Genomic DNA, 57,671 nt, shown 5'->3' with positions numbered 1-57,671 from the left:
CTCATAGTCGCATTGTTCATATACCGCAGATGGACAGTGAAACATTTCGGAGGTGTTAGTGGTGACTTGTGCGGTGCATTCATTGAAGGGGCGGAGGCGCTTTTATGGCTCACAGTCTTGTGCTTTATCTGATTCGGCATCTCCCAACTTTAGGCAATCAACAGCGTAAGTACATTGGCTGGACGGATGAACCCATTGTGGAAACGAGCGAACGGAGATGGATGCTACCGGACATGCCGCAACACGTATACGGTAGCGATCTTCTTCGCGCAAAACAAAGTGCGGCACTCTATTTCCCACAAGCTAATTTTCAAGCAGATACTAGTTGGCGAGAATGTAATTTTGGTGTGTTTGAAGGGAAAACGTACGCGGAACTTGAAAAGAACATGAACTATAGGAATTGGATTGACGATCCCTATGCGATTGCGCCTTTAAACGGGGAAAGTTTGGCGGATGTAGAAACGCGTGTAGTTGCAGCGCTGAAACAATTGCCGAACAAATCGGTTGTTGTCACGCATGGCGGACCAATCCGTGCAATTCTAACGAAGTTTTCACCTGAGGCAAAAGAGTTCTGGTCGTGGAATGTCCCCCACGGAACAGGGTACCGGCTTGAATGGGAAAGTGACAATGCATTCGAGGAGGGGAAAGTATGCACGTATTTATCGGCGGTGCCCATAACGGCAAGCGGGACTATGTGAAAAAGTGGCTGACGGAACGTGGTAAACACAATGTTCAATGGTTCGAAGGGAATTGTCCTGAAGCTAGTAATCCAGTCAATCCGGATGCTACCCAAACAATCGTTGTAGCCGGAATTGAGAAGTGGCTAGCTGAAACGAAATTGCCGGAGGAAGTGGCAGTTGAATATGTAATGAAGAGCGTATCGCTACAACAGGATACAGTACTTATTTTAACCGATATTGGACGGGGAATTGTTCCGATAGATGCAAACCAGCGAAGGTTAAGAGATACTGTAGGCCGGCTTTATCAGCGGTTGCTCGCGGAAGCGGATGACGTGACACGAATTTGGTACGGCCTTGCAAAACCACTAAAGAAAAGGGGAGATTTTAAATGAAGATTTATACACGTACTGGGGATAAAGGACAAACGAGTCTAATTGGAGGACGCGTCGACAAAGACAGTCTTCGAGTTGAAGCATACGGCACGATGGATGAATTGAATTCATTCGTAGGGAAGGCAATGACGGAACTAGATCCTGCAATTTTTGCAGATATGCTGACAGATTTAGAAGCCATTCAAAATGAATTATTCGATGGCGGAGGCGACTTAGCAAACGTTATGAAAGAACGTCATTATAAATTAGCCGAAGAACCGGTGGAAGTACTTGAACAACGTATTGATGCACTCATGGAAGAAGCGCCGCCTTTGGAAAAGTTCATCTTACCGGGTGGAACACCTGCTGCCGCAACGCTTCATATTGCGCGAACTGTCGCGAGACGTGCTGAACGCCAAACAGTTTCGCTTTTGAAAGCTGAAGAAGATGTGCCGGCAGTCGTCCAACGCTATTTGAACAGACTTTCCGACTATCTTTTTGTCGCTGCACGCATTGCGAATTCACGGGTAAATGTGCCTGATAATGAGTATGTAAGAAGCGCGAAAGTGTTCAGAACTGACAAGAAAAAGGAGGATTAAACGATGCAGTTGAAAAAGCTGACATTGACAGCGTTGTTTGTCGCACTTTGTGTCGTTGGCGGAATGATAAAAATCCCGTCTGGCATCGGTTCGTTGGCACTCGATACGGTTCCGGCGCTTATCTCGGCTGCCTTTCTTCCACCCGTCTTCTCGGGGGTAGCCGCAATGCTCGGGCACACAGCCTCTGCAATGTATGCGGGTTTTCCTTTAGGTCCATTTCACGTGCTCATTGCACTTGAAATGTTCGTCATTGTTATCATCTTTGCACGTCTGCATAAAGCGGAGCGCCCGATTGCGAAATGGCTATTTTTCATAGTGGCAAATGGTTTGATTGCGCCGCTACCATTTTATTTCCTAATTTCACCAGCATTTTTCATAGGAGCAGTTCCGTTCCTATTGCTTGCTACAATCGTCAACGCAGTTGTGGCGGCGGTTGTCATGCCGTCACTTCAGCATATCGTGACTGGGCGCTTGGGTGTTCTTAAGTGAGGAATGCCATTGATATCGGAAATGGCATGATCGCGACGACCGATAATTCGGGCGGTATTGGTGAAAAACCAGGTGATCTCGTTACTGTGCCAGACAGAATCACGGCATACTTTGCTGCTCGCGTGACGCTGCTCGAGCAATGGGCAACGCGAGCGGAACCTATTACGATTCTAATTCATAATTTTAGCGGCAGTGACAGTTGGGAAAATTATGTGGCTGGTGTGACGGATTTATTTCTTGAAGCAGGGCTTGAAGTGCCGTCAATTAGCGGCAGTTCGGAAACGAATATGGAGCTGGTCCAATCAGCAATGGCAGTGACGATGATTGGGAAGCGAGTAGAGGCCCCAGCTACAGAAAGAGTTGCCTGGTTTACATACGGTAAGCCCCTAGTCGGGGATGAAGTGCGGGAACAAGCGGAAGAAATTGCATCTGTTTCCCTCATTCACGAGGCGATGAAAAAGGGAATCGTCCATCAAATCTGGCCAGTCGGCTCAAGCGGCATTTTAGAAGAAGTCCGTTTGTTAACCGGAATAAAAGACGCGCGCATTGAAACTGTTTTAGATCCACTGAAATCAGCGGGTCCGTCAACAGTCGTCCTCCTCGCCATTCCAGAAACGAAAATAAAGGAGGCCGCAACGTTTTTCGGTCCGCTATTGAATCAATTAAAAATAATTACTTGAAACCTGTAGATTTCTTGCAGGTTTTTTCTGTGATTAAGAAGTGGAATCGTATATTCGGCGCGAGCTACCGCCCGAATCCAACATGCAACCGCCCAATCCCGGCCCCCAACCGCCTGAATTCCACCCCGAACCACCCACCCATCAGCAAACAAACCAAAACCGAAACTAAATTTCTATCTAATCTAAAAATATCTGTTGACTGAATGCTCATTCATAATTAAAATAGAAAATAGACATCGACAAGAATACTATTTTCGACTACACTGTCTATAATATTCAAACAATTTAAGGGGGGGAGAATATATGCATCCATTGCTTATTGCCAATTGGATTCTGTTTTTCGCAGTCGTGGCCTATGCGCTTGCACTGTTCACACATTTAATTCGAACACGGATTCAATTTATCAAACTGGGGAAGAAAGAAGAATTTGATAATAATGTCTCCGAACGACTACGTAAAATCTGGGTGTACGTATTCGGACAAAAGAAACTATTAAAAGATAAAAAAAGTGGAGCGATCCACCTCATGTTTTTCTACGGGTTTTTACTCGTGCAATTCGGGGCCATCGATCTTATCTGGAAAGGGTTAAAGCCGGGATCTCACTTACCATTCGGTCCACTTTATCCTGCTTTTACATTTTTCCAAGAAATCGTTGCATTAACGATTCTCGTTGCGGTTGTGTGGGCATTCCATCGCCGTTATATCGAGAAACTTGTCCGTCTGAAACGCGGATGGAAATCGGGACTTGTTCTGATTTTCATTGGGGGGCTTATGGTTTCGACGTTACTTGCAAACGGTATGAACATGATTTGGCAAGGACATGCAGCGTCATGGACTGAACCAATTGCATCTGCAATTGCCATGATTTTCAGCTTTATGCCGGAAACTGGGGCAGCCGTCATATTCTTTATTGCTTGGTGGATTCATCTATTAATCTTACTAACATTCCTTGTCTATGTGCCGCAATCGAAACACGCGCACTTGATTGCAGGGCCTGCCAACGTTTATTTTCACCGTCTTGACCATGCGGGCAGATTAAAGCCAATCGACTTCGAAGCATTGGAAAATGTGGAAGATGGAGAAGAAATGCCGCCGCTTGGAGTAGGGAAGATTACTGACTTTACACAGCTGCAAATGATTGACTTATACGCTTGCGTCGAATGTGGACGCTGTACGAATATGTGTCCAGCGACAGGGACTGGTAAAATGCTGTCCCCGATGGACTTGATCACAAAACTTCGTGATAACTTAACCAATACGGGTGCACTTGTCACGAAGAAGAATCCGTGGGTGCCAGCGCTCGCATTCAACAAAACAAAAGGTAACCAGATTGCATTTGCAGCCGGACTTGAAGGCGCAACAATGGACGATATCTATAACCCGTCCCTAATCGGCGATATTATCACTGAAGAGGAAATCTGGGCATGTACAACTTGCCGTAACTGTGAAGACCAATGTCCAGTTATGAATGAGCACGTTGATAAAATCATCGACCTTCGCCGTTACCTTGTGATGACAGAAGGGAAAATGGACCCGGATGCACAACGCGCGATGACAAACATCGAACGTCAAGGAAATCCTTGGGGGCTGAACCGTAAAGAAAAAGAAAACTGGAGAGATGCACGTCCAGATCTTCAAATTCCAACGGTTAAAGAATTGAAGAAAGCGGGTGAAGAATTCGAGTACCTGTTCTGGGTAGGCTCGATGGGTTCATTCGACAATCGTTCACAAAAAATCGCCTTATCCTTTGTACATCTCATGAACGAAGCAGGCATCAAGTTCGCTATTCTAGGCAATAAAGAAAAGAACTCAGGAGATACGCCGCGTCGTCTGGGGAATGAGTTTTTATTCCAAGAACTGGCTACATCCAACATCGATGAGTTCGAAAAAGCGGGCGTCACAAAAATTGTTACGATTGACCCGCATGCGTACAATATTTTTAAAAACGAATACCCGGACTTCGGATTTAAAGCGGAAGTCGTCCATCATACAGAAATGCTATACGAACTTGTGGTTCAAGGGAAATTGAAACCGGAACATGCCATCAATGAAACAATCACATTCCATGATTCATGTTATCTGGGTAGATACAACGACGTTTATGATCCGCCGCGTGAAATTCTCAAAGCGATTCCAGGAGTTGAGCTTGTTGAGATGAAGCGTAATCGCGAAGACGGCATGTGCTGTGGAGCGGGTGGAGGACTAATGTGGATGGAAGAAGATTCAGGCCACCGCATTAACGTTGCCCGAACTGAACAAGCGCTTGAAGTGAGTCCGGGAATCATTTCGTCTGGCTGCCCTTACTGCCTGACAATGCTATCAGACGGAACGAAAGCAAAAGAAGTCGAAGAAACGGTCGGTACGTACGACATCGCTGAATTGCTGGAGCGTTCCATTTTCGGTGAAAACTGGAGTCCTGTTCTAGCAGAAGAAGTAGAGTCAATTTTGCAATAAATCATTGCGGAACAGACAATACTGTCGTACAATTAATAGAATAAGAACTATGAATTACCAATAAAAAGGAGTGGAAACACTCCTTTTTATTTGAATATTAACCGAGCGAGCGTTCAGTCGTTCGATGTAAATGAAAAATGAAAGCGGCTACACCAACTACAAAGGGGCGATAAGGGAATGGGAAGAACAGTTATCTTGAGCGGGGCACGTACGCCATTTACAAAGTTAGGCGGAGCATTAAAATCGATGACAGCAAGCGATCTCGGAGGTATTGCCATCAAAGGGGCATTGAGCCGCGCGGATGTAAAACCGGAAGAAATCGGTGAAGTGATTATTGGAACAGTATTACAAGCGGGGCAAGGACAAATTCCATCAAGACAAGCTGCAACGAAGGCAGGACTGCCATGGTCTGTGAAAACGGAAACCATTAACAAAGTTTGTGCATCGGGCATGCGAAGCGTAACACTTGGCGATCAGTTAATTCGTCTGGGGGACGAAGAAGTAATTGTTGCAGGTGGAATGGAATCGATGTCTTGCGCTCCTTACTACGTACCAAAAGCACGATACGGACTGAAAATGGGCGATGCAGAACTGATTGACGGTTTGATTTACGATGGACTTTCTTGTTCATTCTCACCTAAGCGCGTCCATATGGGCACATACGGCAATGCGACTGCAGAAGAATTCGCATTAACGCGCGAAGCACAAGATGCGTGGTCACTGCGCAGTCATGAACGTGCACTTAAAGCAATTGATTCGGGCTTGTTCGCAAAAGAAATCATTCCCGTAGAGGTCCCGCAGCGTAAAGGTGAGCCCGTTTTAGTTGATACGGATGAAGCACCACGCCGTACGACATCTCTCGAATCACTCGCGAAATTGCGTCCGGTATTTGGCAAAGACGGTACTATTACGGCAGGAAACGCACCTGGCGTTAACGACGGTGCATGTGCACTGATTCTGATGAATGAAGAGCGTGCCCTGAAAGAAGGGAAAACACCTCTTGCGACAATTATCGGCCATGCAGAAGTTGCCATTGAACCGGAAAACTTCCCGCAAACACCTGGACTTGTCATCAATGCATTACTTGAAAAAACAGGTAAGAAACTAGAAGACATAAAGTTATTTGAAATAAATGAAGCATTTGCAGCAGTTGCGCTAGCAAGCACGCAAATTGCGGAGTTAGATCCTGAAAAAGTAAACGTCAACGGCGGGGCGGTTGCGCTAGGTCATCCAATCGGAGCGAGTGGAGCGCGTATTATCCTGACACTTGCACATGAATTGAAACGTCAAGGCGGCGGCATTGGTATCGCAGCGATTTGTTCAGGCGGAGGCCAAGGCGACGCGATCATGATTGAAGTAGCTAAATCAGAATAATACGGAGGAGGAATCGACCAAATGGCTATTAAAAAGATAATGGTTATCGGAGCAGGACAGATGGGTGGAGGCATTGCTCAAGTTTGTGCACAAGCGGGCTTCGACGTGAAATTGAATGATATCAAAGAAGAATCCTATGTTAAAGGACTTGCGGTCATTACGAAAAACCTTTCACGCAACGTTGAAAAAGGACGTATGACGGAAGATGAAAAATCTGCCGTTCTCGGACGCATCACAAAATCACTCGATCTACAAGACGCATCAGACGTAGATATTGTCATCGAAGCAGCTGTTGAAAACATGGCCATTAAAAAGTCGATTTTTGAAAAGTTGGATGAAATTGCACCGCAACATGCAATCCTCGCATCTAATACATCATCTCTTCCAATTACTGAAATTGCGGCGGCGACAAAACGTCCTGAACAAGTGATTGGCATGCACTTCATGAATCCGGTTCCTGTTATGAAACTTGTTGAAATCATACGGGGTCTGGCAACAGCTGACGAAGTATACAAAGCAGTCGAAGAAATGACTGTGAAATTATCAAAAACACCGGTTGAAGTGAATGACTTTCCTGGATTTGTCGCAAACCGCATACTTATGCCGATGATTAACGAAGCAATTTACACGCTCTATGAAGGCGTTGCAACTGAAGAAGCAATTGACGAAGTGATGAAACTTGGCATGAATCACCCAATGGGACCACTACAACTAGCAGATTTCATCGGACTCGACACATGCTTGTATATTATGGAAACCTTGCACGAAGGATTCGGCGACTCAAAATATCGCCCATGTCCGCTACTTAGAAAGTATGTTAAAGCAGGATGGCTAGGGAAGAAATCAGGCCGAGGATTCTACGTTTACGAATAACTAACGCTTTCAATATAAAGGGGAAATTATAATGGATTTATCATTCACCGAAGAACAGCAGATGATGCGCGACATGGTAATAAACTTTGCGAAAACCGAAATTGAACCGTTCATTCCACGTATGGAAGCTGGGGAATTTCCACGTGAAATCTTGAAGAAAATGGGCGGTCTCTGTTTAATGGGCATTACCGTTCCTGAAGAATACGGCGGAGCGGGCATGGATTTCATCTCGTATATTAGCGCTATCCATGAACTATCGAAAGTCAGCGCGGTTGTGGGTGTTATTCTTTCCGTTCATACTTCAGTCGGTACAAATCCGATTATCTATTTCGGTAACGACGAACAAAAAAGTCGTTACCTTCCCAAACTAGCGAGCGGCGAATACCTTGGTGCATTCTGTCTGACAGAAGCTTCTTCTGGTTCTGATGCGGGATCACTTAAAACACGCGCCGTCAAAAAAGAGGACCACTACGTCTTAAACGGGTCTAAAATGTTCATTACAAACGGTGGAGAAGCAGATGTCTACATCGTCTTCGCAGTGACAGATCCAACAAAAGGGACTTACGGAATATCCGCATTCATTGTAGACAAAGACACTCCGGGTCTCGTAATTGGGAAAGATGAACAAAAAATGGGGCTTCACGGATCACGAACAGTAGAGTTGTCGTTTGATCAAATGAAAGTTCCTGCGATAAACCTACTGGGCAAAGAAGGCGAAGGATTCAAAATTGCGATGGCGAATCTTGACGTGGGTCGCATCGGTATCGCAGCGCAAGCACTTGGAATCGCTGAAGCCGCACTTGAAGCAGCAACAGATTACGCGAAACAACGCGTCCAATTCGGTAAACCAATTGCCGCTCAACAGGGCGTAGGATTCAAACTGGCAGACATGGCCACCGCAGTCGAATCGGCGAAATTGCTCGTATACCGGGCTGCACAACTACGCGCAGAAGGACTGCCTTGCGGAAAAGAAGCATCGATGGCTAAATTGTTCGCATCACGAGCGGCAGTGGAAGGCTCGATTGAAGCGGTACAAGTGTTTGGTGGCTACGGTTATACTGAAGATTATCCAGTCGAACGTTATTTCCGTGATGCAAAAGTGACGGAAATCTATGAAGGTACAAGCGAAATTCAACGCATTGTCATTAGTAAACATTTGATGAAGTGACTTATAAAAATACGCCAACACAAAATACCAAATAAGGTGGGAAACCCAATGAACTTTAAATTATCCGAGGAACACGAAATGATTCGCAAAATGGTTCGCGATTTCGCAGAAAAAGAAGTTGCACCAACTGCAGCTGAACGCGATGAAGAAGAACGTTTTGACATGGATATCTTCAAGAAAATGGCTGAACTCGGCCTGACGGGTATTCCTTGGCCAGAAGAATACGGCGGCATTGGCAGTGACTTCCTTGCTTATTGTATCGCTGTAGAAGAATTGTCACGCGTCTGTGCTTCAACAGGAGTTACACTTTCCGCACATACATCACTTGCAGGCTGGCCTGTATTCAAATACGGTACGGAAGAACAGAAACAGCAATACCTTCGACCAATGGCAGAAGGTACGAAAATGGGCGCATACGGCTTAACTGAACCAAGTTCGGGTTCTGATGCAGGTGGCATGCGCACTTCTGCAAAACGAGACGGGGACGATTACGTCTTGAATGGCTCTAAAATCTTCATCACAAACGGCGGAATTGCAGACATATACATCGTCTTCGCGGTCACTGACCCAGATTCAAAACATAAAGGCACAAGCGCATTCATCGTAGAAAAAGACTTCCCAGGCTTCTCAGTTGGGAAAAAAGAGCGGAAACTCGGAATTCGTTCATCGCCTACAACTGAAATAATGTTTGACAATTGCCGTGTACCAAAAGAAAACCTTCTTGGCGAAGAAGGACAGGGCTTCATAATCGCGATGAAAACACTCGATGGCGGTCGTAACGGAATCGCTGCACAAGCAGTTGGAATTGCACAAGGTGCACTTGATGCATCCGTTGACTATGCAAAAGAACGCGTTCAGTTCGGTAAACCGATTGCAGCAAACCAAGGCATCGGATTTAAATTGGCAGACATGGCGACAGCGACAGAAGCTTCACGACTGCTGACTTACCAAGCAGCTTGGCTAGAGTCGAATGACTTACCATACGGTAAAGCATCGGCAATGGCGAAATTGATGGCTGGAGATACAGCGATGAAAGTTACGACAGACGCTGTTCAAGTATTCGGCGGCTATGGTTATACAAAAGATTATCCGGTTGAGCGATACATGCGTGATGCGAAAATTACGCAGATTTACGAAGGAACGCAAGAAATTCAGCGTCTCGTCATCTCCCGTATGCTAACTAAATAAGCTAGGGAGGAGTATTAGGATGAACAAAAGAGAAGTGAAATCGTCTGTCAAAGATGAAAGTTTGATTGAAAAACGGCGTGAACAGATGATCCATGGTGCGGTGAAACTATTTAAAGAGAAAGGGTTCCATCGAGCAACGACCCGTGAAATCGCGAAAGCAGCGGGGTTCAGCATCGGAACGCTTTATGAATACATTCGCACGAAAGAAGATGTGCTCTATCTAGTCTGCGACAGCATTTATAACGAAGTGCACGATCGCCTATCCGCCCTGCCTATTAAGGAAGGAACTGTGGAAGGTCTAAAAGTGGCCATTGATCAGTATTTCCATTTGATAGACGATATGTCGGATGAATTCGTTGTCATGTACCAAGAAACGAAATCGTTGCCAAAAGATGCCTTGCAATACGTCTTAACGAAAGAAATGGAAATGGCCGCCTTGTTCGAAAATCTTCTGCAGGCATGTGCAAAGTCGGGGGAACTGCGCATTGCGGAAGAAGAAATCGGAATTGCAGCACATCATATCGTCGTTCAAGGTCAGATGTGGGCATTCCGCAGATGGGCTTTGCAAAAAAACTATAAAATAGAAGATTATATCCGCGTTCAAACGGATCAGCTATTCAAGGGGTTAATCGGGGGATAGATTAAAAAACGACAATCTAAATGGTTGAATGTTCATAAGGCGCCATGTACTCACATAATTCATGAACCTCGAATTGTTTGAGTACCTGGCACCTATATCAGAAGGGGTGTTCTATATATGGAAACAGTTGAGATTTACAAACCGAAACACCATATCCGGTTCGTTACAGCGTCGAGTCTTTTCGATGGACATGATGCATCCATTAATATTATGCGTCGCATTTTACAAGCAAGCGGAGCTGAGGTCATTCACCTGGGTCACAATCGCTCTGTTGAAGAAGTGGTCAATGCCGCAATTCAGGAAGACGTCCAAGCAATCGCAATGTCATCGTACCAGGGTGGGCACGTTGAATACTTCAAATACATGTATGATCTTCTTCAGGAAAAAGGGGCTCCGCACATCCACATTTACGCAGGTGGCGGCGGAGTAATTATCCCGAAGGAAATTAAAGAGCTGCATGATTATGGCATCACATGGATCTTTTCACCGGAAGACGGGCGCAAAATGGGCCTACAAGGGATGATTAACCGGATGATGGAACAATGTGATTTCCTTACAGAAACAGATAACGAAATGGAAAACCTTGAAAAAGTTAGTGCTAGTCAGCCGGAAATACTTGCGAATTTAATTACTTATGCGGAAGAAATGTACGGTAAAAACGATCCGCAAGCGACTGCCGTTCTTGAAAAAGCACGTACGCTATCTAAAAACACACCGATTCTCGGAATTACAGGAACGGGTGGGGCAGGGAAAAGTTCGTTAACTGACGAGCTCATTCGCCGCTTCCTCCACGAACTGCCCGAGAAAAAAGTAGCGATTCTATCCATCGACCCGACGAAACAGAAAACGGGTGGTGCTTTGTTAGGGGACCGAATTCGCATGAATGCCATCTTCAACAAACGTGTATTCATGAGAAGTCTTGCGACACGCGGTTCTCGTACGGAACTTTCCGGTGCCATTAAAGATGTATTAGACATCGTCAAAACAGCCGGATTCGACCTGATTGTGATTGAAACAAGCGGAATAGGTCAAGGCGATGCAGAAATTACAGAAGTATCCGATGCTTCGATGTATGTTATGACAAGTGAATTCGGCGCGCCGACACAACTTGAAAAGATTGACATGATTGACTTCGCGGACCTCATCGTCATCAATAAATTCGAACGTAAAGGCTCTGAAGATGCACTGCGCCAAGTGCAAAAACAGTATCAGCGCAGTCATCTTCTCTGGGATAAAAACTTAGATACAATGCCGGTCTATGGCACAATCGCTAGCCAGTTCAATGATAAAGGGACGAATTCGCTTTTCGCGGCACTTGTAAATGTGCTGAATGAAAAATGTGATCTTGACTGGGAAACTTCGTATGGACAATTTGTAAAAACACAAAAACAAAATGTAATCATACCGAACGATCGTCAGCAATACTTACGGGAAATTTCCGATACAGTCCGCGGTTACCATAAAAAGTCCATCGTGCAGGAAACACTGGCTCGCAAACTCTTCCAGCTTGAAGGAGCCATTCAAACGGTCAACGAACAGGCACCGGATGATGCACTCGTAACTTCGCTGCAAACACTTGCGGAGGGCATTAAGGAAGAATTGACGGCGGAATCGAAACGTATTCTAGCAAACTGGGAAAAGTTGAAAGAAGCCTATGCGGGTGATGAATTCATCACAAAAGTGCGCGATAAAGAACTGCGAACCGCTTTGACGACAACGAGCCTTTCTGGATTGAAAATACCGAAAGTCGCATTGCCGAAATTCAAGGATTATGGGGAAATTCTTCGTTGGGTGTATGCAGAGAACGTTCCGGGATCGTATCCCTATACAGCAGGCGTATTCCCGTTCAAACGTGAAGGGGAAGATCCAAAACGTCAATTCGCAGGAGAAGGAACGCCTGAACGGACGAACCGTCGTTTTCACTATTTATCAAAAGATGACGACGCAAAGCGTCTATCAACAGCATTCGACTCTGTGACTTTGTACGGAGAAGACCCAGATGAACGCCCGGATATTTATGGGAAAGTCGGGGAATCGGGGGTCAGTATCTGTACGCTTGAAGACATGAAAAAGCTATATGAAGGGTTTGACTTGTGCGCACCGGCAACATCCGTTTCGATGACCATCAACGGTCCAGCTCCTATCATTCTAGCAATGTTCATGAATACGGCTATTGATCAGCAAGTGCGCATCAATGAGGAAAAACTTGGTCGTGCTTTGACAGTTGAAGAGTTTACAGAGGTCAAAGAGGGAACACTGCAAGCCGTGCGCGGTACGGTACAAGCAGATATTCTGAAAGAGGACCAAGGACAAAACACATGTATCTTTTCGACTGAATTTGCACTGCGTATGATGGGGGATATCCAACAGTACTTCATCGACCAAAAAGTGCGTAACTATTACTCGGTATCGATTTCGGGTTACCATATCGCTGAAGCAGGCGCGAATCCCATTTCACAATTGGCTTTCACTTTATCAAACGGCTTCACGTACGTGGAATATTACTTGAGCCGCGGCATGAATATCGATGATTTTGCTCCGAACTTGTCGTTCTTCTTCTCGAACGGACTCGATCCGGAATACACGGTAATCGGCCGAGTTGCTCGCCGCATTTGGGCTGTGGCAATGCGCGAGAAATACGGCGCAAACGAACGCAGCCAAAAGTTGAAGTACCATGTCCAAACATCCGGGCGCAGCTTGCACGCACAGGAAATTGATTTTAACGATATCCGTACTACGTTACAAGCACTTATGGCTCTGCAGGACAACTGTAACTCGCTACACACGAATGCTTACGACGAAGCAATTACAACACCAACGGAAGAATCAGTCCGTCGTGCAATGGCAATTCAAATGATCATTACAAGCGAACACGGTCTATCCAAAAACGAAAACCCGCTCCAAGGGGCATTCATCGTCGAAGAATTGACGGACCTCGTCGAAGAAATGGTCCTACAGGAATTCGAAAGCCTCAACGACCGCGGCGGCGTGCTCGGTTCAATGGAAACACAATACCAACGCGGAAAAATTCAAGAAGAATCCATGCACTATGAAATGAAAAAACATTCAGGAGAATTGCCAATCATCGGCGTCAACACCTACCTGAACCCGAACCCACCATCTTCAGAAGACGTCGACAACATGGAAATCGCACGTGCCACACAACAAGAAAAAGAAACACAAATCATCAACTTACGTGCATTCAAAACAAAACACGAAGACCAAACCGAAGCAGCCTTACAAAAACTAAAAGAAGTAGCAGTCTCAGGCGGCAACATCTTCGAACAACTAATGGACTCAGTAAGAGTAGCAAGCCTAGGCCAAATCACAAACGCCCTCTACGAAGTAGGCGGGCAATATAGAAGGAATATGTAGTAAGAAAAGCGGAAGCGGCCGTTTAGCCTCGACAGGCGCTTCAGGTTATCTGAAAAAGGCGCCCTTTGCCTTTATCAGATAACCTGAAGCGACCCGAGAGGCTGGCCGCTGCAGCTAGACAATACGAAAAGCGGAAGGCGCCGCTAAGACGCGCCAGGTAGGCGGGATGAAGTTCAATCCCGCCCTGCTGGAGGGGCAACTGAAAAAGGCGCCCTTTGCCTTTATCAGTTGGCTTGAAGCGACCCGAGCGTCTGGTCGCTGCAGCTGGCCAACAAAGGAACACTACACGACCTACAACTTGTAGGTCTAAAGCAGACACAAATCCGTGCAAACTTCGGTTAGCACGGATTTTCTTGTCATATTAAGCATTAATACCTGCATACATTCTAAATACTTTTCGTTTTATTGGATATTGGCTGTTATTTCCACGTATAATGGGTAGAATGGCTGGAAGGGGTGCAGGGATGAAAATGTATCACCATGTAATAATCATAGTCATCCTTGTCACTCTTATCTTTTTTCTGTATGATAAAGGATTAGGAGCCATCCCATTTTTACTTACTGGAGTATATTTGGGGTTTATTTGTGTGAAAGAAATCCTATACTTTAAAAAGAGTAAAAGATTGTAGCATATTCCGTACGGTATTGTTTATAATGATAAGTATGTTTGTTTTTATCCCGCTAATTGAAGTTTCGCTTTATAGAAAGGACGTGTGTTTATTGAATATCCGTGAAATGACAAAAGATCAACTGTTTGAAGAATCAATGATAGACATCGCATATGCAGTTTTGGCTGAAAGAAAAGAGCCGCTTACATTACTTCAGCTGATGGACGCAGTCCGTAAACTGAACGGTGTAACAGAACGTGTAATGAGAACAAAGTTGCAACAGTTCTACACGGACATGAATATTGACGGAAGATTCCTTGCCATCAATGATAATCGCTGGGGATTACGTGAATGGTATCCGGTTGATCAGATAGAAGTGGAAACAGCTCCAGTCGTAAAAGTACGCAAGAAGAAGAAAAAGAAAAAAGTTGTGCTTGAAGATGAGGATATCATTGAGGACGAAGACGACGAGGATGAGTTGTTCGACGAAGAATTCGATGAACTGCTCGAAGACGACGACGACGATGAAGACGATGATGACGACGATGATGAAGAAGATGAAGAGGTCGTTGAAATTGAAGTGGACCTTCTCGAACCTGATGATGACCTTGAAATCATTCCTGATGATGTAGAACTTGATGACGAAGAAGAAGAGGAAGAAGAAGAGGAATAATTACTTGACTTCACGCGTCCGAAACTATAAGATTTTACTGGGCTCCTTAAAAGGACAAGAATCAGTATATATGCGCTCCTCCTGTAGATTATTGTCTACAGATGGGGCGCTTTTTTATTTTTTTAGTAAGTAAAGAGAAAAATGGAGGAATTGCACATGACTAAATTTATTTTTGTAACCGGCGGCGTAGTCTCGTCACTTGGTAAAGGCATTAACGCAGCATCACTTGGCCGTTTGTTGAAAAGTCGGGGACTTCAAGTTACAATTCAGAAATTCGATCCATACATTAACGTTGACCCTAGGATGATGAGTCCTTTGCAGCACGGTGAGGTTTTTGTGACAGAAGACGGGGCGGAAACGGATCTGGATCTTGGTCATTATGAACGCTTCATCGACATTAAATTGAACAAATTCTCAAACGTTACGATGGGGAAAGTCTATTCATCCGTACTAAAAAAAGAACGCCGTGGTGATTATAATGGAGCAACTGTCCAAGTTATTCCCCATATTACAAATGAAATAAAAGGCTTGCTTATACGTGCAGGAAAAGAGACAAATGCAGACGTCGTCATCACAGAGATTGGCGGTAGCGTCGGCGACATCGAATCGCTTCCATATTTAGAAGCCATCCGTCAGATGAAGACAGATCTTGGTAAAAGTGATGTTATGTACATCCATAACACACTCATTCCTTACTTGCATGCGGCTGGAGAAATGAAGTCGAAACCAACACAACACAGTGTTAAAGAACTAAGAAGTCTAGGTATCCAACCGAATTTAATCGTGGTTCGCAGTGAACACCCGGTACCGAAAGATATGAAAGACAAAATTGCATTGTTTGCCAGCATCAAACCGGAAGAAGTTATTGAAGCCCTTGATGCTGAATCGCTTTATGAAGTTCCTCTGCGTTTGCACGAACAAAATATGGATAAAATCGTAGTTGACTTCCTTGAGCTTGAGACGAAAGAACCGGATATGACAGAGATTGAAGCATTGGTTCGTAAAGTGAAATCCCTTTCGAAAAAAATCCGTATTGGACTTGTTGGGAAATATGTTGAAATGCAGGATGCGTATATCTCTGCAGTAGAAGCACTTCGCCATGCAGGTTATGACTTTGACACGGATATTGAAATGAAATGGATTAATTCTGAAGAAGTTACAGCAGAAAATGCAAATGAAATTTTATCAGATGTCGACGGGATTCTTGTACCTGGAGGATTTGGAAATCGCGGAATCGATGGCAAAATTGAAGCAATCACATATGCGCGTACACATAATGTGCCTTTCTTCGGAATTAGCCTAGGCATGCAATTGGCTGCTGTTGAATATGCACGCAATGTAATGGGAATTGAAAACGCTCATTCCGTTGAATTCGATAAAGAGACCAAAAACCAAATTTTCGAAAGCCCGGCTGAGAGCAATGGAATTGCGGAAGATTATTTCCGTTTAGGTGCCTATCCGTGTAAATTGAAAGAAGGTACAAAAGCAAGTGGTGCATACGGCGAAGAGTTGATTTACGAACGTCACCGTCACCGTTATGAATTTAACAATGAATTCCGCGAGCAATTCGAAGAAGCAGGTATGATTATTTCGGGAATCAGCCCAAATGATCGGCTTGTTGAAATCATCGAATTGAAGGACCACCCGTTCTTCATCGGCGTCTCTTTCCATCCAGAATTTGCATCACGCCCAACACGCCCACAACCGTTATTCCGTGAATTCGTTAAAGCGGTAATTGCTGGAAAAGAGTAAGGAATTAGGTTAGAGAATGAATCTGCTCATCTACAAAACAAAAAAAGCGGCACATTGACATAATTTCAGTCGATGTGCCACTTTTTTTAGTCAATCTTCATCCGTAATCATTTCGTCATAAGCGAGCTTCACAGCTTCGTAAACAAACAAGGCGGCTAGTGCTTGGGGTTGAACGATTCGCTCACCATTATCGCCGGGTAGCAAGCCTCGGGTTAGACCAGTCGATATATACGTATAGGCTAAATCATCGAGTTCGTTGTCAATACCTGCCTTTTCTGCAGCGAGTACTGCGAAAGGAATGAATCGTTCTGCAAGCAAGCGTGCCAACTCAAGCGCTTTTGCATCCGTTGCGGAACGCGTTAATAGCCAAACTCTATCAGCTTTTCCAATGTCCATCTCTTTATCGTAAGGAACGGCATTCTCAAGCGGTTCAGCGCCATGAATTGCGGTTTCAATAACAGCAGTCATTTCACCAAATCCTGCAATAATTATTCGGCCTTCCCCAATTGTCGCTTGCGCAAGAAGACGTGCAGTCTCTTCGATTGACGCTTCACAGTTTCCTGCAATGCGCTGAAGAAGCCCACTAATTTGTGTTGTCAACATTTTCAATATGAACACCTCCAACCCATTATAGGATTATATGGATGGAAAGCAAAGTACATTATTTCGACTTAAAAGAAGGGTTTATAAGTTATCTGTCAAATAGTTATTAATAACAGTTATAATTTGCAAGGAAGAAAGTAGGAGTGATAATTGAAAAAACTTTTAATCGTAGATGATCAAAAAGGGATTCGGCTTCTGCTTGATGAAGTTTTTAGCCGAGAAGGTTTTGAAACAGTACTCGCAGCAAATGGTATGGAGGCACTACGTGAAGTGGAGCTAGCTGTTCCTGACTGTGTCCTGCTTGATATGAAAATGCCAGGAATTGATGGGCTGGAAGTATTAAAAAGGATAAAATTGGGCTGGCCGGAAATTCCAGTTATCATGATGACCGCATACGGGGAAATCGAATTGACGGAAGATGCGCTAAAAACGGGAGCAGTTAAATATTTCACAAAGCCCTTCGATATTTACGAAGTCCGTGATGCGGTAAATGCAATTTTTGGAAGTTGACAAAACAGACAGTGGTAAACACTGTCTGTTTTTGTTATGATAATAGAGGTATATAAGGTATAAACATACACATAATTCGTTCTAACAGAGCTAAAGAAAATAGCTTTCTATAACCTGAGGAGGAATTCACATGTCACTTGTTTCCATGAAAGAAATGATGATTAAAGGAAAAAAAGAAGGATATGCAATAGGTCAGTTCAATTTGAACAACCTTGAATATACGCAAGCCATTTTACAAGCAGCGGAGGAAGAACAATCACCGGTTATTCTTGGTGTATCTGAAGGTGCAGCACGTTATATGGGCGGCTTCACGACTGTTGTACATATGGTAAAAGGCCTTATGCATGATTATCAAGTTACTGTTCCAGTCGCTATTCATCTCGATCATGGTTCGAGTTTTGAAAAATGTAAAGAAGCAATTGAAGCTGGGTTTACTTCTGTCATGATTGACGCTTCATCAAAATCGTTAGCTGAAAATATTGAAATTACGAAAAGAGTAGTTGATTTTGCTCATGAACGCGGCGTTTCTGTAGAAGCGGAACTAGGAGTAGTCGGTGGACAGGAAGACGATATCATTGCGGACGGCGTCATCTATGCAGATCCTGCAGAATGTAAAGAGCTTGTCGATAAGACAGGAATCGATTGTCTTGCGCCAGCATTAGGGTCCGTTCATGGACCTTATAAAGGCGAACCAAACCTTGGTTTCGAGGAAATGGAAGAAATTTCGAAGCAATCTGATTTACCACTAGTGCTCCACGGTGGAACAGGGATTCCGCTACATGACATTCAACGCGCTGTGTCACTTGGAACGGCAAAAATTAACGTCAATACGGAAAATCAAATCCAAGGTACAAAAGCGGTCCGTGAAAAACTGACAGCAGACGCTGAAGTATACGACCCGCGTAAATTCTTAACGCCAATGCGTGATGCCATCAAAAAAACGGTCATCGGCAAAATGCGCGAATTCGGCAGCTCGCAAAAAGCGTAACCAAATAACACTAAAACAAGGAGGAGAAGCATCTGCAATGATGCATCTCCTTATTTTCAAAGCATAAGGCTTTTTCAGGGCTTTTTCGTTTACGAAAAGAGCCTACCATTAAGCACTACCGCACCACCAGAAAACAAACACCAAGGGGGAAATCATTCATGAAGTTTTTCATAGATACAGCAAACTTTGATGAAATAAAAGAAGCACATAGTTGGGGCATTTTGTCCGGTGTTACGACGAATCCTTCACTCGTTGCAAAAGAAGACGTACCATTCCATGACAGATTGCGAGAAATTTCAGCACTTGTCCCTGGTTCAGTAAGTGCGGAAGTTATCGCACTTGACGCAGAAGGTATGATTAGGGAAGGTCGCGAATTAGCAAAAATCGCCCCGAACATCACGGTGAAATTACCGATGACACCTGAAGGACTGAAAGCGTGTTCGGTCTTTTCACAAGAAGGCATCAAAACGAACGTTACGTTAATCTTCAGTGCAAACCAAGCGCTTCTTGCAGCACGTGCGGGAGCAACATATGTTTCTCCGTTCCTTGGCAGACTTGACGATATAGGACAGGATGGTATGGCTTTAGTCTCTACGATTGCAGACATATTCACAATCCATAACATAAAAACAGAAATCATCGCTGCGTCAATCCGCAGTCCGCAACACATTACAGATGCCGCGCTGAGCGGTGCCGATATTGCAACGACACCTTTCAATGTGTTGACACAGCTTTTCAAGCATCCTCTCACAGATAAAGGGATCGAAGCATTTCTTGCGGACTGGGAAACTAGAAAGAATAAGTGACTCACCAAAGGAGAGTAATATGGACGTTTATAAAGTAACAGGCGGCAAACCATTGCAAGGATCCATAAAAGTGAGCGGCGCCAAAAACAGTGCAGTTGCACTTATCCCGGCCTCCATACTGGCCGATTCTATGGTAACAATCGAAGGGTTGCCCGAAATTTCGGATGTTGCAACGCTTCAAGCATTACTGGAAGACATCGGCGGAAAAGTTAATTTCGATAAAGGGACAATGACGATTGATCCGACAGAAATGATAGCAATGCCACTTCCAAACGGTAATGTAAAAAAACTTCGTGCTTCTTACTATTTGATGGGTGCAATGCTAGGCCGATTCAAACACGCAGTCATCGGACTTCCAGGCGGTTGTTTTTTAGGCCCCCGACCCATTGATCAGCATATTAAAGGTTTTGAAGCGCTTGGTGCAAAAGTGACAAACGAACATGGTGCAATTTATTTACGTGCGGAAGAATTGCGGGGCGCAAAAATTTATCTAGACGTCAGCAGTGTGGGCGCTACGATTAATATTATGCTTGCAGCGGTTCTTGCAACAGGTCGCACGACAATCGAAAATGCAGCGAAAGAGCCTGAAATTGTTGACGTAGCTACACTACTTTCCAATATGGGTGCTAAAATAAAAGGTGCCGGGACAAATGTCATTCGAATTGATGGTGTGGAAAAACTCCACGGAACGCGACATACCATCATTCCGGATCGTATTGAAGCGGGAACTTTCATGATTTTGGCGGCTGCAGCAGGCGATGGCGTAACTATAGAGAATGTCATACCATTCCATGTCGAGGCGCTTACTGCGAAACTACGGGAAATGGGTGTCGACGTTGTCGAAGGTGAAGAACAGATTTTCATTCCGAAATCGAGGAATCTACAGGCAGTGGATGTAAAAACACTTGTCTATCCAGGTTTTCCGACGGATCTTCAACAGCCGTTTTCCGTGTTGCTCACACAAGCAGCTGGACCTTCAGTCATTACGGATACGGTTTATTCTGCCAGATTTAAACATATTGACGAACTTCGCAGGATGAATGCTGATTCTCGTGTCGAAGGACGTTCAGCTATACTTGCTGGACCGACGCCACTCCAAGCGGCAACTGTCAGCGCGTCCGATCTACGAGCTGGCGCTGCACTTGTTATTGCAGGACTAATTGCCGACGGAGTAACAGAAGTTCAGGAAATCCAACATATCGAGCGTGGATACGGTTCACTTATAGAAAAACTTCAGGGAATCGGTGCCGATATTCGCAAAACATCGGTTTCGGAGGAAGCCGTCGTTAGAGAATGAGCTAGTAAGTTTAAAAAATAAATATGCTATAATTAATCAGAATGGCAATAATGACGGTTGAAACCGTCCATCAGGGGGAACATAAATGGAACGCAGTTTATCGATGGAATTAGTTCGAGTCACAGAAGCGGCGGCAGTTTCAGCTTCACGCTGGATGGGACGCGGTTTGAAAAATGAAGCGGACGACGCTGCAACAACAGCAATGCGTACTGTTTTCGACACAATTCCGATGCAAGGTATTGTCGTGATTGGTGAAGGCGAAATGGACGAAGCACCAATGTTATACATTGGTGAAAAACTGGGTACTGGCGTGGGTCCTGAAGTGGACGTTGCAGTAGATCCTCTAGAAGGCACGAATATTGTCGCAGCAGGCGGCTGGAACGCGTTAGCAGTCATTGCAATTGCGGATAAAGGAAATCTTTTGAATGCACCAGATATGTATATGGACAAAATCGCTGTCGGAAGAGAATCTGTTGGGAAAGTCAGTATTGACGCTACCGTGACGGAAAACCTTATGGCAGTAGCCAAAGCTAAAAATAAAGACATCGGTGACGTTGTTGCAACAGTTCTGGACAGAGAACGTCATGCAGCAATTATCGAAGAAATTCGTGCTGCGGGCGCTCGCATTAAACTCATCAATGACGGTGATGTTGCAGCTGCCATCAATACAGCATTCGATGAAACTGGCGTGGACATTCTATTTGGATTGGGTGGTGCACCGGAAGGCGTTATCGCTGCAGTCGGATTAAAATGCCTCGGTGGAGAAATTCAGGGTCGTCTCGTTCCTTCGAACGACGCTGAACGCGAACGTTGCCTCAAAATGGGGATTGACGTCGACAAAGTGCTTTACATGGATGACCTTGTCAAAGGTGATGACGCGATATTCGCTGCTACGGGTGTAACCGACGGAGAACTTCTTCGTGGCGTACAATTCAAAGGCGGATATAGTGAAACGCATTCACTTGTCATGCGTTCAAAATCAGGTACAATTCGTTTCGTTGAAGGTCGTCACAGTATGGAGAAAAAACCTCTGCTTGTCATGCAAGACTGATGGAGCTCATCGCCCGGCCACATGCCGGGCATTTTCGCTTACATAGGGAGTGCTTATATATATCCAAGTCCTTTCAAAGTGAACCCTTGGAATTATTATTGTAATTACCCTTCCTTATTTAACCTCAAAATTAAACCCATTAACGTAAAGAGTGGTGCCGAATATGACAGTGTTAACAATATCAGCGTTGGAAAATATGACTTTAAAAGAGTTATATGCCCTCGCAAAAGAATATAAAATTGCTTATTACAGCAAATTGACAAAAAAAGAACTTATTTTTGCTATATTGAAATCAAGAGCTGAACAAGAAGGGTACTTTTTCATGGAAGGTGTCCTTGAAATCATCCAGTCAGAAGGCTATGGCTTCCTTCGCCCAATAAACTATTCACCGAGTTCGGAAGACATTTATATATCTGCTTCACAAATCCGTCGTTTCGATTTGAGAAACGGAGATAAAGTGAGTGGGAAAGTTCGTCCTCCAAAAGAATCGGAACGCTACTACGGGCTCTTGCAAGTGGAAGCGGTTAACGGTGAAGATCCTGAAGTAGCGCGTGAACGGGTGCACTTCCCAGCACTGACACCGCTCTATCCGGATCGTCATATTAAGCTTGAAGTGGATCCTTTGAAGCTGTCGACACGTATTATGGATTTAATTTCACCCGTCGGTTTCGGTCAGCGTGGATTGATTGCCGCTCCGCCAAAAGCCGGAAAAACATTGTTATTGAAAGAAATTGCAAATTCCATCACATTGAATCACCCCGATGCTGAACTGATTGTCCTGCTCATCGATGAAAGACCAGAAGAAGTGACTGACATCGAACGTTCCGTTAAGGCGGATGTCGTCAGTTCCACATTCGATGAATTACCGGAAAATCATGTTAAAGTTGCGGAACTAGTATTGGAACGAGCTATGAGACTCGTAGAACATAAAAGAGACGTTATCATCCTAATGGATTCCATTACACGACTTGCACGAGCGTATAACCTTGTCATTCCGTCAAGCGGACGTACACTGTCCGGCGGTATTGATCCGGCTGCTTTTCATCGACCAAAACGATTTTTCGGGGCAGCTCGAAACTTGGAAGAAGGCGGCAGTCTAACGATTCTTGCGACGGCTTTAATCGATACAGGTTCACGTATGGATGAAGTCATTTATGAAGAATTCAAAGGGACGGGCAATATGGAATTACATCTGGATCGCCATCTTGCAGAACGACGCATCTTTCCAGCACTTGATATTCGTCGCTCAGGTACACGGAAAGAGGAGTTACTCATTCCTGCTGACCAGCTTGAAAAGTTATGGGCCATTCGGAAAACATTTTCCGATTCGCACGACTTCGCAGAGCGCTTCCTGAAAAAACTACGTCTCACAAAAACAAACGAAGAATTCTTCGATAAGCTCAATGATGAGATGAAAGCCCACCGTAATGGCAAAGGGTTGCTATAAACGAATTTAACTTATATAAGTTGAACAACTAAATGCGGCGCAGTCTCCCGTTGACCTATTATAGGTTTGCTTTGGACAAAGTTAACGCTACAGGATTACCGTCAAAACAAGCGCCAAACTTAGTGACTTCGTCACTAAGTTTGGCGCTCTTTCGGTAATCCTGTTACCGTTATTTGTCCGTCGCTCCCTGATAATGGCCAAAGAAAAAGTGCGCTTGCTTTTTATAATGAAAGAATAGATTTTTCTCTATCCATTTTCAAAGCGCCCGAAGATACAATTTCGGGCGCTACCCCCGCTTTTATGGTTTGCCCATTGCCAAGAAAAACCCAGTGCAGGCGCCTTTCTTTGCAATCGCAAAGGTATTAGCGAGATTTCCAATTCAATCACATGTATTGGGAAACTCATTAATCATATTCTCTCGATAAATGGCACTATAGGTTGCAGATTTAATCCCGGATAATGAAATGTGCTTTCTTAAATAGACTATCTAGCGAAAGCGCGTCTTCGTGGTAGCCGAAGCGATAAGACTGAAAGTGGTCTCCTTTCTGGCTTATCGCGTGAGGCATCCACAAAGCGCAAAGCGGTATTAGTAGGATTTCTAATTATCTCCATTGTATTGGGACTGTATTTAAATGCATTCTATCGGTTTATGGAACTACAAGTTGCAAAAGGTCTCATCCCCGATAACGAAATGCGCTATCTAATTTAGACTATCCAGCGAAGGCGCGTCTTCGTGGTAGCCGAAGCGATAAGACTGAAAGTGGTCTCCTTTCTGGCTTATCGCGAGAGGCATCCACAAAGCGCCGCAGCGGTATTAGCAGGACTTCTTTTTCAATCCATCTATTAAGAGAAGCCAATTCAATGGGATTTTTTCGTTAATTAAAATAGTTGCATCTACAAAAAAAACTTGTTATAATATCTGAGGTAACTTAAATAATATCTGCGTGCATATGCGGTTGACGAACACGGGCCGCGTAAGGCATCAGTCTTATAATACAACTCTGTTCCAGATGGTTCAGGGCGAAAGGAGAGAGATTGATGAAAGCAGCAATTCACCCAGCTTATAAAGTAGCAACTGTTACTTGTTCATGTGGTAACACATTTGAAACAGGTTCTGTAAGAGAAGACATCCGCATTGAAGTTTGTAATGAATGCCACCCATTCTACACTGGACGCCAGAAATTTGCTCAAGCGGACGGACGTGTCGACCGCTTCAACAAAAAATATGGTCTCAAAGAAGAAGGCCGCGAAGAAGAAGGCCAAGAGTAAGATCTGCTCAATACCCGTCAGGTGCACATGCGCCGGGCGGGTATTTCTTTTGAGAAAAACATATTAAACTGTTAAAAAAAGACGTCAAGTTGAACTTCTTTTAGGGTATGATAAATAGTCCAAAGACATTTTAGTAAGCACTACATAGATGCAAAACCGGAAGGAGATTCACATGTACGTAACTATGCAAGGTGGTTGGATTGAAGTGATTTGCGGCAGCATGTTCTCAGGGAAATCCGAGGAACTCATAAGGCGCATAAGAAGATCGCAATTCGCCAAACAGAAAATAGCAGTATTCAAACCGGAAATCGATGACCGCTATAGCGAAGAAGCGGTTGTCAGCCATGATGGGACAACCGTCATCGCAAACCCCGTTGCCGACTCAAATCACATCAAAGAGTTCATCTCAGATGACTACGATGTGATTGCTATCGATGAAGCACAATTTTTCGATGAAGGAATCGTTGACTTGGTAATGGGATTGGCTGATCGAGGATTCCGCGTCATTGTTGCCGGACTCGACCAGGATTTCCGCGGTGAACCATTCGGACCAATGCCGCGTCTAATGGCAGTGGCCGAACACGTGACCAAACTGCAAGCGGTTTGCACGGTATGTGGTTCGCCTTCCAGTAGAACCCAGCGGCTCATCAACGGCACGCCCGCCGGCTACGACGATCCTGTCATTCTGGTGGGAGCTTCGGAAGCGTACGAGCCAAGATGTCGCCAACACCACGAAGTACCAAATGGTGTTACAGCTGCAGTGATTGTGAAAGGATAATAGCGAGTATGCCCGTCCGGTAGTATCGGGCGGGCTTTTATCTTTATTCAGCATTCATCTCTCACTTCCATAGGTGGGAGATGAATGCGGTTTTATTTTCCTGTTCAGCGGGTGTCCGAACGCCCGCTGAAAAAAGATAAAGCCTCCGGCGGATGTCACAGATTTTGAAAGGAGTCAATCGAGCAAGCTCGATTCAAAATCTGGACGCAATTACGCCGAGGCGTAATTGATGTCTTGTGCATTGCCACAACTTTTAAAAGAATGGTCTACAATTAGAACTTCATCCAAACCTTCAACGAACCTATAGTTCCAGTGAAATAACTGTATTTAAACCAAGAATTCCCGTACAATGAACGTACAAATCAGTCCTGAAAATGAGGTGTCCATAATGTTTGATAGGCTTCAAGCAGTAGAAGATAGATACGACCAGCTGAATGAAATGCTTAGTGATCCAGACGTAGTGAGCGACATGACCAAGCTCCGTGAGTATTCGATTGAACAATCCGGTCTACAGGAAAAGGTCGAGACGTATCGCTCGTATAAACATGCAGTAGCAGAACATAAAAGTGCCAAAGAAATGTTGAATGAGCATCTTGACGACGACATGAAAGAACTTGTCAAAATGGAGATTTCCGAGCTTGATGATCAAATCGAGTCTTATGAAGAAAAGTTAAAGCTATTGCTCGTTCCGACAGATCCGAATGACAAGAAAAACGTTATTATGGAAATCCGAGGGGCAGCCGGAGGCGACGAAGCAGCACTTTTTGCGGGTAGCTTATTCCGTATGTACAGCCGCTACGCGGAGATGAATCACTGGAAAGTGGACGTTTTGGATTCATCCCCGACAGAACTTGGCGGCTTTAAAGAAATTATTTTCCTCATTAACGGCAATGGTGCCTATTCGAAGTTGAAATATGAAAACGGGGCACACCGCGTACAGCGGGTACCGGAAACTGAATCGGGCGGGCGGACACATACATCGACCGCAACCGTCGCGTGTCTTCCAGAAGCGGAAGAAGTCGAAATCGTCATCCATGAAAAAGACATCAGAACCGATACATTCGCATCATCCGGTCCTGGAGGCCAGTCTGTCAATACAACAATGTCCGCGGTTCGACTTACGCATTTACCAACAGGAATTACAGTATCCATTCAAGATGAAAAATCACAAATTAAAAATAAAGAAAAAGCAATGAAAGTATTACGAGCTCGTGTTTCCGATAAATTCACACGCGAAATACAAGATGAGTACGATGAAAAGAGAAAATCTGCAGTGGGTACAGGGGATCGTTCAGAGCGAATCCGCACGTACAACTTCCCGCAAAACCGAGTGACCGATCATCGCATCGGTCTGACGATTCAGAAACTCGATCAGATTATTGAAGGCAAACTGGATGAAGTAATCGACGCATTGATCATGGAAGAACAAGCATTTCGTCTGGAAAGTTTGGATCGCAATGACTGAAAAAATTTATGAAGCTCTCCAGCGGGCTTCTTCTTTATTGGAGGAAACTGGACTCGAACCGCATGCTGCACAACTTCTAATGGAATTCGTTACGCAAAAATCCAGAGCTACTTTATTTGCCGATGTACAACAACAACTTACAGTCGACCAGCATTCCGCATTTTGGGATAAAACCGCCGAACTGCTCGAAGGAAAACCCGTTCAATATGTTATTGGAGAAGAAGGTTTTTACGGTTACACATTTAAAGTGAATGAAAATGTTTTAATCCCTCGACCTGAAACGGAAGAACTCGTTTATGGTGCACTCGCTAAAGCGCGTAAAATCTTCAATAGTAAAACAATCAGCGTTGCGGATATTGGAACCGGCAGCGGCGCTATTGCAGTTTCATTCAAAAAAGAATGGCCAGAAGCAAGCGTTACAGCAACAGACATCAGTAAAGAAGCACTAACGATTGCTGAGCATAACGCAAATGCGAATGATGCCGCTGTCACTTTCCTGCATGGTGATCTAACCGCGCCGATTGCAGGAGAAAAGTGGGATGTCATCTTATCGAATCCGCCTTACATTGCACATGAGGAAGCTGCGTCCATGTCAGGCAACGTACTCAACCACGAGCCGCATAATGCTTTGTTTGCGGATGAAGACGGCCTCTACTATTACAGAAGACTTGCTGAAAGCTTACCGCCGCTTATGAATACACCTTTTCTCATAGCAGTTGAAATCGGTTATCTGCAAGGACCTGCTGTGCACAACCTATTCAAAGTAGCATTTCCGAAAGCAACAGTGGAGACGGTAAAAGATATCAACGGCAAAGACCGAATCATATTTTGCGAGACTCGTGAATAAATCTCCCTAACTCTGGCAACAATGCAGAGTAGGAGGGGATAGCGATGTTACCAGACTATGAGATTAGGAGAACGAAAACAATAGGTCAAAAAGTGCTCCCTTATATTGAATTCATTATTGTGCTCATTATTATTCAGTCTTTTATAACGGTGTTCGCGGAAGCAGGCGACGATGAACAATCAATTCGTTTTAGGTTGTTGGCTGATTCCAATGCACCAGCCGACCAGCAAGTGAAAAGTGATATTCAACAAAAAATTCAGCCGCTTATCGAAGAGGCTGTAAATAAGTCACGAACGAAACAAGAGCTTGGGGATAACTTAGCAGCACTTGAAATCACAATTCTAGACATTGCCAATTCGATGTCAAATGGAGCAGAGATTTCATTGATTCGTAAAAATGCTTTGTTTCCACCTAAACGCTCAGGGCTAATGATTGCTCCACAAGCGGAATATGATGCATACATTTTGACGATTGGCAGTGGACGTGGGGATAATTGGTGGTGTGAGTTATTTCCGAAAATCTGTTTTCCTGATAAACCCGATAAAGCAGTAGAAGTAGAAGTAAAAGAGGAAGAAGAGGAAAAAGTCACTTTCTTTGTTTGGGAGTGGATAAAAAGTCTTTTTGCATAAAGTTATCAACTTTTTTTGTGGATAAACTCAGAGAAATGTGTATAAGTGGAGGATTAGCGTATGAAAACGATTTTAACTTCAGTGGATAACATTCTGGATAACAAAGAAAACTATGAACAGGCTGTGGATATATTAAAAAATGGCGGTGTCGTTGCGTTCCCGACGGAGACGGTATATGGCTTAGGTGCGATGGCAACTGATGAACAAGCCGTACAGAGAATCTTCGAAGCAAAAGGAAGGCCTTCAGACAATCCGCTAATCGTACATATTGGTCAAAAAGAACAAGTTCACACCTATGCATCGGCTATTGCAGGAAATGCAGAAAAACTGATGGATGCTTATTGGCCTGGTCCGCTGACACTTGTGTTTCATAAAATTCCCGGTGTGATAGCCGCGAATGTAACTCCGGGTGTTGAAACAGTCGCAATCCGTATGCCTGATCATCCCGTTGCACTGGAACTCTTACGTGCGCTCGGAGAACCGTTAGCAGCACCAAGTGCCAATCGAAGCGGAAAACCGAGTCCAACAGAGGCAGCTCACGTTTACAAAGATTTGAACGGTCTCATTCCCCTCATTTTAGATGGTGGTCAAACCGGTGTCGGAGTTGAATCGACAGTACTGGACATGACGACAGTTCCGCCTACAATTCTACGGCCAGGCGGTATTACACAGGAAATGATAGAAAGCATCATTGGGCCAGTAGTATCTGAGAATACAGTCGTCGGTGAACAAGCGCCGCGTTCACCTGGCATGAAGTATTTGCACTATGCACCTGAAGCACCTCTGTACATTATCAACAACGAAGCTGAAGACATTAGTAAAGCAGTCGATACGCTTCAGGCTGAGGGCAAGAAAGTTGCGTTTATCGGGCATGATGATCTAGGTGCCTTGGGTGCGGATTGGTTTTTTTCAGTCGGTCCTGAGCAGGATAATGAAGCAATGGCGACAAATTTGTACGCAGCACTCCGTAAATGTGATTTGACCGAAGCGGATATTATTCTTGCTGTCGAGACGGACATGTCTGGAGTAGGTGCTGCTGTTATGAATCGGTTAATGAAAGCCGCCGAAGGTAAAAGATATATCAACTGAATCCTGACGAATGACCTCCCTTAAATCCGCATAAGATTGACTGATGCTGATTTAGGGGAGGTTTTACTTTGGAAGAAGTTTTCGCGGCTGGAATAACAACCTTGGACGTTATTGTAATCTATTCTTTCCTACAAATTAAAAAAGGGAAATTTGTTTTAGCGCTATGGACATCATTTCTTAATATGGTATTTCCTTTTCTAGGGTTTATAACGGGAGAACTGTCAGCGCATATATTTACAGTCTGGAGCAGCATTTTATCAGGCGTAATGCTCAGTTTGATCGGCATACATATGCTGTTGCAAGCGGATGAAACAAAATCCTCTTCTCAACAGATTCCGCCATTGTTTATCGCATTTGCAGTGAGTGTAGATGCCTTTTCAGTCAGTGTTTCATTTGGTATGCTTCAGATGGATAAAACACTGTTCATACTTGCATCTGGTTTCTTTACGTTTGTCTTTTCATATGCAGCGCTTCGGTTAAAAGGGCATATGGGTCTAAAAAACGGAAAAGTACTGAGACGAATAGCAGGTTTAGCTTTGTTGTTTTTAGGGATAATGTCATGTTTTCGTTGAAATTAACTGTTTCTTTAATCACAAGAATCAGCTATTCTAAAGAGAGAAGGTAATAGAAGTGAATGTTTATTTTATATGTACAGGAAATACATGCAGAAGCCCAATGGCAGAAGCGATTCTTCGTTCAAAAGCAATTGACAATGTGTCCGTTCGATCGGCTGGCATTTATGCACGCGATGGCTGGCCGATTTCATTGAATGCGAAAACGCTCATTGAATCAGCGGACATGCCTTATACAACTGTTTCGGAGGAAGTAACAGAAGAAAACCTCGAATGGGCAGATATTGTTTTGACGATGATGGAATCGCACAGGGAGAACCTTTTAAATTCTTATCCGGAAATGGGCGATAAGATATTTACAATAAAAGGATATGCGGAGTCGGGATTGACGGGGGACGTCCAAGATCCATTTGGAGGCGATCTCGAAACGTACCGACAGGCATTCAATGAGTTGTCGAAAATCATCGATGTGCTCGAACACAAACTGACGGGGGAATAGGGTATGGCTGAAAAAGGAAAAAAGCAATTCGGCTTATGAAATAAATTGGTTTTATCTATTTAGCGAAAGAAGACGCTCACTTCAATCACGAAAAGGGCGTAGCCCAGTGATAAGTGGGAGATGAGTTTCGGTTGTTCAGCTGCCCATAGCACTTGTTTTTATAGAACACTTGTTCTATAATTAACTCAGGAACATTATGAAACGAGGTGAAAGCCTGTGATGATCAACAAAGCCTATAAGTTCCGTCTCTATCCAAACAAAGACCAACAAGTCCTCATAGCTAAAACAATCGGATGTAGCCGATTTGTCTTTAATCACTTCTTGGATAAATGGAATGACACCTATAAAGAAACAGGTAAAGGACTAACTTATGGCACTTGTTCAGCTGGCCTTCCCTTGTTGAAAAAGGAATTATCTTGGTTAAAAGAAGTGGACAGCATCGCTCTTCAATCAGCTGTCCGCAACCTTGCAGACTCGTTTGACCGTTTCTTTAAGAAGCAAACCAAATCACCCCGTTTTAAATCGAAAAGAAATAACGTTCAATCTTACACAACAAGACAAACAAACAGTAATATTGCAGTGATCGGCAATACCATCAAATTGCCCAAGTTGGGGGTTGTTAAACTCGCAAAAAGTCGTGAAATCTCAGGGCGTATAATTAATGCGACAATCAGACGGAGTCCGAGCGGGAAATATTTTGTCTCCATTCTTGTTGAAACACAGACTTGTGAGCTACCTAAAACCAATACTTCTGTCGGTATTGATGTTGGTCTAAAGGATTTCGCCATACTTTCAGATGAAACTGTCTATAAAAAACCAAAATTCTTTCGCGCATTGGAAAAGAAATTAGCCAAAGCACAGCGGATTCTTTCAAGAAGAAAAGAACAAGCGGTTCGCCAACAGAAACCCCTACATGAGGCGAAGAACTATCAGAAACAACGAAGAATAGTCGCTTGTATTCATGAAGAAATTGCAAACAAAAGAAATGATTACTTGCATAAAGTCTCCACCGAAATCATCAAAAACCACGATGTCATCGGAATTGAGGATTTGCAGGTATCCAATATGCTGAAAAACCACAACTTAGCCAAAGCAATCAGTGAAGTGAGTTGGTCACAGTTCCGCACAATGCTTGAATACAAGGCGAAGTGGTACGGGAAGACAGTCATTGTAGTCGTAAAAAATTTCCCCTCAAGCCAACTCTGTTCAAGTTGTGGCTATCGCCATAAAGACGTTAAGGATCTCGTATTACGTGAATGGATGTGTCCGGCATGTAACTCGTGCCACGACCGAGACTATAACGCAAGTATCAATCTTGAAAAAGAAGCCATAAGACTTCTAACCGCAGGAACTGTGGAGCTAGCCTAATCCATAACTGGCGGTTACGCCGGTATTCTTAGGAATCTCCCACCTCTAAACGTAGTGAAGGTGGGGGTAGTTCAAAATGTAATTAGCCGCTTTGATCGTACAAAATAATACCGGATTTTTCATGTACCTTCGTTGGAGTTCAATAACAACTAAAAAATACAGCCCATTTTCTTGAGGGGTGTGTTTTTTTTGTGGAAATCTGATAGAATAAGTTGTGAGTATATTATGAAAAGGGGGATCCCGTGAAAATTGCGATTTCTTCGGACCATGGCGGAAACAATCTTCGACATGAAATTATTAAATTAATGTCAGAGTTATCATTAGAGTTTGTAGATTTTGGTCCCAAATCGGATGAATCCGTGGACTACCCAGATTTTGCAGCGCCTGTTGCAAATGGAGTAGCATCGGGAGAATTTGACCGTGGTATTCTTATTTGTGGAACGGGCATCGGGATGTCTATTGCAGCAAATAAAGTAAAAGGAATTCGATGTGCACTTGTCCATGACGTCTTCAGTGCCAAAGCGACAAGGCAACATAACGATTCAAACATCCTCGCGATGGGCGAACGCGTCATCGGCCCAGGACATGCCAGAGAAGTAGCTGCCGCTTGGCTAGACACACAATTCGAAGGCGGAAGACACGAACGAAGAATCGGCAAACTTATGGAATTAGAATCCTGAAAAGCGCAGGCGCCTGTTCAGCCCCGACCAGCGCTGGAGGGCCTACCGAAAAAGGCGTACTTTGCCTTTATCGGTAGGTCTGAAGCGACTCGAGGGGCTAGGCGCCGAAGCTAGACATACTGAAAAGCGGAGGCGGCCGTATAGAGGAACGCAGCTAAAGTGCGCCACTTCCTGTGGCAATAGCTGCATGACCTACATCCTGTAGGCCTGGCATAAGACAAGCCTGCGAAGTGGCGTCCTTTGACGCACAGCAGGATTGACTTATGACCCGAGCGTCTGGCCGCCGAAGCTGGCCAACCTGAAAAGCGCAGGCGGCCGTTTAGCCCTCGACAGCGCTGGACAGTCTAAATACCACAAGAAAGCAGGTGGTAAAAGTGGATGCTTTGGATTTATGGAAGCTTCAACTGGAACAATTGTTAGCGGAAATGTCTGAACAAACGCAATTTCGTTCAGGCACGCTATTCGTCGTAGGGTGTTCGACTTCTGAAGTTGCCGGCAAACGAATTGGTACAGGAGGAGCGCTTGAAATCGGAGAAGCGCTATATGGACCTCTGAAAGACTTTGCTGAGAAACACAAATTATTTCTTGCATTCCAAGGATGCGAACACATTAATAGAGCTTTGACAATTGAACGTCATGTCGCTGAAAAGTTCATGCTTGAACCGGTCTCAGTCATTCCGGTCATCCAAGCGGGTGGTTCCATGTCTGCCTATGCCTATCAGCATATGAATGATCCAGTTGTCGTGGAGCAGATTAGCGCAAGTGCTGGCATCGATATAGGACAAACGCTGATTGGCATGCATTTGAAACAAGTAGCTGTTCCATTGCGTACATCCATCCGAACTGTTGGAAATGCAATTGTGTCGGTAGCCACAACTCGGCCAAAGTTGATTGGTGGAACTAGAGCAATGTACGAATAAAGCGTTTACATCTGGCCAATGTAGACCGAATAAAAAATAGATGATAGTGAAGGGGAATGAAAAAATGGAATTGAACAAATTGGGTAACGTACAACGTGAAGACGTAGCAGTATACGATGCAATTATGGCGGAGAAAAAGCGTCAACAATCTAATATCGAATTGATCGCATCCGAAAACTTCGTAACAGAAGCAGTTATGGAAGCACAAGGATCATATTTGACAAACAAATACGCAGAAGGCTACCCAGGCAAACGTTACTATGGCGGTTGCGAACACGTCGACGTTGTTGAAAACATTGCACGCGACCGAGTAAAAGAAATCTTCGGTGCGGAATACGCAAACGTTCAGCCGCACTCTGGTGCACAAGCGAATATGGCTGTTTATTTTGCTGTTCTTGAGCCTGGAGATACAGTTCTTGGTATGAATCTTTCACACGGCGGTCACTTGACGCACGGAAGCCCGGTTAACTTCTCAGGCGAATTGTACAACTTCGTCGATTACGGCGTGGGCGAAGAGGACGAGCTAATTGACTACGACGATGTCCGTCAAAAAGCACTTGAGCACAAACCGAAAATGATCGTTGCGGGTGCAAGTGCATACCCACGTGAAATTGACTTTGCAAGGTTCCGTCAAATTGCAGATGAAGTCGGTGCATATCTATTCGTTGATATGGCGCATATCGCAGGACTTGTTGCAGTGGGCGAACACCAAAACCCAGTTCCACATGCACACTTTGTTACTTCAACAACACATAAAACATTGCGCGGACCGCGTGGTGGACTTATTCTTTCTACACAGGAATTCGAGAAAAAACTTAACAAGTCAATCTTCCCAGGCGTTCAAGGCGGTCCATTGATGCACGTTATCGCTGCAAAAGCGGTTGCATTTGGAGAAGCACAGAAACCAGAATTCAAAACGTATATCCAACAAGTGAAAAGCAATGCAAAAGCACTTGCAGCAGCACTTATCGCTGAAGGCGTCGATATCGTATCTGGCGGAACAGACAACCATTTGGTATTGCTTAACCTGCGTTCACTTGAAATCACAGGTAAAATTGCAGAGAAAGTATTGGATGAAGTCGGCATTACTGTGAACAAAAACACGATTCCATTCGATACAGAAAGCCCATTCGTTACTTCAGGTGTCCGTCTTGGTACTCCTGCGGTTACAACACGCGGTTTCAAAGAAGAGGAAATGAAGGAAATCGCATCTATCATGGCTAAAGTCTTGAAAAACCACGAAGACGAAGCTGTGAAAAAAGAAGCTCTAGAACGCGTTGCGGCATTGACGGATAAATTCCCTCTTTACGCATAATCGTCTTATAGTCAAGCCGCTATCTATTTGATGGCGGCTTGTTTTATCTTCATTCAAAGGGGGAAAGAGGTTATGAAAAATACCCAGAAGGCAAATACGAGTAAAGCGGAGAAAAAAATACTATTTAACTGGATTCAACGCTTTGGAAGCCGATTTGAGACTGGCTTCATTTTGACGGATCCGTCCATCGAAGACGAACCTGTTGTTTTTGTTAATGAAGCATTTACTGAAATAACGGGCTATCCTTCTACAGAAGTGATCGGACATAACTTGCGGTTCCTGCAAGGTGAAGAAACCGATATGAAACTCATTGCTAATATTGACAGCGAGCTTCGCAAGGGGATGCCTGTGAATGCCGAAGTGCTATATTATAAGAAAGACGGGACCCCTTTCTGGAATGAGCTTGTCATTCAACCATTTGTTGACGCAAAAGGAACCATTTTATTTACTGCGTCTTTTATTCTCGATGTGACAGAACGTAAAAAAGATGAAGCCTTACTTAGGTTGCAGGAAGCTATTTTTTCGGGCATTAATAATGGTGAGGAGCTTGAAGATTTACTGCAAAAAATAGGTACTGTCGTTGAATCGTTCTTTCCTGAAGGATCTGTATGTTCGATTCTATTCAATGAGCCAGGCGATGGGTGGTACGTTGGTGCGGCGGATTCAGTACCCGACCAACTACTCGGCGAAATGTTGAACAGTCAAGTCCTGGAAAATGGGGGAAAGCTAGCAGAATTTATCGTTACAGAAAATAGTGAGTTGCCCATGCCGGGCCAGGTTTCGGAATACCGCTCTAATTGGTCTGTGCCTACATTTACAAAAGACGGGGAAATAAGTGGACTTTTAACGGTTTTCATGAAGAAATCGGGATGTCCGACAGAAACGCAAATTCAATTCCTGAAAAATATGGTACCGATCATTCAATTAACTAGAAAACATTATTCACAGCAAGCAGAGTACCGTAGGCTGGCATTTACCGATCCCCAAACAGGTTTACCAAATCGACACGCATTTTTGACTAAACTCAAACAGAATAGAGCAGATGGTGGAGAACATTTTGTTGCGGTCGTAGAACCAGGAGAATACGCAAAAATTGTTGACCTTTACGGCAGAGATGCAGCTGATGAACTATTTATTCAACTGAGCAAACGAATTCAGAAAGTGGGTCGGGACAAACCGAATTTCATAGGGCGCTTTTCGAGTGCCTCACTTGTCGTGACGAGTAATAGTAGGGATGATGACGGGGAGTACTACCTTATTAAAATAGGTACAATTGTTGAAAAGCCTTTTATCATTGCAGGGCAGGAAATGTTCATCTCATTGAAAACCGGGGTTTCATTCACCGAAGGTAATCAGGAAAAAGAAGAGGAACTACTGCGTCGGGCTGACATTGCTATGTCAGATGCGAAAAAGAAGCCTGGAACTGCAACGTCATTTTACAGAGATTTGCAATATGAAAACACGATTAAAGAAATGCGAATATTCAATGAGTTGTCAAAAGCAATTATGGCACAGGAAATCGATGTCCACCTTCAGCCGAAAGTCGAATTACTAGACGCTAAAGTCATAGGCTTTGAAGCACTAGCCCGCTGGTTTTCTCCAGTGCTCGGGCAAGTGCCGCCAAATCTGTTTATTCCGGCTGCCGAAAACATAGGGAAAATCATAGAATTGGAAATGATCATCTTGTCAAAAGTGATGGAGTGGCAACAACAACGCAAACTGGCAAGCTTGAAAATGTATCAGATAGCCGTCAATATTTCCGTTCATCATTTCTTTGATGTCAATTTTGTTGATGACTTAACTAAACTAGCAAGGCATTACGACATTTCACCAAGTAGTATTCTGCTTGAAATGACGGAAAGTATCGGACTCGTGGATTTGCAGGGCGCAAAGTCTATTTTTAAAGAGTTAAATGCAGCAGGTTTTCAAATAGCTGTCGATGATTTTGGAGTCGGATTTTCATCACTCAGTTATTTGTCTCAATTGCCTCTCTGCGAATTAAAAATCGATCGCAGTTTTATCAGTGCGCTCGACGAACCAGACACACTTGCTGTCGTCAGAACGATCATTCAACTTGCCGAAAACCTTAATCTATCGACCGTTGCGGAAGGAATTGAGGAGGAAAGACATATTGAAGTTCTGCGCAATCTGGGATGCAATATAGGACAGGGGTTCTATTATTACAAGCCGATGCCACTGCATGAAGTCGACCGATTGCTTGCCGAATAGTTAGACATTTAGCAGTTGGTTGTTAGGCATCCCAGAACGGGCGCAATTCTGTTATAATGAACAGGACATTCCGAAAAGGGGCGAAAACCAATGCCGAAAATACATGTATTTGATCATCCGCTTATTCAGCATAAACTAACGTACATACGTGATATCAACACAGGAACAAAAGAATTCCGTGAACTCGTCGACGAAGTGGCAACACTTATGGCATATGAAATTACGCGCGACCTTCCGGTTCATGAAGTGGAAATTCAAACACCGGTTTGTAAGTCCAAATCGAACGTTCTTGCGGGTAAAAAACTCGGCATCGTACCGATTTTGCGTGCAGGAATCGGAATGGTGGATGGCATCCTTAAACTGATTCCGGCAGCAAAAGTAGGGCATATCGGACTTTACCGTGATCCTGAAACATTACAGCCGGTTGAATACTATGTGAAATTGCCTTCAGACGTATCAGAACGTAACTTCATCCTTGTCGATCCTATGCTTGCAACAGGCGGATCCGCAATTGCAGCGGCCAATTCATTGAAAAGCCGTGGAGCAAAACACATTACATTCATGTGTCTAATTGCCGCGCCTGAAGGTGTAAAAGCAATGACAGATGCACATCCTGATGTAAATATTTTCATCGCTGCACTTGATGAGAAATTGGATGAAAAAGGCTACATCGTCCCAGGACTTGGCGATGCAGGCGATCGTCTATTCGGAACAAAATGAGTTGGAAGGCGTGAATACATTGACTAAGAAATGGAAAGTTATGACGATTTTTGGTACGCGTCCTGAAGCCATTAAAATGGCACCGCTTGTACTAGAATTGCAAAAGCATTCGAACGATATCGAATCAATCGTAACGGTTACGGCTCAGCACCGTGAAATGCTGGATCAGGTGCTTCACACATTCGGAATCATCCCTGATTATGATCTAAATATCATGAAAGACCGTCAAACACTTATCGACGTTGCAACTCGCGGCCTCGAAGGACTTGACCGCATCATGAAAGAAGCTCAACCGGATATCGTACTCGTTCACGGAGATACGTCGACTACATTCATCGGTAGCTTAGCTGCTTTCTATAACCGAATTGCGGTTGGACATGTAGAAGCAGGACTTCGCACGTGGAATAAATACTCACCGTACCCGGAGGAAATGAACCGGCAGTTAACAGGCGTCATCGCTGATCTACATTTCTCGCCAACAGAGCAATCCGCTCGCAATCTTATTGAAGAAGGCAAGTCGGAAGATCGTATTTATATAACAGGTAATACTGCAATCGACGCACTTCAAACGACAGTGCGTGAAGAATACTCCCATCCAGTTCTCGACAAAATCGGAACGGACAAGCTTATATTGTTAACAGCACACCGCCGTGAAAATCTTGGCGAACCGATGCGCAATATGTTCCGAGCCATTAACCGGTTGCTTGTCAAACATGACGATATCCAAGTTATCTATCCTGTTCATATGAATCCGGCAGTGCGCGAAGTAGCTGATGAACTTTTCGGTGACAATAATCGCGTTCATCTGATTGAACCACTTGAGGTTCTCGACTTCCATAACTTTGCGGCGCGTTCACACATTATCTTGACAGACTCGGGCGGTATCCAAGAAGAAGCACCATCACTTGGAAAGCCCGTCATCGTATTGCGTGATACAACCGAACGTCCGGAAGGAATCGAAGCCGGTACATTAAAACTGGCCGGTACGGATGAAGAAACAATCTTCAATTTAACGGATACACTTTTGTCCGACGAAGTGGAATACAATAAAATGGCCAAAGCATCGAATCCATATGGTGACGGCCATGCCTCTGAACGAATTGTTGAAGCACTGAAAAAATACTTATCTTCCATTTAAGTAAAAGGTACAAAAAAGACGGCCGAATAAAAATGGCCGTCTTTTTTCGGCTTAGAGTCATGGTGAATCGGCAAACTGCAATGGCTGCAGATGGCCTATAACGGTAAAACGTCATCCGAAAGTTCAGAGCAGTCCCTAACGCAACCGCCAAACGCTACACATTCAACATCTAATCACTCAATTTTGTCGAATGTTTGACAATGTGCAGACTTTGTGAAAAATTTCACTGTAATCAATTGACATCAAAATATGCCTATTGTATGCTTACAAAGGGTTAGAATGATAGGGTTTTCATATTGAAACGGCAACAAAATGTAATTGTTAAGGCTTTGTAATTATCCAGACGCTTTTCGACGGATATGCAGAGGCCTAAATAGTATCATGCATTTGATAAAATGTAGCATCTGCCGAACTGCCTTCCATTCGACAATACTCGCTACTAAATGACAGGTTCCATGCTTTTCAGTGTCTTGCCATCATTAATGTAAGCGTCCTGCTTAGATTAGACAAATAACTGGCTGGACAGCGAAACGGAACACCCCGCTTTTCCTTGTGAATTGCTTTCAACCAAGCCTTTTTTTTAGTCGAAGTTGCAAGGCTCCATCCAATCCGTAAATACGAATCAGGAGATTAACTGACCATGCAAACATTGCAAGAAATTTATAGTAGGCTAAAAAGAGCTCTATTTTTTTTGCTCGCATTGTTCGTTCTAGGTTGGGCATTTACTGACTTAAAATTGATTTTCGCAGGATTAATACTCGGATCTCTTTTCGGATTGTATAATTTTTGGATTCTTGTCCGTAAAATGGAAAGCTATGAACGGAAATTTGCGCAAGGGAAGAATGGTACGTCGTTCGGGACAATTATACGTTTCGCTTCTGGTGTAGGTGCGGCTGCAGTTGCAACAGCGATGCCGGAATATTTTGACCTAATCAGTACGATTATCGGCTTTGCGATACCTTACGTTCTCCTACTAGTAGAGAGGATTATATACCATGTAAGACATCAGTAAAGCTTTTTCGTCAGCAGGACTTTTCTCGAATGCAAGTCGTTATGAAAAAAGCTTACTGCACTTCTTTTCTGTATTATCTGCGAAGTGATGCAGAAATAGCTTGACTTAATTCTGGTTGCAAAAGGGAGGTGAACGAAAATGGAACATGGAAATCCGTTATACACGGCTTTCGAAGGCACATTATTTGAAATGACATTCAATCTATCAAACGTTTTAATGCTTTTCATCACATGTGCAATTGTATTCCTAATCGCGTTTTTCGCTACACGTCGTTTACAGTTAAAACCGACAGGAATGCAAAACTTCTTTGAATGGGTCATGGATTTCGTTAAAGGAATCATCAAGAGTAACATGGACTGGAAAACAGGTGGTAGATTTCACGTGTTGGGGATTACCCTTATCATGTTCCTCTTTGTATCGAACGTATTAGGAATCCCATTAGCAGTCTATTGGGAGGGGGATCTTTGGTGGAAATCACCGACTGCAGACCCTGTAGTTACAATGACACTCGCAGTTTTGGTTATTGCACTCACACACTATTACGGTATTAAGATGTCAGGGCTGAAAGAATACGGAAAAGGTTACCTTAAGCCACTTCCTTTCCTTGCACCGCTTAAAGTCATTGAGGAATTTACAAACACGCTGACACTCGGTCTGCGTCTTTATGGTAACATCTATGCCGGTGAAGTCCTTCTAGGACTCCTGGCTGGACTCGCAACATCAGGTATGCTCGGTTTGTTTGGAGCTGTCGTACCGTCCCTTGCTTGGATGGGCTTCTCGATTTTCGTCGGGGCGATCCAGTCATTTATCTTCGTTATGTTGTCGATGGTTTACATGTCACACAAAGTGGCAACAGACCATTAAGCATATAATGCCCGGATAACCGGGCGAAAAAAAAACGGTATATACTAGGAGGAAACAATAATGGTAGGTTCAGTTGGTCTATTAGCAGCAGCAATCGCAATTGGTTTAGGTGCACTAGGTGCAGGTTTAGGTGCAGGTATGGTCGTTTCAAAAACTCAAGAAGGAATCGCTCGTCAACCAGAAGCACGCGGTATTCTTCAAACAAATATGTTCGTCGGTGTTGCACTTGTTGAAGTTGTTCCGATTTTCGCAGCAGTTATTGCATTTATCGTAATGAACCAATAAGCATAGGAAACAGTTACTAAATGGCGAAGAGTAGTCTGAAGTTCTTCGCCATTCTTTTATGTAATAGGAAAATCTTATTTTGAAAATAATGAACGTTTTCCATAGTTTAAAGAAACGTAAGCTCTTGAAGGGAGTGAATTAATCGTGTTTATGGATACCTTCGTCCTATTGGCAGCAGATGGTGAGGCCGTTAAAGGATTGGCGCAATTGAATGGCAAGTTAAACCTTGGCGATATTATCGTCACAGTCTTATTCTTCACGATTCTCATGCTTCTTTTGAAGAAAGTTGCTTGGGGCCCACTTATGGGTATCATGGATCAACGTGCTGAGTTGATCGCAAATGAAATTGAATCGGCTGAAAAGAGCCGTGCAGAATCACAACAGATTCTTGAAGAACAGCGTAACCTTTTGAATGAAGCGCGTAATAACGCTCAAGAGATTGTTGAAAATGCCCGTAAGCAAGGCGAAACGCAACGTGCAGAAATCATCACAGCGGCTCGTTCAGAAGTGGTTCGTATGAAAGAAGAAGCAACGCTCGAAATTGCTTCAGAAAAAGACAAAGCGGTCGCGGCAGTTCGCGGAGAATTCGTATCTCTTTCTATCCTTGCAGCATCTAAAGTACTCGGTAAAGAAATTTCCGAGGAAGATAATCGCGCATTGATCGAAGAAACGATTGAGAAGGCAGGCGAAGGGCGATGAGCCAATCGGTTGTTGCACAACGCTATGCACTTGCATTGTTCGAATTAGCACAACAAAACGGACAAACTGGACCGATTCAAGAAGACCTTCTTGAATTGAAAAAAGTTTTCCTAGCAAATAAAGAACTCGGTCAGTTACTTGAAACACCGAGATTGAAAGCTGCAAAAAAGAAAGAGCTTATGGCTGATTCATTTAAAGGAGCGAACCAGCTCATTTTGAATACATTGTACCTAATGCTCGACAAACAACGCATAAACGAAGTTGTAAACCTTGTAAACGAATTTACCGCATTAACGAATGAAGCAGCTGGAATTGCTGAAGCAAAAGTGTATTCTACACGACTGCTTACTGCGGATGAAAGCCTTGCAATTTCGACAGCATTTGCGGAAAAAATCGGTAAGCAAGCATTACGAATTGAAAATATCATCGATCCGAGCCTAATCGGAGGCATTCGTCTCCAAATTGGTAATAACATCTACGACAGCAGCGTGAGCGCTAAGCTCGAGCGACTGAAACAGGATCTTATCGGTTCATAAATCAGAAATTTGAGGGGTGACATGCATGAGCATCAAAGCTGAGGAAATCAGTGTTCTCATAAAACAGCAGATTGAAAATTATCAATCTGAGATGAAAGTGAGCGAGGTAGGTACAGTTATCTCAATTGGTGACGGTATCGCACGTGTTCATGGCCTCGACAACGCCATGGCTGGGGAACTTTTAGAGTTCTCTACTGGCGTCTTGGGTCTGGCTCAAAACTTGGAAGCGAACAACGTTGGTATCATTATCCTAGGGCCTTACACGGACATCAAAGAAGGCGATGAAGTACGTCGAACAGGCCGTATTATGGAAGTTCCTGTTGGTGAAGAATTAATCGGACGCGTTGTAAATCCACTTGGGCAACCAGTTGATGGATTAGGTCCGATTGCAACAACAAAAACACGTCCAATCGAAAGTCCGGCACAAGGGGTTATGGCGCGTAAATCCGTTCATGAACCACTACAAACCGGCATCAAAGCGATTGATGCACTTGTACCAATCGGACGCGGACAGCGTGAATTGATCATCGGAGACCGTCAAACAGGTAAAACGACAGTTGCGATTGATACAATCCTAAACCAAGCTGACCAAGATATGATTTGTATCTATGTAGCAATCGGTCAAAAAGAATCAACAGTTCGTGGAGTTGTTGAAACGCTCCGTAAAAATGGCGCACTTGATTACACAATCGTCGTAACGGCTTCTGCTTCACAACCGGCTCCACTACTATATCTTGCACCTTACACAGGTATATCAATGGCTGAAGAATTCATGTTCCAAGGTAAGCACGTTCTAATTGTTTATGATGATTTAACGAAACAAGCAGCGGCATACCGTGAACTTTCTTTGCTACTTCGTCGTCCTCCGGGCCGTGAAGCTTACCCTGGTGATGTATTCTATATTCACTCTCGTTTACTTGAACGTGCAGCGAAGTTGAATGATACACTTGGTGCTGGTTCGATCACGGCACTACCATTCGTTGAAACACAAGCAGGAGATATCTCCGCTTATATTCCAACAAACGTAATCTCCATCACTGATGGACAAATATTCCTTCAATCTGACCTATTCTTCTCGGGTGTACGTCCAGCGATTAACGCCGGTCTTTCCGTTTCCCGTGTTGGTGGTTCAGCGCAAATTAAAGCAATGAAAAAAGTTGCGGGTACTTTGCGTCTTGACCTTGCGGCTTACCGTGAGCTTGAAGCATTCTCGCAATTCGGTTCTAACCTTGATTCTGCAACACAGGCGAAACTTGACCGCGGAGCGCGTACAGTTGAAATCTTGAAGCAGGATTTGAATAAACCATTTAAAGTGGAACAGCAAGTTATGGTTCTTTATGCATTGACGCGTGGTTTCCTTGACGATATTGAAGTTAAAGATATTCTGCGTTTCGAAAGCGAACTGTTAAGCTGGCTACAAACGAACCATACTGAAGTTTTAGATCAAATTCGTACGACGAAAGATCTTCCGGCTGATGATTTGATGGCAGCAGCACTCAACGCATTCAAGAAAACTTTCGCACGTTCTGAATAATTCTTTTAAGGAATCATCTTTGACGGAAAGCGTCAATAGAGGAATCGTCTTTGACAAAGACCGTCAAAACGATAGATCAAAAAAACAAAAGGTGGTGAGAATTGCCAATGGCATCTTTACGCGACATAGAAAACCGTATTAAATCGACGAAAAAGACAAGTCAAATTACGAAAGCCATGCAAATGGTCTCCGCTTCCAAATTGAGCCGTGCCGAACTGAATGCGAAAGCGTTCATCCCGTACATGGGGAAAATTCAGGAAGTTGTCGGATCAATCGCAGCTGGAACAAGCAACTTGAGTCACCCGATGATGGTAACCCGGCCCGTCAAAAAGACTGGATATATCGTTATTACATCAGACCGTGGACTTGTTGGAGGGTACAACGCCAACATCTTGCGCATTGCAAAAAATGCGATTGAAAAACGCCACTCTTCAGTAGAAGAAGTGAGCATCCTTGCAATCGGTCAAAAGGGTTACGACTTTTTCGATCGACTTGGTTTCGATATCGTTGAAAGTCGGATTGGTCTATCGGATCATCCCTCTTTCAACGAGATAAAAGATATCGCGAAGCGTGCTGTTGGCATGTTCACAGAAGGCGAGTATGACGAAGTCTATTTGTATTACAATCACTTCGTCTCCGCCATCGCAAGTGAAGTGACGGAAAAGAAATTGCTTCCGCTCACTGACATCACATCGACTTCCGCAACAACTTCGTATGAGTTTGAGCCTTCAGGTGAAGCAATCCTTGAAGTGCTTCTTCCGCAATACGCGGAAAGTCTCATTTACGGAGCTGTAATTGACGGAAAAGCGAGTGAACATGCTTCCAGTATGACAGCGATGAAAACTGCTACGGATAATGCAGCTGATTTGATAGATTCTTTAACACTTTCATTCAACCGTGCACGACAAGCTGCGATCACGCAACAAATTACGGAGATCGTTGGCGGCGTCGCAGCTCTTGAATAGGAGCGGACACTGTACGGCAAAGAGTAAGACAGGAGGGAATAAGTATGAATAAAGGACATGTTCTTCAAGTTATGGGTCCGGTTGTTGACGTCAAGTTCGAAGACGGTCAGCTTCCTGATATCTATAACGCATTGAAAGTTCAGATTGAACGTCCAAACGCTGAGCCTGAAACGTTGACACTTGAAGTCGCGCTTCACCTCGGAGATGATTCTGTACGTACAATTGCAATGTCTTCAACAGATGGTCTGCAACGCGGAGCAATCGTTGATGATATGGGTTCTGCAATTTCGGTCCCAGTTGGTGACGTTACACTTGGACGTGTATTTAACGTACTTGGAGAGATTATTGACCTTGGTGAGGAAATCCCGGCTTCAGAACGCCGCGACCCAATTCACCGGTTAGCTCCAGTATTCGAAGAACTTTCAACTGAAGTTGAAATTCTTGTAACAGGTATTAAAGTTGTTGACTTACTTGCTCCATACATTAAAGGCGGTAAAATCGGCCTCTTCGGTGGTGCGGGTGTAGGTAAAACAGTTCTAATTCAAGAATTGATCAATAACATCGCACAAGAACACGGTGGTATTTCCGTATTCGCAGGCGTTGGAGAACGTACTCGTGAAGGGAACGACTTATTCTACGAAATGACAGATTCCGGCGTTATTAAGAAAACGGCAATGGTCTTCGGTCAAATGAATGAGCCACCTGGCGCACGTATGCGTGTTGCTTTATCGGGACTTACAATGGCAGAACATTTCCGTGACGTACAAGGCGCGGACGTGCTTCTATTCATCGATAATATTTTCCGCTTTACACAAGCAGGTTCTGAAGTTTCAGCACTACTTGGCCGTATGCCATCAGCAGTTGGTTACCAACCGACACTGGCAACGGAAATGGGTACACTTCAAGAGCGTATCACGTCTACAAATGCTGGTTCAGTTACGTCTATCCAAGCAATCTATGTACCAGCGGATGACTATACTGACCCGGCTCCTGCTACGACGTTCGCTCACCTTGATGCAACGACGAACCTTGAGCGTAAACTTTCTGAAATGGGTATTTACCCTGCGGTTGACCCACTTGCTTCAACTTCACGTGCACTAAGCCCTGAAATCGTCGGCGAAGAGCATTACGAAATTGCACGTCAAGTACAACAAACGCTTCAGCGTTATCGTGAACTTCAAGATATCATCGCAATCCTAGGGATGGATGAACTTGGAGAAGAAGACAAACAGCTAGTTGGACGCGCTCGTCGTGTTCAAAACTTCCTGTCACAAAACTTCCACGTAGCTGAGCAGTTCACAGGACAAAAAGGATCATACGTACAAGTTGCCGAAACAATTAAAGGCTTCAGCGAAATTCTTGCAGGTAAGTACGATCACCTTCCAGAAGATGCATTCCGACTTGTCGGAACGATTGAAGACGCTATTGCAAAAGCAAAAGGTATGGGTGTTGAAGTTTAATCAGCAGGATTCAAATCCCTGCCAAATCAAATAAAAGCATCCGGTGAATAGCGTAGATTTTTTAGGGAAGTTATCGAGACTTGCTCGATAAAAGTCTACGCCCAATTCGCCGATGTGAATTTGATTTTAAGGGACCAGGAGGGGAAAAAATGAAGACAATTAAAGTCAATATCGTCACTCCCGACGGCCCTGTTGTTGAAACCGAAGCGAACATTATCATCGCAGCTACCGAAACAGGCGAAATCGGGATTCTTCCCGGCCACATCGCGATGGTTGCGCCGCTTCAAATCGGTGGGCTTCGCCTACAAAAGGAAGACTCGACTGAACATATCGCCGTTCATGGTGGTTTTATCGAAGTCCGTCCGGATGTTGTCACTGTTTTGGCTCAAAGTGCGGAACTGGCTTCTTCTATTGATATCGACCGTGCAAAAAAAGCGGCGAAACTAGCAGAAGAAACACTTCAGGCGAAAAAAGAAGGCAGAGAACACGACTTAGCGCAACTGGATTTAAAACGTGCCCTCAATCGTATCGATGTCTACGAAACAAGAAATAAATGAGTTGTTGAGTTGGCGGGCAGAAGAACAATTCTTCTGTTCGCCTTTTCATTTATTAAGGGAGGACCCTACTTTGGATGCTATAATGGGCTATCAACCGTTACTGTCAATCGTTTCACATACTGTTTTCATAGCCGTTGCCTTTTTTGCATTGCAAGCGATCATGCCAGAAAAAATCATAAAAAAAAACCGTGTCTTTCAAGCACAGTTATTGTTCATTTTATTAAGTATCACAATCGGATGGTCCGTGTCGAATTTCTTTTTAGAAATATCCTATTGGTCCGGAAGGCTTCCGTTCATGTTCGGCTGACTTATTAACCATTTTTGATGCAAAAAAAAAGGGTGATTTGAACAGCAATTTGATCAGCTACATGTTATCGCCTTGTATGCGAAAAACATCTCGTATTTAAGGCGATGACATGAAATTCATCAATTTTTTGGAGCTTAGGTTTGCTGTGCCGATTTAGAGGGAACTGATACTACAGGTGGAGAGATATTATGACACAAAACGTCAATAGTGTACATAATATAGACTACTTAAGTACTTAGTCGGTAAAATAGCCCAGACGTTACTTGTTATAAGGGGAACGTCAGTGTAAAATAGTATATGTTTTGAAGATGAATGTATGACTAAAAAAATCGAATATATAAAATGAAAAATAACATGAATTGCTATAAATTAGGAGTCGGAGGGACTTATTTTGGATAAAATTATTATCACTGGCGGACGTGTACTTAATGGTACTGTCCGAGTCGAAGGCGCTAAAAATGCTGTGTTGCCTATACTTGCTGCTGCATTGCTTGCATCAGAAGGTGTCAACGTAATACGCGACGTACCCAATCTTTCGGACGTTGGAACAATAAACTCAGTTCTTAAAAGCTTGAATGCAAAAGTGGACCACTTCCCAATAATGAATGAAGTCGTCATAGATTCTTCGGATACACTTTCAACTGAAGCACAGTTCGAATATGTACGGAAAATGCGTGCGTCAATTCTTGTAATGGGACCGCTTCTCGCACGTAATGGCTTTGCACGAATTGCACTTCCAGGCGGCTGTGCAATCGGATCACGTCCGATTGACCAACATCTAAAGGGCTTTGAAGCAATGGGTGCAGAAATTACTTTCGGCCACGGACACGTTGAAGCGAAAGCTGAAAACGGTTTAAAGGGCGCTAAAATCTATCTTGATTTTCCAAGCGTCGGCGCAACTGAAAATATTATGACTGCAGCGGCTTTGGCGGCTGGTACGACAATCATCGAGAACTCAGCAAAAGAACCCGAAATCGTAGACCTAGCGAACTTTATCAACGAAATGGGCGGTAAAGTTGTCGGAGCAGGTACGGACACAATTCGAATCGAAGGCGTCAAGAAATTACATGGCACAACGCATCACATTATACCGGATCGTATCGAAACAGGTACTTTCATGGTAGCAGCTGCAATTACGGGCGGAAATGTCATTATTGAAAATGCCGTTCCAGAGCACAACGCAGCACTTATTTCCAAGTTAACGGAAATGGGTGTCGTCATTACTGAACTGGATGAAGGTGTCCGTGTTACAGCAAAACTACCTTTGAAATCCGTAGATTTAAAAACAATGCCTCATCCTGGTTTTCCAACAGATATGCAATCCCAAATGATGGCACTTATGCTGACATCATCGGGTACAGGTATTTTGACCGAAACCGTTTTCGAAAATCGCTTCATGCACGTTGAAGAATTCCGTCGGATGAATGCTTCCCTCAAAATTGAAGGAAGATCAGTCATCATAAATGGACCTTCAAAACTACAAGGTGCTGAAGTAGCAGCAACGGACCTTCGTGCGGCAGCAGCCCTCATTCTAGGAGGACTTGTTGCAGAAGGTGTTACCCGTGTTACGGAACTATCGCATCTTGACCGCGGATATGTGAACTTCCACGGAAAACTTGCGGCACTCGGTGCGGATATCGTACGTGTATCCCCTGAGATGAAAACTGAAAAAACGGTACAACACGTTTAATTTCATTCCATAAGTACTTGAAAGGGCTGTAGTGTAGAGACTACGGCCTTTTTTGTCTTCACATATATGAAGACTCAAAATGCTCCTTTGCTAGTATGTCCAAAAAAACATGAATAATACGTCTCGTTTTTCATATAATCAATTATGGACAAACTACTAACAGCGTTCCTCATCATCCTTTTATTTTTCATCCCTATCCTATTAAAACAGACTCCGCAAATCACAAAAGAAGTTGAAGAACCGGAGGCACAGCTTTGCTACGTGGAGATCATCGTTACCGGCGTGGACAAGCCGATCCCACTTGAAGAGTATGTAGTAGGTGTCGTCGCAGCTGAAATGCCTGTCACATTCAGTGAAGAGGCTTTAAAGGCACAAGCAGTTGCCGCACGGACATACGCACTCCGAACGACCGAGAACGGCAAAAAACCAATCGCCGCAGATGTATCTGCACAAGTCTATTCCTCCGAAAAGAAACGGAAAGAGCGTTGGGGGAAAGAATTCAAACGCAATGAACGAAAAGTACGTGCAGCGGTGGAGGCGACTGCAGGGGATATTATTACTTATGGAGACGAAATGATAGCTGCAATGTTTTTTTCTACATCGAATGGACAGACTGAGACAGCGCAAAATTTCAGTGGCAATGACGTACCTTACTTACAAAGCGTGGATAGTCCCGGGGAGGGGGACGTTGCTGCAAACGTAGAAAGGAAAACCGAATTGAAACTCACTGAGTGGAATAAAAAGATAGGAAGCAAGTGGAGCGCTGATCGATTCAAATCACTTCAACTCGTTAGAAATGATACAGGTCGTGTTCAGAAAGTCCTCTCTACAGAATTTCAAGCGAGTGGCAGGGAAATGCGAGATTTGCTGGGACTAGCATCTACGGATTTTGATATCGCATTCGACGTAACGAATAGTATAGTTCATGTTACAACGAATGGCTATGGCCACGGTGTAGGGATGAGCCAATACGGGGCGGAAGCATTTGCTCAGAAAGGATGGACCGCCGAAAAAATTCTTTTACACTATTATTCGGGGACAAAAATAAAAAAATTTACTTTACTTGATTCGGAATGTTTAAAAACTCTCTCACTTGCAGATAATAGCGAGTGAGGTGATGACAATGCGAGAAGAAAAACCGAAAGCCCCTTCTCAGAAGAACAAAAGTGCAAAGGCAAAAAGCTGGTTTTGGCCTGTAGTCTATTCGGGTATCGCAATCGTCTTCGTTGGTATGATCTGGGGTTACAATGCATACATGAAAGAAGATGCCCCAGGTTTAGCCAACGATGCAGCGAAGGACCCGCAAGATGGATTGGTCGTCGAGACGAACGCAGCAAACGAAACACTCAAATACCCATTTGCTGAAGAGTCTATCGACGAAGTAGCGATTCTGCAAGATTTTTATGACGTAAATGCAGAGCCCGCCGTGCGTGAAAACGCGTTACTCGTCTCCAGCCAGACGTATGTAACAAACACAGGCATATCGATTGCGATTCAAGGCAAGGAATTTGAAGTTGTTTCTTCACTCAGCGGTACAGTAGAAGACATCTTGCTAGACCCGTTTAAAGGTGATGAAATCATACTTTCTCATGCCGATGGGTTAAAAACAATCTATCGATCCGTCACAGGTATTCTCGTTAAAAAAGGTGAAGAAGTGGTTCAAGGACAACCAATCGCCACAACAACAGAAAATGAATGGAATCCGACGGCAGGCAACCATCTTCATTTCGAAATCCAACAAGATGGGATAGCCGTAAATCCAAGCACTTTTCTAGCATTTTAATAGCAAGTTTCCAGCCATTCCAGAGCCAATCCGGAGTGGCTTTTTCTTTGGGGTAAATAGGGTGGTCGGCTTTGAGACCGCTCGAAAACAGCGGGGAACCGCCCGAAAACTCTTAGCGACCGCTCAAAAAATACGTGGGACCGCCCAAATCCCGCGCATGACAGCTCGAAATCCCCGAGCGACCGCCCGAATCCTGCGCGCGACCGCCAAAATCCCACAAATAACCACCCCAAAAACGCAAACAACCGCCCAGAAAATCCCTATAACCACCAAAACCCCACCCACTCCCGACAACCGCCCGCATATCCCACTTAACAACCGCATAGGATAAAGGAAGATTCGGACCTCAGAGGAAAGGAAGAGGGCGTGCACGAGCAAATACGGAGGCGATGCGTGCGCCTCGGCAATATGTTACTGGAAACGGGACTTACGGTACGTGCGTTGGCAAAAGCGACAGGCTATTCGAAAAGCACGGTTCACAAAGATTTGACGGAACGCTTACCAAACGTCGATGTGGCCCTGTCAGAAGAAGTCGCGAAAATACTTGCCTATCATAAGTCGGTCAGACATTTGCGGGGCGGCGAGGCGACAAGAATTAAGTGGATGAACGAAACAAAAAGAGTCGGAAACAGTTAGAAATAGAAGGCGGTATCGCATCCACATCGCGAACCGTTTTTTGCTTGTTGCAATAAATAGAGTTCTTTCACGAAAACAACCCTTAAGTATATTATTTATCAGCCTATTATGGTAAAATGTGTAGTCAGAAGCGTATACATATACGGGAATATCCAATGATGCGGGTGGAAGGGGAAACAGAAACAATGTTTGCAAAAGATATCGGCATAGACCTCGGTACAGCTAACGTCTTGATACACGTTAAGGGTAAAGGGATTGTACTGAATGAACCATCTGTAGTTGCGATGGATAAGCATACCAATAAAGTATTAGCAGTCGGGGAAGAAGCAAGACAAATGGTTGGCAGAACGCCCGCTAATATTATCGCAACCAGACCCATGAAAGACGGAGTCATCGCCGATTTTGATGTGACGGAAGCAATGCTTAGTCATTTTATCAATAAACTAGATGTCAAAGGATTCTTATCCAAACCGCGAATTCTAATCTGTTGCCCGACAAACATTACGAGTGTCGAACAGAAAGCCATCCAGCAGGCAGCTGAAAAATCAGGTGGCAAGAAAGTGTACCTGGAGGAAGAACCGAAAGTTGCAGCAATTGGCGCGGGTATGGATATTTTCCAACCGAGTGGTAATATGGTCGTCGATATTGGTGGGGGAACGACGGACGTAGCTGTACTATCAATGGGGGACATCGTTACATCTAGGTCAATCACGACAGCCGGTAATACATTTGATAATGACATTACACTCTACATTAAACACAAATATAAATTATATATCGGTGAACGAACTGCTGAAGCTATAAAATTCAAAGTTGGAACTGTTTTTTCAGTTGGCCGAAAAGAAGAAATCGATATTCGAGGGCGCGATATGGCGTCAGGGCTTCCTCGCACAGTTACGATTCATTCCGACGAAATTGGAATGGCACTAAGAGAATCCGTTTATATGATTGTTCAAGCAGCGAAAAACGTCTTGGAAAAAACGCCTCCTGAATTATCAGCGGATATCATCGATCGCGGTGTCTTCCTGACAGGCGGCGGAGCACTACTGCACGGCATTGACCAATTACTCGCTCAAGAGCTAAAGGTTCCTGTATTCATTTCAGATAATCCGCTGGACTGTGTTGCGATTGGGACAGGCGTTTTATTGGAAAATATGCATAAGTTATCCAGCCGATAATCATTTTTAAAAAGTAAGGAGAAGTGAGCACATGTTCCGTGGATTTTATACAGTTGGGTCAGGTATGATTGCGCAACAACGAAAAACGGAGATGCTTGCGAACAATATGGCAAACGCCAATACGCCTGGTTATAAGGCGGAACAAGCAGTAATTCGTTCATTTCCGGAAATGTATATGTCGAGTATTGAAACAGCAAGAATACCGACGGAAAACGGCTTTCAGATGAAGGGATTATCGCCAGTTGGTGGGATTTCAACGGGTGTCTACATGCAGGAGACGCTGCCGTTATTTGCGCAGGGGCAATTACGTGAAACCGAGCTGACAACGGACGTAGCGCTCATCGATGGCCGCTTACCGATTGATGAAGCCACGGGAACAGCGGGCGCCATATTCTTCAGACTTGAAAATGAAGGCGGTCGAGAACAATATACAAAAAACGGTAATTTCACACTTGACGCGAATGGTTATTTAACGAGTTCGGCTGGGGCTTTTGTGCTTGATAGCAACGGACAGCGAATTGAAGTGCAAAACGATGACTTCCGCATAACTGACGAAGGCGTCATTATGGAAGGTGAAACAGCCGTCGCAACGCTTGGTGTTTCATTTTCCCAGCGGCCTGACACGCTTCAAAAACAAGGCGATGGCATGTTTGTAACTATGGACGGCGAAAACCTGGTTGCAGCAAATGACATGGCTGGCGTTACTTATTCAATGCAGCAAGGCTATCTGGAAGGATCGAACGTCGATGCGGCCCGGACAATGACGGACATGCTAACTGCGTACCGTGCATTCGAGGCCAATCAAAAAATTCTTCAAGCCTACGACCGCAGCATGGAAAAAACGGTAACGGAAGTCGGTCGTGTCAACTGATGACACGCCATCTGAAAGGAGCGGGGATGCATGATACGCACCATGACAACAGCAACAAACACGCTGAGTCAATTGCAAAACCAAATCGACATCATCGGAAATAACCTTGCGAATGTCTCAACACACGGCTATAAGTCGAGTGATGCAAAGTTCCGTGAAATGTTGGTTCAGCAATTCAATAACGATAAGGCGGACACAGCTCCGCGTCAATCTCCGAACGGTATCCGTTACGGTTCTGGGGCGATGCTTGGTCAAACACAGATGAATTGGAAAGCTGGCACCCTGCAAATGACTGGCCGTGAACTTGACTTCGCACTGACAACGCCAAAACAGTATTTTAATATCCTCATGCCTGACGGAGGCGGCGAGCAAACTGTCTACACGCGTCAGGGCAACTTTTACGTGTCGCCTATTGCCAATGGACAAGTGATGCTCGTCAACGCTGAAGGATATCCGGTCGCTGACAGTGCAGGATTGCCTGTAACATTCTCGGATGACATAAAAAAATACACAGTCAAACCGGGCGGCGACCTAGAGCTCACGCATTCGAATGGAACGACTGAGTTTGTTGAGTTGGCTGTGACAGTGATGGAACGTCCGAATCTGATGGTGCGGCTATCTGGAACGAACTTTGGCCTGCCCGAAAACTTGGCAGACCTCGGTGTCACAGAAGCGGATGTCTTAACTGAGCTACAAGGTGCTGCTCGTAGTAGTATTGGAATGGAAGGCCAGGCGCTCGAAGCATCGAATGTGAACTACCAAAAAGAAATGACGGACCTCATCGGTATCCAGCGCTCTTATCAATTCAACGCGCGTGCAGTGACACTTGCGGATCAAATGCTCGGCTTAATTAATGGTATTCGATGAAATCCTACTAGAATGACGTCTGGAGCCTGGACTATTAAGGGAGTACTGACTATGACAGAAGAAAAAAAAATCAAGTTAAAAACCGAGCAACCAGAGAAGAAGCAAGAAGATGCCCAACCTTTACTACGATCAAGCCGGAAAGCAATTGGACGGCCTGAAAAAAAAGTCGAGGAAACTGCACCGAAAAAGCAAATCTGGGTACAAATACGTCTACTTCCGATTTGGGTTCGTATAATACTGGTCCTGTTGCTTCTTGTCGGAGCGGCTGCGCTCGGAGCGATGATTGGCTATGGCACTCTCGGAGACGGCAATCCAAGCGATGTTTTTAAAAAAGAAACATGGACGCACATTCTGGATATCATTGCCGGAAAACAAAAATAACAGCTTTTTTATCTTTTAAAATACATAGTAAAGTGGTAGGTGATGGACATGCTAACAGCAGAACAGATACAAGCCATTTTACCGCATCGTTATCCATTTCTTATGGTAGACCGGATTCTTGAGGTTGAAGAAGGTAAACGTGCAGTAGGCATAAAAAACGTTACAATTAATGAAGATTTCTTCAATGGACATTTTCCAGGATACCCGGTTATGCCAGGCGTTCTAATCGTGGAAGCGCTCGCACAAGTAGGTGCTGTCGCTTTGTTGCAAAAAGAAGAGAATAAAGGACGTCTTGCTTTTTTCGCGGGCATCGATAACTGCCGTTTTAAAAGACAAGTGACACCTGGTGATACATTGCGTCTAGAAGTAGAAATCACTCGACTTCGTGGCACAATCGGCAAAGGCAAAGCGATTGCTACAGTCGATGGTGAAATTGCATGCGAGACAGAAATTACATTTGCACTTGGTCCAGTTGTAGAAACTGGAAAAAACTAATTTCGCAAATAAATGGAAGTTTCGATACAATGGTCAATACAGTGCTGTTAAATAGCACAAAGTGGGAGGTTTCACATCAATATGTTTAAAGATCTTTCTCCAAATTTAAAAAGCAGTATAACGAGATCGATTACACAGACCTTCGAACAATACATGAGCGATATCGAATGGTCCAGTGAACGATTCAGTATCGATGATTATTTTGCCAGTTGGCGCGAGTACATTACGGTAAAAGCGCTTTGGTACAATAAAATTCCGGATGAAGTAAAACTTGACCCGGAATTCCATGAAGATCTAGCGCAACGCATCAATAAAATTATCACTCGAATCCTCAGTGAACCGCCATCTGAAGAACAAATTGTTGAAATTCAGAGCATGCAGGAAGAGTTGAATACGCACTACGAGTATAACTGTAAAGCGGAAGCAGTATACGTCGATACATTGCTGAAAAAACATTTAACATCTTCATAAATAAAAACGGATAGTTCCCTCATTTCTGGCTAAGCTACGAAGTATCATACTTGTTTGTGTGATAGACGGCTTGTGGAGAGGAGGGAATTTATTCATGTTCAAAAAAGCGATACCACTGGTTCTAATCTCGGGACTTGTACTAACAGGTTGCGGTACCAACGACGACGTACCGGATAACAACGAAACGCCGATGGAAAACTTGGAGGACAACACAAGAGACATAACGCCTGATGTAAATGAACAAACAGGACCGGATATGGATGGTCTGGACAACGGTGGAGTTGATGACGGCATCATTAATGACAACAACGAAGACCGTAATGGCATCATCAATGATGACGGCGGCAATGCAAATCCGGACAATGGCATTATGAATGACGGCAACACAGACTCGGACAAGCGAAATGAAATGAACAACGACAATAACAATAATAACAACAATAACAATAAATAACCGCTAATCGCTAACCGCAAGCCGTGCGGGGAACCGCCTCATAACACTTGAGGCGGTTTTTCTACTCTAAATGAGCCAATCGAAAACAATTACATATAAAAACACAAAAAACTGCCTATAATGCTAGGCAGCACAACATAGACCATTCAACTTTCCGCATCTTCCTGATCTTCCTTTAAACGCGGACGAGAGCGCATATCTGATTCGAATCGACGTAACAGATCTTCCCCTCCAAGCCCCTCACCAATCAATTCCTCCAATAGCTGTTCGGCATATTGAGCCCGTGCACGCTTCAAACGACCTTTTAGCAGTACGGAGATTTTATCCCCAATTGGTTTGACGCCTTTGACAGCAACACGGAATGCGGCAGGTTCGTTTTCAGGATACGAAATAACCACTTTTACTTCCAATAAATCCTCATCAGCTTTCCATTTTTCGAAAACGGACTGATGTTCTTTATCGATGAACATTTCTAAAATCCACATATGATGGCTATTTTCCTGGTTGATAATAATTCCGTCACTCAGCGGATAATCGCGTACGACATCTTCTTGCAGTATGCCCACTGACAACATTTTAAAAGTTTTTATCATCATCCACCCCAATCTTTTTCCTCATAGTATACCATAAGAGCAAATTCCAATGAAATTAGATAGATGCCAAAGTTGAATTATCAAGGAAGCCTGAAAATTCAGATAAACCTTAGGGCTATTCAATTACGATCATCCATGCCGCAAATAAAGTCGAGTAAAAAAGGAATTTGATGTCGAAAGATGACTGAAAATTGAAATATATATGTTTGCTCTTATTAAATTGGACCGAGTATGATGAAGTCAGAAACCAAGAGAGGAGGAACTCAATTGAATCAGGTTGCACTAGTTGGGCGAATTACGAAAGATCCGATACTTAAAAGGATCTCAGAAAGTAGGGTACAAACCAGCTTTGTCCTTGCCGTAAACCGTAATTTCAAAAACCAGAAAGGAGAAATGGAGACAGATTTTGTGCTTTGTACAATGTGGGGGAGGCCGGCAGAAAATACTGCAAAACATTGCGGAAAAGGTTCTTTGATCGGAGTAGGCGGACGTATTCAATCCAGGTCATATGAAAGGGAGGATAAGAGTCGAGTCTATGTAACAGAGGTGATTTGTGAAGATGTTCGTTTTATTTTAACGAAAAAGCGTGCCAATGACAACCTGTACAGTGAACATGTAATAAGTACACCACAGTCGATAGCAGAAAAAGAGGATGCTGAGCATTTCAATCTGCCGAGTAGAGAAGCAGAAGGATTACCGATTTTCTAACCTGAAGGATTCAGGCGTAATACTACATATCATGCCACGAATCTGTCGTGGAAAAAAGGAGGACTGCAAACGGGCAACAATCCGGGGCCGCAATAACAACTAAAAAGGATAGATAGTGAGTAATGCCCGATACACTAGTTGAAGGTAAATGTGAGAAAAAGAAATACTGGACATGTACAGA

General features: G+C 44.0%; 60 protein-coding genes (1 of these 60 cut by a window edge). 58 read left to right on the top strand and 2 right to left on the bottom strand.

All coding sequences use genetic code 11. The annotated features are described in order from the left end of the window. The 15 genes from cobS to AC1TO6_RS08325 all read left to right on the top strand — a co-directional run. Positions 1-132, top strand: partial view of an adenosylcobinamide-GDP ribazoletransferase gene (gene cobS, locus AC1TO6_RS08395; protein WP_482101152.1) — the final stretch only. Its footprint begins 630 nt before the window's first position; only the last 132 of its 762 coding nucleotides appear in the window; the start codon falls outside the window, past its left edge; the stop codon is at positions 130-132. Then, positions 105-698, top strand: coding sequence for a histidine phosphatase family protein (locus AC1TO6_RS08390; protein WP_482101151.1), 594 nt, complete (start codon positions 105-107; stop codon positions 696-698). The genes cobS and AC1TO6_RS08390 overlap by 28 nt, the downstream gene beginning before the upstream one ends. Next, entirely contained in the window at positions 650-1,072 is a 423-nt protein-coding gene (locus tag AC1TO6_RS08385; RefSeq protein ID WP_482101150.1) for a bifunctional adenosylcobinamide kinase/adenosylcobinamide-phosphate guanylyltransferase, read from the top strand. The genes AC1TO6_RS08390 and AC1TO6_RS08385 overlap by 49 nt, the downstream gene beginning before the upstream one ends. Beyond that, positions 1,069-1,650, top strand: coding sequence for a cob(I)yrinic acid a,c-diamide adenosyltransferase (locus AC1TO6_RS08380; RefSeq protein ID WP_482101149.1), 582 nt, complete (start codon positions 1,069-1,071; stop codon positions 1,648-1,650). The genes AC1TO6_RS08385 and AC1TO6_RS08380 overlap by 4 nt, the downstream gene beginning before the upstream one ends. A 3-nt stretch (positions 1,651-1,653) precedes the next feature. Then, positions 1,654-2,139 carry an ECF transporter S component gene (locus tag AC1TO6_RS08375; RefSeq protein ID WP_482101148.1) on the top strand — a complete coding sequence of 162 codons (486 nt, stop codon included), beginning with the start codon at positions 1,654-1,656 and terminating at the stop codon, positions 2,137-2,139. Then, on the top strand, positions 2,136-2,819 hold the full coding sequence (locus tag AC1TO6_RS08370) for a hypothetical protein (protein ID WP_482101147.1): 684 nt from the start codon (positions 2,136-2,138) through the stop codon (positions 2,817-2,819). The genes AC1TO6_RS08375 and AC1TO6_RS08370 overlap by 4 nt, the downstream gene beginning before the upstream one ends. A gap of 303 nt (positions 2,820-3,122) precedes the next feature. Then, a complete protein-coding gene (locus tag AC1TO6_RS08365) occupies positions 3,123-5,273 on the top strand; it encodes a (Fe-S)-binding protein (RefSeq protein WP_482101146.1) in 2,151 nt (716 codons plus the stop codon). 177 nt (positions 5,274-5,450) lie between these two features. Further along, positions 5,451-6,647, top strand: a complete 1,197-nt coding sequence (locus AC1TO6_RS08360; RefSeq protein ID WP_482101145.1) for an acetyl-CoA C-acetyltransferase — start codon at positions 5,451-5,453, stop codon at positions 6,645-6,647. A gap of 21 nt (positions 6,648-6,668) precedes the next feature. Further along, entirely contained in the window at positions 6,669-7,520 is an 852-nt protein-coding gene (locus AC1TO6_RS08355; RefSeq protein WP_482101144.1) for a 3-hydroxybutyryl-CoA dehydrogenase, read from the top strand. A gap of 31 nt (positions 7,521-7,551) precedes the next feature. Continuing rightward, positions 7,552-8,688, top strand: coding sequence for an acyl-CoA dehydrogenase (locus tag AC1TO6_RS08350; protein ID WP_482101143.1), 1,137 nt, complete (start codon positions 7,552-7,554; stop codon positions 8,686-8,688). A 48-nt stretch (positions 8,689-8,736) separates the two neighbouring features. Then, positions 8,737-9,876 (top strand): acyl-CoA dehydrogenase, encoded by a 1,140-nt coding sequence (locus AC1TO6_RS08345; protein WP_482101142.1) that lies wholly within the window; start codon positions 8,737-8,739, stop codon positions 9,874-9,876. A 19-nt stretch (positions 9,877-9,895) separates the two neighbouring features. Next, complete coding sequence (locus AC1TO6_RS08340) at positions 9,896-10,516, top strand: TetR/AcrR family transcriptional regulator (RefSeq protein ID WP_482101141.1); 621 nt, start codon at positions 9,896-9,898, stop codon at positions 10,514-10,516. 117 nt (positions 10,517-10,633) lie between these two features. Beyond that, positions 10,634-13,891, top strand: coding sequence for a fused isobutyryl-CoA mutase/GTPase IcmF (icmF, locus tag AC1TO6_RS08335; RefSeq protein ID WP_482101140.1), 3,258 nt, complete (start codon positions 10,634-10,636; stop codon positions 13,889-13,891). 711 nt (positions 13,892-14,602) lie between these two features. Further along, positions 14,603-15,172 (top strand): DNA-directed RNA polymerase subunit delta, encoded by a 570-nt coding sequence (gene rpoE / locus AC1TO6_RS08330; RefSeq protein WP_482101403.1) that lies wholly within the window; start codon positions 14,603-14,605, stop codon positions 15,170-15,172. A 156-nt stretch (positions 15,173-15,328) separates the two neighbouring features. After that, positions 15,329-16,924: a CTP synthase gene (locus tag AC1TO6_RS08325; protein WP_482101139.1), complete on the top strand. Its 1,596-nt coding sequence runs from the start codon at positions 15,329-15,331 to the stop codon at positions 16,922-16,924. A 90-nt stretch (positions 16,925-17,014) separates the two neighbouring features. Here the strand turns inward: AC1TO6_RS08325 and AC1TO6_RS08320 are convergent, their stop codons facing one another. Then, complete coding sequence (locus AC1TO6_RS08320; RefSeq protein WP_482101402.1) at positions 17,015-17,527, bottom strand: DUF2529 family protein; 513 nt, start codon at positions 17,525-17,527, stop codon at positions 17,015-17,017. Between the two features lie 150 nt (positions 17,528-17,677). Here AC1TO6_RS08320 and AC1TO6_RS08315 point away from each other — a divergent pair, with 150 nt between their 5' ends. The 42 genes from AC1TO6_RS08315 to AC1TO6_RS08110 all read left to right on the top strand — a co-directional run bounded on the left by AC1TO6_RS08315 (position 17,678) and on the right by AC1TO6_RS08110 (position 56,189). Further along, a complete protein-coding gene (locus AC1TO6_RS08315) occupies positions 17,678-18,037 on the top strand; it encodes a response regulator (RefSeq protein WP_482101138.1) in 360 nt (119 codons plus the stop codon). A gap of 130 nt (positions 18,038-18,167) precedes the next feature. After that, entirely contained in the window at positions 18,168-19,025 is an 858-nt protein-coding gene (locus AC1TO6_RS08310; protein ID WP_482101137.1) for a class II fructose-bisphosphate aldolase, read from the top strand. A 158-nt stretch (positions 19,026-19,183) separates the two neighbouring features. Next, positions 19,184-19,831, top strand: a complete 648-nt coding sequence (fsa, locus tag AC1TO6_RS08305) for a fructose-6-phosphate aldolase (RefSeq protein WP_482101136.1) — start codon at positions 19,184-19,186, stop codon at positions 19,829-19,831. Positions 19,832-19,850: 19 nt separating this feature from the next. Next, positions 19,851-21,128 carry a UDP-N-acetylglucosamine 1-carboxyvinyltransferase gene (locus AC1TO6_RS08300; protein WP_482101135.1) on the top strand — a complete coding sequence of 426 codons (1,278 nt, stop codon included), beginning with the start codon at positions 19,851-19,853 and terminating at the stop codon, positions 21,126-21,128. An 85-nt stretch (positions 21,129-21,213) separates the two neighbouring features. Continuing rightward, complete coding sequence (gene glpX / locus AC1TO6_RS08295) at positions 21,214-22,179, top strand: class II fructose-bisphosphatase (protein ID WP_482101134.1); 966 nt, start codon at positions 21,214-21,216, stop codon at positions 22,177-22,179. 163 nt (positions 22,180-22,342) lie between these two features. Beyond that, positions 22,343-23,626, top strand: coding sequence for a transcription termination factor Rho (gene rho / locus AC1TO6_RS08290; RefSeq protein ID WP_482101133.1), 1,284 nt, complete (start codon positions 22,343-22,345; stop codon positions 23,624-23,626). A 1,038-nt stretch (positions 23,627-24,664) separates the two neighbouring features. Continuing rightward, positions 24,665-24,895, top strand: a complete 231-nt coding sequence (gene rpmE / locus AC1TO6_RS08285) for a 50S ribosomal protein L31 (RefSeq protein ID WP_482101132.1) — start codon at positions 24,665-24,667, stop codon at positions 24,893-24,895. Between the two features lie 172 nt (positions 24,896-25,067). Next, positions 25,068-25,673 carry a thymidine kinase gene (locus tag AC1TO6_RS08280; RefSeq protein ID WP_482101131.1) on the top strand — a complete coding sequence of 202 codons (606 nt, stop codon included), beginning with the start codon at positions 25,068-25,070 and terminating at the stop codon, positions 25,671-25,673. A gap of 388 nt (positions 25,674-26,061) precedes the next feature. After that, positions 26,062-27,138 (top strand): peptide chain release factor 1, encoded by a 1,077-nt coding sequence (prfA, locus tag AC1TO6_RS08275; protein ID WP_482101130.1) that lies wholly within the window; start codon positions 26,062-26,064, stop codon positions 27,136-27,138. Further along, the gene (gene prmC / locus AC1TO6_RS08270; protein ID WP_482101129.1) at positions 27,131-27,985 is read left to right on the top strand and encodes a peptide chain release factor N(5)-glutamine methyltransferase; all 855 of its coding nucleotides are present in this window, start codon (positions 27,131-27,133) and stop codon (positions 27,983-27,985) included. The genes prfA and prmC overlap by 8 nt, the downstream gene beginning before the upstream one ends. A 44-nt stretch (positions 27,986-28,029) precedes the next feature. After that, positions 28,030-28,614 (top strand): stage II sporulation protein R, encoded by a 585-nt coding sequence (locus tag AC1TO6_RS08265; RefSeq protein ID WP_482101128.1) that lies wholly within the window; start codon positions 28,030-28,032, stop codon positions 28,612-28,614. A gap of 60 nt (positions 28,615-28,674) precedes the next feature. Further along, on the top strand, positions 28,675-29,703 hold the full coding sequence (locus AC1TO6_RS08260) for an L-threonylcarbamoyladenylate synthase (RefSeq protein ID WP_482101127.1): 1,029 nt from the start codon (positions 28,675-28,677) through the stop codon (positions 29,701-29,703). 68 nt (positions 29,704-29,771) lie between these two features. Then, positions 29,772-30,275: a manganese efflux pump MntP gene (locus tag AC1TO6_RS08255; protein WP_482101126.1), complete on the top strand. Its 504-nt coding sequence runs from the start codon at positions 29,772-29,774 to the stop codon at positions 30,273-30,275. A 58-nt stretch (positions 30,276-30,333) separates the two neighbouring features. Next, on the top strand, positions 30,334-30,774 hold the full coding sequence (locus tag AC1TO6_RS08250) for a low molecular weight protein arginine phosphatase (protein WP_482101125.1): 441 nt from the start codon (positions 30,334-30,336) through the stop codon (positions 30,772-30,774). Positions 30,775-30,990: 216 nt separating this feature from the next. After that, positions 30,991-32,142 carry an IS200/IS605 family element RNA-guided endonuclease TnpB gene (gene tnpB / locus AC1TO6_RS08245; protein ID WP_482101124.1) on the top strand — a complete coding sequence of 384 codons (1,152 nt, stop codon included), beginning with the start codon at positions 30,991-30,993 and terminating at the stop codon, positions 32,140-32,142. 242 nt (positions 32,143-32,384) lie between these two features. Next, complete coding sequence (rpiB, locus tag AC1TO6_RS08240; protein ID WP_482101123.1) at positions 32,385-32,822, top strand: ribose 5-phosphate isomerase B; 438 nt, start codon at positions 32,385-32,387, stop codon at positions 32,820-32,822. A 374-nt stretch (positions 32,823-33,196) separates the two neighbouring features. Continuing rightward, positions 33,197-33,742: a TIGR01440 family protein gene (locus AC1TO6_RS08235; protein WP_482101122.1), complete on the top strand. Its 546-nt coding sequence runs from the start codon at positions 33,197-33,199 to the stop codon at positions 33,740-33,742. Positions 33,743-33,806: 64 nt separating this feature from the next. After that, on the top strand, positions 33,807-35,057 hold the full coding sequence (glyA, locus tag AC1TO6_RS08230; RefSeq protein WP_482101121.1) for a serine hydroxymethyltransferase: 1,251 nt from the start codon (positions 33,807-33,809) through the stop codon (positions 35,055-35,057). Positions 35,058-35,129: 72 nt separating this feature from the next. Next, on the top strand, positions 35,130-37,286 hold the full coding sequence (locus AC1TO6_RS08225) for a putative bifunctional diguanylate cyclase/phosphodiesterase (protein ID WP_482101120.1): 2,157 nt from the start codon (positions 35,130-35,132) through the stop codon (positions 37,284-37,286). Positions 37,287-37,376: 90 nt separating this feature from the next. Next, positions 37,377-38,006 carry a uracil phosphoribosyltransferase gene (upp, locus tag AC1TO6_RS08220; protein WP_482101119.1) on the top strand — a complete coding sequence of 210 codons (630 nt, stop codon included), beginning with the start codon at positions 37,377-37,379 and terminating at the stop codon, positions 38,004-38,006. A 19-nt stretch (positions 38,007-38,025) separates the two neighbouring features. Further along, positions 38,026-39,144, top strand: coding sequence for a non-hydrolyzing UDP-N-acetylglucosamine 2-epimerase (gene wecB, locus AC1TO6_RS08215; protein ID WP_482101401.1), 1,119 nt, complete (start codon positions 38,026-38,028; stop codon positions 39,142-39,144). A gap of 640 nt (positions 39,145-39,784) precedes the next feature. Next, positions 39,785-40,156, top strand: a complete 372-nt coding sequence (locus AC1TO6_RS08210; protein WP_482101118.1) for an ATP synthase subunit I — start codon at positions 39,785-39,787, stop codon at positions 40,154-40,156. Between the two features lie 138 nt (positions 40,157-40,294). Then, on the top strand, positions 40,295-41,020 hold the full coding sequence (gene atpB / locus AC1TO6_RS08205; RefSeq protein ID WP_482101117.1) for a F0F1 ATP synthase subunit A: 726 nt from the start codon (positions 40,295-40,297) through the stop codon (positions 41,018-41,020). Between the two features lie 60 nt (positions 41,021-41,080). Continuing rightward, positions 41,081-41,305 (top strand): F0F1 ATP synthase subunit C, encoded by a 225-nt coding sequence (gene atpE, locus AC1TO6_RS08200; protein ID WP_482101116.1) that lies wholly within the window; start codon positions 41,081-41,083, stop codon positions 41,303-41,305. Between the two features lie 144 nt (positions 41,306-41,449). After that, positions 41,450-42,004, top strand: coding sequence for a F0F1 ATP synthase subunit B (atpF, locus tag AC1TO6_RS08195; RefSeq protein WP_482101115.1), 555 nt, complete (start codon positions 41,450-41,452; stop codon positions 42,002-42,004). Beyond that, on the top strand, positions 42,001-42,540 hold the full coding sequence (locus tag AC1TO6_RS08190; protein ID WP_482101114.1) for a F0F1 ATP synthase subunit delta: 540 nt from the start codon (positions 42,001-42,003) through the stop codon (positions 42,538-42,540). The genes atpF and AC1TO6_RS08190 overlap by 4 nt, the downstream gene beginning before the upstream one ends. 25 nt (positions 42,541-42,565) lie before the next feature. Continuing rightward, a complete protein-coding gene (gene atpA / locus AC1TO6_RS08185; RefSeq protein WP_482101113.1) occupies positions 42,566-44,074 on the top strand; it encodes a F0F1 ATP synthase subunit alpha in 1,509 nt (502 codons plus the stop codon). A gap of 107 nt (positions 44,075-44,181) precedes the next feature. Continuing rightward, positions 44,182-45,039, top strand: a complete 858-nt coding sequence (gene atpG / locus AC1TO6_RS08180; protein WP_482101112.1) for an ATP synthase F1 subunit gamma — start codon at positions 44,182-44,184, stop codon at positions 45,037-45,039. A 44-nt stretch (positions 45,040-45,083) separates the two neighbouring features. Further along, positions 45,084-46,499 (top strand): F0F1 ATP synthase subunit beta, encoded by a 1,416-nt coding sequence (gene atpD / locus AC1TO6_RS08175; RefSeq protein ID WP_482101111.1) that lies wholly within the window; start codon positions 45,084-45,086, stop codon positions 46,497-46,499. A gap of 149 nt (positions 46,500-46,648) precedes the next feature. Beyond that, positions 46,649-47,056 carry a F0F1 ATP synthase subunit epsilon gene (locus tag AC1TO6_RS08170; RefSeq protein ID WP_482101110.1) on the top strand — a complete coding sequence of 136 codons (408 nt, stop codon included), beginning with the start codon at positions 46,649-46,651 and terminating at the stop codon, positions 47,054-47,056. Between the two features lie 82 nt (positions 47,057-47,138). Further along, a complete protein-coding gene (locus tag AC1TO6_RS08165; RefSeq protein WP_482101400.1) occupies positions 47,139-47,363 on the top strand; it encodes a DUF1146 family protein in 225 nt (74 codons plus the stop codon). A 391-nt stretch (positions 47,364-47,754) separates the two neighbouring features. Continuing rightward, on the top strand, positions 47,755-49,053 hold the full coding sequence (gene murA, locus AC1TO6_RS08160; protein WP_482101109.1) for a UDP-N-acetylglucosamine 1-carboxyvinyltransferase: 1,299 nt from the start codon (positions 47,755-47,757) through the stop codon (positions 49,051-49,053). Between the two features lie 144 nt (positions 49,054-49,197). Beyond that, a complete protein-coding gene (gene spoIID, locus AC1TO6_RS08155) occupies positions 49,198-50,166 on the top strand; it encodes a stage II sporulation protein D (protein ID WP_482101108.1) in 969 nt (322 codons plus the stop codon). Between the two features lie 10 nt (positions 50,167-50,176). Beyond that, positions 50,177-50,836 carry a peptidoglycan DD-metalloendopeptidase family protein gene (locus tag AC1TO6_RS08150; protein ID WP_482101107.1) on the top strand — a complete coding sequence of 220 codons (660 nt, stop codon included), beginning with the start codon at positions 50,177-50,179 and terminating at the stop codon, positions 50,834-50,836. 366 nt (positions 50,837-51,202) lie between these two features. Beyond that, positions 51,203-51,472: a sporulation transcriptional regulator SpoIIID gene (locus tag AC1TO6_RS08145; RefSeq protein WP_482101106.1), complete on the top strand. Its 270-nt coding sequence runs from the start codon at positions 51,203-51,205 to the stop codon at positions 51,470-51,472. Between the two features lie 185 nt (positions 51,473-51,657). After that, a complete protein-coding gene (gene mreB / locus AC1TO6_RS08140) occupies positions 51,658-52,650 on the top strand; it encodes a rod shape-determining protein MreB (protein ID WP_482101399.1) in 993 nt (330 codons plus the stop codon). A 31-nt stretch (positions 52,651-52,681) separates the two neighbouring features. Next, on the top strand, positions 52,682-53,521 hold the full coding sequence (locus AC1TO6_RS08135) for a flagellar hook-basal body protein (protein WP_482101105.1): 840 nt from the start codon (positions 52,682-52,684) through the stop codon (positions 53,519-53,521). Positions 53,522-53,551: 30 nt separating this feature from the next. Further along, a complete protein-coding gene (locus tag AC1TO6_RS08130; protein ID WP_482101104.1) occupies positions 53,552-54,388 on the top strand; it encodes a flagellar hook-basal body protein in 837 nt (278 codons plus the stop codon). 51 nt (positions 54,389-54,439) lie between these two features. Beyond that, complete coding sequence (locus AC1TO6_RS08125) at positions 54,440-54,769, top strand: DNA-directed RNA polymerase subunit beta (RefSeq protein WP_482101103.1); 330 nt, start codon at positions 54,440-54,442, stop codon at positions 54,767-54,769. A gap of 48 nt (positions 54,770-54,817) precedes the next feature. Next, the gene (gene fabZ / locus AC1TO6_RS08120) at positions 54,818-55,264 is read left to right on the top strand and encodes a 3-hydroxyacyl-ACP dehydratase FabZ (RefSeq protein ID WP_482101398.1); all 447 of its coding nucleotides are present in this window, start codon (positions 54,818-54,820) and stop codon (positions 55,262-55,264) included. A gap of 81 nt (positions 55,265-55,345) precedes the next feature. Beyond that, positions 55,346-55,735, top strand: a complete 390-nt coding sequence (locus AC1TO6_RS08115) for a hypothetical protein (RefSeq protein ID WP_482101102.1) — start codon at positions 55,346-55,348, stop codon at positions 55,733-55,735. 94 nt (positions 55,736-55,829) lie between these two features. Beyond that, a complete protein-coding gene (locus tag AC1TO6_RS08110) occupies positions 55,830-56,189 on the top strand; it encodes a hypothetical protein (RefSeq protein ID WP_482101101.1) in 360 nt (119 codons plus the stop codon). 146 nt (positions 56,190-56,335) lie between these two features. Here AC1TO6_RS08110 and AC1TO6_RS08105 read toward each other — a convergent pair whose 3' ends face one another. Beyond that, complete coding sequence (locus AC1TO6_RS08105; protein ID WP_482101397.1) at positions 56,336-56,779, bottom strand: YwpF family protein; 444 nt, start codon at positions 56,777-56,779, stop codon at positions 56,336-56,338. A 270-nt stretch (positions 56,780-57,049) separates the two neighbouring features. On the opposite strand from AC1TO6_RS08105, the gene AC1TO6_RS08100 reads away from it, so the two are divergent. Next, complete coding sequence (locus AC1TO6_RS08100) at positions 57,050-57,490, top strand: single-stranded DNA-binding protein (RefSeq protein WP_482101100.1); 441 nt, start codon at positions 57,050-57,052, stop codon at positions 57,488-57,490. Positions 57,491-57,671 lie beyond the last annotated feature (181 nt).

It is taken from the genome of Sporosarcina sp. Y352 (assembly GCF_056786535.1).
Note: the sequence above shows the minus strand (reverse complement) of the source record. Positions and strands in the feature narration are given on the sequence as shown.

Excerpts from the sequence above, each read along its gene's own strand:
- AC1TO6_RS08115 (WP_482101102.1), top strand. The coding sequence starts at position 55,346 with ATGTTTAAAGATCTTTCTCCAAATTTAAAAAGCAGTATAACGAGATCG.
- AC1TO6_RS08380 (WP_482101149.1), top strand. The coding sequence starts at position 1,069 with ATGAAGATTTATACACGTACTGGGGATAAAGGACAAACGAGTCTAATT.
- AC1TO6_RS08340 (WP_482101141.1), top strand. The coding sequence starts at position 9,896 with ATGAACAAAAGAGAAGTGAAATCGTCTGTCAAAGATGAAAGTTTGATT.
- AC1TO6_RS08280 (WP_482101131.1), top strand. The coding sequence starts at position 25,068 with ATGTACGTAACTATGCAAGGTGGTTGGATTGAAGTGATTTGCGGCAGC.
- AC1TO6_RS08225 (WP_482101120.1), top strand. The coding sequence starts at position 35,130 with ATGAAAAATACCCAGAAGGCAAATACGAGTAAAGCGGAGAAAAAAATA.
- AC1TO6_RS08325 (WP_482101139.1), top strand. The coding sequence starts at position 15,329 with ATGACTAAATTTATTTTTGTAACCGGCGGCGTAGTCTCGTCACTTGGT.
- spoIID (WP_482101108.1), top strand. The coding sequence starts at position 49,198 with ATGGACAAACTACTAACAGCGTTCCTCATCATCCTTTTATTTTTCATC.
- AC1TO6_RS08360 (WP_482101145.1), top strand. The coding sequence starts at position 5,451 with ATGGGAAGAACAGTTATCTTGAGCGGGGCACGTACGCCATTTACAAAG.
- mreB (WP_482101399.1), top strand. The coding sequence starts at position 51,658 with ATGTTTGCAAAAGATATCGGCATAGACCTCGGTACAGCTAACGTCTTG.
- AC1TO6_RS08125 (WP_482101103.1), top strand. The coding sequence starts at position 54,440 with ATGACAGAAGAAAAAAAAATCAAGTTAAAAACCGAGCAACCAGAGAAG.
- atpA (WP_482101113.1), top strand. The coding sequence starts at position 42,566 with ATGAGCATCAAAGCTGAGGAAATCAGTGTTCTCATAAAACAGCAGATT.
- glyA (WP_482101121.1), top strand. The coding sequence starts at position 33,807 with ATGGAATTGAACAAATTGGGTAACGTACAACGTGAAGACGTAGCAGTA.
- AC1TO6_RS08345 (WP_482101142.1), top strand. The coding sequence starts at position 8,737 with ATGAACTTTAAATTATCCGAGGAACACGAAATGATTCGCAAAATGGTT.
- AC1TO6_RS08310 (WP_482101137.1), top strand. The coding sequence starts at position 18,168 with ATGTCACTTGTTTCCATGAAAGAAATGATGATTAAAGGAAAAAAAGAA.
- AC1TO6_RS08300 (WP_482101135.1), top strand. The coding sequence starts at position 19,851 with ATGGACGTTTATAAAGTAACAGGCGGCAAACCATTGCAAGGATCCATA.
- atpE (WP_482101116.1), top strand. The coding sequence starts at position 41,081 with ATGGTAGGTTCAGTTGGTCTATTAGCAGCAGCAATCGCAATTGGTTTA.
- AC1TO6_RS08390 (WP_482101151.1), top strand. The coding sequence starts at position 105 with ATGGCTCACAGTCTTGTGCTTTATCTGATTCGGCATCTCCCAACTTTA.
- AC1TO6_RS08150 (WP_482101107.1), top strand. The coding sequence starts at position 50,177 with ATGCGAGAAGAAAAACCGAAAGCCCCTTCTCAGAAGAACAAAAGTGCA.
- AC1TO6_RS08365 (WP_482101146.1), top strand. The coding sequence starts at position 3,123 with ATGCATCCATTGCTTATTGCCAATTGGATTCTGTTTTTCGCAGTCGTG.
- prmC (WP_482101129.1), top strand. The coding sequence starts at position 27,131 with ATGACTGAAAAAATTTATGAAGCTCTCCAGCGGGCTTCTTCTTTATTG.
- atpD (WP_482101111.1), top strand. The coding sequence starts at position 45,084 with ATGAATAAAGGACATGTTCTTCAAGTTATGGGTCCGGTTGTTGACGTC.
- AC1TO6_RS08350 (WP_482101143.1), top strand. The coding sequence starts at position 7,552 with ATGGATTTATCATTCACCGAAGAACAGCAGATGATGCGCGACATGGTA.
- AC1TO6_RS08170 (WP_482101110.1), top strand. The coding sequence starts at position 46,649 with ATGAAGACAATTAAAGTCAATATCGTCACTCCCGACGGCCCTGTTGTT.
- prfA (WP_482101130.1), top strand. The coding sequence starts at position 26,062 with ATGTTTGATAGGCTTCAAGCAGTAGAAGATAGATACGACCAGCTGAAT.
- AC1TO6_RS08110 (WP_482101101.1), top strand. The coding sequence starts at position 55,830 with ATGTTCAAAAAAGCGATACCACTGGTTCTAATCTCGGGACTTGTACTA.
- fsa (WP_482101136.1), top strand. The coding sequence starts at position 19,184 with ATGAAGTTTTTCATAGATACAGCAAACTTTGATGAAATAAAAGAAGCA.
- AC1TO6_RS08135 (WP_482101105.1), top strand. The coding sequence starts at position 52,682 with ATGTTCCGTGGATTTTATACAGTTGGGTCAGGTATGATTGCGCAACAA.
- AC1TO6_RS08385 (WP_482101150.1), top strand. The coding sequence starts at position 650 with ATGCACGTATTTATCGGCGGTGCCCATAACGGCAAGCGGGACTATGTG.
- AC1TO6_RS08130 (WP_482101104.1), top strand. The coding sequence starts at position 53,552 with ATGATACGCACCATGACAACAGCAACAAACACGCTGAGTCAATTGCAA.
- AC1TO6_RS08375 (WP_482101148.1), top strand. The coding sequence starts at position 1,654 with ATGCAGTTGAAAAAGCTGACATTGACAGCGTTGTTTGTCGCACTTTGT.
- rpmE (WP_482101132.1), top strand. The coding sequence starts at position 24,665 with ATGAAAGCAGCAATTCACCCAGCTTATAAAGTAGCAACTGTTACTTGT.
- upp (WP_482101119.1), top strand. The coding sequence starts at position 37,377 with ATGCCGAAAATACATGTATTTGATCATCCGCTTATTCAGCATAAACTA.
- fabZ (WP_482101398.1), top strand. The coding sequence starts at position 54,818 with ATGCTAACAGCAGAACAGATACAAGCCATTTTACCGCATCGTTATCCA.
- rho (WP_482101133.1), top strand. The coding sequence starts at position 22,343 with ATGACAGTGTTAACAATATCAGCGTTGGAAAATATGACTTTAAAAGAG.
- atpG (WP_482101112.1), top strand. The coding sequence starts at position 44,182 with ATGGCATCTTTACGCGACATAGAAAACCGTATTAAATCGACGAAAAAG.
- AC1TO6_RS08260 (WP_482101127.1), top strand. The coding sequence starts at position 28,675 with ATGAAAACGATTTTAACTTCAGTGGATAACATTCTGGATAACAAAGAA.
- AC1TO6_RS08355 (WP_482101144.1), top strand. The coding sequence starts at position 6,669 with ATGGCTATTAAAAAGATAATGGTTATCGGAGCAGGACAGATGGGTGGA.
- AC1TO6_RS08210 (WP_482101118.1), top strand. The coding sequence starts at position 39,785 with ATGCAAACATTGCAAGAAATTTATAGTAGGCTAAAAAGAGCTCTATTT.
- AC1TO6_RS08165 (WP_482101400.1), top strand. The coding sequence starts at position 47,139 with ATGGGCTATCAACCGTTACTGTCAATCGTTTCACATACTGTTTTCATA.
- glpX (WP_482101134.1), top strand. The coding sequence starts at position 21,214 with ATGGAACGCAGTTTATCGATGGAATTAGTTCGAGTCACAGAAGCGGCG.
- atpB (WP_482101117.1), top strand. The coding sequence starts at position 40,295 with ATGGAACATGGAAATCCGTTATACACGGCTTTCGAAGGCACATTATTT.
- AC1TO6_RS08265 (WP_482101128.1), top strand. The coding sequence starts at position 28,030 with ATGTTACCAGACTATGAGATTAGGAGAACGAAAACAATAGGTCAAAAA.
- AC1TO6_RS08320 (WP_482101402.1), bottom strand. The coding sequence starts at position 17,527 with ATGTTGACAACACAAATTAGTGGGCTTCTTCAGCGCATTGCAGGAAAC.
- AC1TO6_RS08190 (WP_482101114.1), top strand. The coding sequence starts at position 42,001 with ATGAGCCAATCGGTTGTTGCACAACGCTATGCACTTGCATTGTTCGAA.
- icmF (WP_482101140.1), top strand. The coding sequence starts at position 10,634 with ATGGAAACAGTTGAGATTTACAAACCGAAACACCATATCCGGTTCGTT.